At 61.9% G+C, this 56725-nt stretch carries 51 protein-coding genes and 1 tRNA gene; 18 read left to right on the top strand and 34 right to left on the bottom strand.

Going from position 1 to position 56725, the window contains the following annotated elements; genetic code table 11:
• Window positions 1-27: 27 nt before the first annotated feature.
• Window positions 28-507: a carboxymuconolactone decarboxylase family protein gene (locus ACTJKX_RS31425; RefSeq protein ID WP_440727668.1), complete on the bottom strand. Its 480-nt coding sequence runs from the start codon at window positions 505-507 to the stop codon at window positions 28-30.
• A 131-nt stretch (window positions 508-638) separates the two neighbouring features.
• On the opposite strand from ACTJKX_RS31425, the gene ACTJKX_RS31420 reads away from it, so the two are divergent.
• Both ACTJKX_RS31420 and ACTJKX_RS31415 read left to right on the top strand, forming a co-directional pair.
• Window positions 639-1535 carry a LysR family transcriptional regulator gene (locus ACTJKX_RS31420; protein WP_440727667.1) on the top strand — a complete coding sequence of 299 codons (897 nt, stop codon included), beginning with the start codon at window positions 639-641 and terminating at the stop codon, window positions 1533-1535.
• A 243-nt stretch (window positions 1536-1778) separates the two neighbouring features.
• On the top strand, window positions 1779-3545 hold the full coding sequence (locus ACTJKX_RS31415) for an RNA-directed DNA polymerase (RefSeq protein ID WP_394315231.1): 1767 nt from the start codon (window positions 1779-1781) through the stop codon (window positions 3543-3545).
• Window positions 3546-3979: 434 nt separating this feature from the next.
• Here ACTJKX_RS31415 and ACTJKX_RS31410 read toward each other — a convergent pair whose 3' ends face one another.
• The 5 genes from ACTJKX_RS31410 to ACTJKX_RS31390 all read right to left on the bottom strand — a co-directional run bounded on the left by ACTJKX_RS31410 (window position 3980) and on the right by ACTJKX_RS31390 (window position 9704).
• A complete protein-coding gene (locus tag ACTJKX_RS31410) occupies window positions 3980-4147 on the bottom strand; it encodes a hypothetical protein (protein WP_440727666.1) in 168 nt (55 codons plus the stop codon).
• The gene (locus ACTJKX_RS31405) at window positions 4144-5955 is read right to left on the bottom strand and encodes an ATP-binding protein (RefSeq protein WP_440727665.1); all 1812 of its coding nucleotides are present in this window, start codon (window positions 5953-5955) and stop codon (window positions 4144-4146) included. Before ACTJKX_RS31405 ends, ACTJKX_RS31410 begins: the two co-directional genes overlap by 4 nt.
• Window positions 5956-6001: 46 nt before the next feature.
• Entirely contained in the window at window positions 6002-6409 is a 408-nt protein-coding gene (locus ACTJKX_RS31400) for a hypothetical protein (protein WP_394315229.1), read from the bottom strand.
• 5 nt (window positions 6410-6414) lie between these two features.
• On the bottom strand, window positions 6415-8127 hold the full coding sequence (locus ACTJKX_RS31395; protein ID WP_440727664.1) for a heparinase II/III family protein: 1713 nt from the start codon (window positions 8125-8127) through the stop codon (window positions 6415-6417).
• 242 nt (window positions 8128-8369) lie between these two features.
• Window positions 8370-9704, bottom strand: coding sequence for an RsmB/NOP family class I SAM-dependent RNA methyltransferase (locus tag ACTJKX_RS31390; protein WP_440727663.1), 1335 nt, complete (start codon window positions 9702-9704; stop codon window positions 8370-8372).
• Window positions 9705-9900: 196 nt separating this feature from the next.
• Here ACTJKX_RS31390 and ACTJKX_RS31385 point away from each other — a divergent pair, with 196 nt between their 5' ends.
• From ACTJKX_RS31385 to ACTJKX_RS31375, 3 genes are all read left to right on the top strand, one after another.
• Window positions 9901-10629 (top strand): hypothetical protein, encoded by a 729-nt coding sequence (locus tag ACTJKX_RS31385; RefSeq protein WP_311932781.1) that lies wholly within the window; start codon window positions 9901-9903, stop codon window positions 10627-10629.
• Between the two features lie 75 nt (window positions 10630-10704).
• Window positions 10705-11163, top strand: coding sequence for a YaiI/YqxD family protein (locus ACTJKX_RS31380; RefSeq protein WP_367626454.1), 459 nt, complete (start codon window positions 10705-10707; stop codon window positions 11161-11163).
• 97 nt (window positions 11164-11260) lie between these two features.
• Window positions 11261-12622: an ABC1 kinase family protein gene (locus ACTJKX_RS31375; protein ID WP_440727662.1), complete on the top strand. Its 1362-nt coding sequence runs from the start codon at window positions 11261-11263 to the stop codon at window positions 12620-12622.
• Window positions 12623-12783: 161 nt separating this feature from the next.
• On the opposite strand, the gene ACTJKX_RS31370 is transcribed toward ACTJKX_RS31375, so the two are convergent.
• Window positions 12784-13089 (bottom strand): hypothetical protein, encoded by a 306-nt coding sequence (locus ACTJKX_RS31370; protein ID WP_440727661.1) that lies wholly within the window; start codon window positions 13087-13089, stop codon window positions 12784-12786.
• A gap of 336 nt (window positions 13090-13425) precedes the next feature.
• Here ACTJKX_RS31370 and ACTJKX_RS31365 point away from each other — a divergent pair, with 336 nt between their 5' ends.
• The 8 genes from ACTJKX_RS31365 to ACTJKX_RS31330 all read left to right on the top strand — a co-directional run bounded on the left by ACTJKX_RS31365 (window position 13426) and on the right by ACTJKX_RS31330 (window position 21472).
• Window positions 13426-14220 carry a chorismate mutase gene (locus tag ACTJKX_RS31365; protein WP_311932786.1) on the top strand — a complete coding sequence of 265 codons (795 nt, stop codon included), beginning with the start codon at window positions 13426-13428 and terminating at the stop codon, window positions 14218-14220.
• A gap of 18 nt (window positions 14221-14238) precedes the next feature.
• Window positions 14239-15330, top strand: a complete 1092-nt coding sequence (gene hisC, locus ACTJKX_RS31360; RefSeq protein ID WP_440727660.1) for a histidinol-phosphate transaminase — start codon at window positions 14239-14241, stop codon at window positions 15328-15330.
• A 66-nt stretch (window positions 15331-15396) separates the two neighbouring features.
• Window positions 15397-16101, top strand: a complete 705-nt coding sequence (locus tag ACTJKX_RS31355; protein ID WP_394315224.1) for a glutathione S-transferase N-terminal domain-containing protein — start codon at window positions 15397-15399, stop codon at window positions 16099-16101.
• A 195-nt stretch (window positions 16102-16296) separates the two neighbouring features.
• Window positions 16297-17226 (top strand): prephenate/arogenate dehydrogenase family protein, encoded by a 930-nt coding sequence (locus ACTJKX_RS31350; protein WP_440727659.1) that lies wholly within the window; start codon window positions 16297-16299, stop codon window positions 17224-17226.
• A 142-nt stretch (window positions 17227-17368) separates the two neighbouring features.
• Window positions 17369-18274, top strand: coding sequence for a methyltetrahydrofolate cobalamin methyltransferase (locus ACTJKX_RS31345; RefSeq protein ID WP_068299579.1), 906 nt, complete (start codon window positions 17369-17371; stop codon window positions 18272-18274).
• A gap of 168 nt (window positions 18275-18442) precedes the next feature.
• Window positions 18443-20452, top strand: coding sequence for an ASKHA domain-containing protein (locus tag ACTJKX_RS31340; protein WP_440727658.1), 2010 nt, complete (start codon window positions 18443-18445; stop codon window positions 20450-20452).
• 76 nt (window positions 20453-20528) lie between these two features.
• Entirely contained in the window at window positions 20529-21251 is a 723-nt protein-coding gene (locus ACTJKX_RS31335; protein ID WP_394315221.1) for a DUF2461 domain-containing protein, read from the top strand.
• A 144-nt stretch (window positions 21252-21395) separates the two neighbouring features.
• A tRNA-Arg gene (locus tag ACTJKX_RS31330) sits at window positions 21396-21472 on the top strand.
• Between the two features lie 161 nt (window positions 21473-21633).
• Here ACTJKX_RS31330 and ACTJKX_RS31325 read toward each other — a convergent pair.
• The 4 genes from ACTJKX_RS31325 to ACTJKX_RS31310 form a co-directional block, all read right to left on the bottom strand.
• The gene (locus tag ACTJKX_RS31325) at window positions 21634-21957 is read right to left on the bottom strand and encodes a hypothetical protein (protein ID WP_367626458.1); all 324 of its coding nucleotides are present in this window, start codon (window positions 21955-21957) and stop codon (window positions 21634-21636) included.
• Between the two features lie 111 nt (window positions 21958-22068).
• Window positions 22069-22338, bottom strand: a complete 270-nt coding sequence (locus ACTJKX_RS31320) for a hypothetical protein (protein ID WP_311944048.1) — start codon at window positions 22336-22338, stop codon at window positions 22069-22071.
• Window positions 22335-23138, bottom strand: coding sequence for a glycoside hydrolase family 108 protein (locus ACTJKX_RS31315; protein ID WP_440727657.1), 804 nt, complete (start codon window positions 23136-23138; stop codon window positions 22335-22337). The genes ACTJKX_RS31320 and ACTJKX_RS31315 overlap by 4 nt, the downstream gene beginning before the upstream one ends.
• 417 nt (window positions 23139-23555) lie before the next feature.
• Window positions 23556-24467, bottom strand: a complete 912-nt coding sequence (locus tag ACTJKX_RS31310; protein WP_440727656.1) for a hypothetical protein — start codon at window positions 24465-24467, stop codon at window positions 23556-23558.
• 143 nt (window positions 24468-24610) lie between these two features.
• On the opposite strand from ACTJKX_RS31310, the gene ACTJKX_RS31305 reads away from it, so the two are divergent.
• A complete protein-coding gene (locus ACTJKX_RS31305) occupies window positions 24611-25291 on the top strand; it encodes a class I SAM-dependent methyltransferase (RefSeq protein ID WP_394315217.1) in 681 nt (226 codons plus the stop codon).
• A gap of 111 nt (window positions 25292-25402) precedes the next feature.
• Window positions 25403-26251, top strand: coding sequence for a glycosyltransferase family 2 protein (locus ACTJKX_RS31300; protein ID WP_394315216.1), 849 nt, complete (start codon window positions 25403-25405; stop codon window positions 26249-26251).
• Here the strand turns inward: ACTJKX_RS31300 and ACTJKX_RS31295 are convergent.
• From ACTJKX_RS31295 to ACTJKX_RS31240, 12 genes are all read right to left on the bottom strand, one after another.
• Window positions 26245-26892: an acetyltransferase gene (locus ACTJKX_RS31295; RefSeq protein WP_394315215.1), complete on the bottom strand. Its 648-nt coding sequence runs from the start codon at window positions 26890-26892 to the stop codon at window positions 26245-26247. The genes ACTJKX_RS31300 and ACTJKX_RS31295 overlap by 7 nt on opposite strands.
• A 244-nt stretch (window positions 26893-27136) precedes the next feature.
• Complete coding sequence (locus ACTJKX_RS31290; protein ID WP_440727655.1) at window positions 27137-29893, bottom strand: hypothetical protein; 2757 nt, start codon at window positions 29891-29893, stop codon at window positions 27137-27139.
• A 327-nt stretch (window positions 29894-30220) separates the two neighbouring features.
• The gene (locus ACTJKX_RS31285) at window positions 30221-30742 is read right to left on the bottom strand and encodes a hypothetical protein (RefSeq protein ID WP_394315213.1); all 522 of its coding nucleotides are present in this window, start codon (window positions 30740-30742) and stop codon (window positions 30221-30223) included.
• 2 nt (window positions 30743-30744) lie between these two features.
• Window positions 30745-33195, bottom strand: a complete 2451-nt coding sequence (locus ACTJKX_RS31280; RefSeq protein WP_440727654.1) for a hypothetical protein — start codon at window positions 33193-33195, stop codon at window positions 30745-30747.
• A gap of 23 nt (window positions 33196-33218) precedes the next feature.
• A complete protein-coding gene (locus ACTJKX_RS31275) occupies window positions 33219-33806 on the bottom strand; it encodes a hypothetical protein (protein ID WP_394312510.1) in 588 nt (195 codons plus the stop codon).
• Window positions 33807-33911: 105 nt separating this feature from the next.
• Window positions 33912-34211 carry a hypothetical protein gene (locus tag ACTJKX_RS31270; protein WP_394312509.1) on the bottom strand — a complete coding sequence of 100 codons (300 nt, stop codon included), beginning with the start codon at window positions 34209-34211 and terminating at the stop codon, window positions 33912-33914.
• A 1-nt stretch (window position 34212) separates the two neighbouring features.
• Window positions 34213-34659, bottom strand: coding sequence for a Bbp16 family capsid cement protein (locus ACTJKX_RS31265; protein WP_394312507.1), 447 nt, complete (start codon window positions 34657-34659; stop codon window positions 34213-34215).
• 62 nt (window positions 34660-34721) lie between these two features.
• Complete coding sequence (locus tag ACTJKX_RS31260; protein WP_149252452.1) at window positions 34722-35723, bottom strand: major capsid protein; 1002 nt, start codon at window positions 35721-35723, stop codon at window positions 34722-34724.
• Window positions 35724-35748: 25 nt separating this feature from the next.
• Window positions 35749-36564: a hypothetical protein gene (locus ACTJKX_RS31255; RefSeq protein WP_367626468.1), complete on the bottom strand. Its 816-nt coding sequence runs from the start codon at window positions 36562-36564 to the stop codon at window positions 35749-35751.
• Window positions 36564-36929 (bottom strand): Bbp19 family protein, encoded by a 366-nt coding sequence (locus ACTJKX_RS31250; RefSeq protein ID WP_311944064.1) that lies wholly within the window; start codon window positions 36927-36929, stop codon window positions 36564-36566. The genes ACTJKX_RS31255 and ACTJKX_RS31250 overlap by 1 nt, the downstream gene beginning before the upstream one ends.
• A gap of 485 nt (window positions 36930-37414) precedes the next feature.
• On the bottom strand, window positions 37415-37678 hold the full coding sequence (locus ACTJKX_RS31245) for a DUF6911 family protein (RefSeq protein ID WP_394312501.1): 264 nt from the start codon (window positions 37676-37678) through the stop codon (window positions 37415-37417).
• Between the two features lie 332 nt (window positions 37679-38010).
• Window positions 38011-38445 (bottom strand): hypothetical protein, encoded by a 435-nt coding sequence (locus ACTJKX_RS31240; protein WP_440727653.1) that lies wholly within the window; start codon window positions 38443-38445, stop codon window positions 38011-38013.
• Between the two features lie 191 nt (window positions 38446-38636).
• On the opposite strand from ACTJKX_RS31240, the gene ACTJKX_RS31235 reads away from it, so the two are divergent.
• The gene (locus tag ACTJKX_RS31235; protein WP_440727652.1) at window positions 38637-39002 is read left to right on the top strand and encodes a transposase; all 366 of its coding nucleotides are present in this window, start codon (window positions 38637-38639) and stop codon (window positions 39000-39002) included.
• A gap of 47 nt (window positions 39003-39049) precedes the next feature.
• On the top strand, window positions 39050-39250 hold the full coding sequence (locus ACTJKX_RS31230; RefSeq protein WP_394312496.1) for a hypothetical protein: 201 nt from the start codon (window positions 39050-39052) through the stop codon (window positions 39248-39250).
• 24 nt (window positions 39251-39274) lie between these two features.
• Here the strand turns inward: ACTJKX_RS31230 and ACTJKX_RS31225 are convergent, their stop codons facing one another.
• The 7 genes from ACTJKX_RS31225 to ACTJKX_RS31195 all read right to left on the bottom strand — a co-directional run bounded on the left by ACTJKX_RS31225 (window position 39275) and on the right by ACTJKX_RS31195 (window position 52546).
• Window positions 39275-39844 (bottom strand): hypothetical protein, encoded by a 570-nt coding sequence (locus ACTJKX_RS31225; protein WP_440727651.1) that lies wholly within the window; start codon window positions 39842-39844, stop codon window positions 39275-39277.
• A gap of 753 nt (window positions 39845-40597) precedes the next feature.
• Entirely contained in the window at window positions 40598-40858 is a 261-nt protein-coding gene (locus tag ACTJKX_RS31220) for a hypothetical protein (RefSeq protein WP_394312494.1), read from the bottom strand.
• A 16-nt stretch (window positions 40859-40874) separates the two neighbouring features.
• Window positions 40875-44702: a phage tail tip lysozyme gene (locus tag ACTJKX_RS31215; protein WP_394312493.1), complete on the bottom strand. Its 3828-nt coding sequence runs from the start codon at window positions 44700-44702 to the stop codon at window positions 40875-40877.
• A 234-nt stretch (window positions 44703-44936) separates the two neighbouring features.
• Window positions 44937-46658 carry a portal protein gene (locus tag ACTJKX_RS31210; protein WP_440727650.1) on the bottom strand — a complete coding sequence of 574 codons (1722 nt, stop codon included), beginning with the start codon at window positions 46656-46658 and terminating at the stop codon, window positions 44937-44939.
• An 18-nt stretch (window positions 46659-46676) separates the two neighbouring features.
• Entirely contained in the window at window positions 46677-46886 is a 210-nt protein-coding gene (locus tag ACTJKX_RS31205) for a hypothetical protein (RefSeq protein ID WP_068298110.1), read from the bottom strand.
• Between the two features lie 349 nt (window positions 46887-47235).
• Window positions 47236-47709, bottom strand: a complete 474-nt coding sequence (locus tag ACTJKX_RS31200) for a hypothetical protein (protein ID WP_394312491.1) — start codon at window positions 47707-47709, stop codon at window positions 47236-47238.
• Window positions 47710-48844: 1135 nt separating this feature from the next.
• Window positions 48845-52546: a D-Ala-D-Ala carboxypeptidase family metallohydrolase gene (locus tag ACTJKX_RS31195; RefSeq protein ID WP_440727649.1), complete on the bottom strand. Its 3702-nt coding sequence runs from the start codon at window positions 52544-52546 to the stop codon at window positions 48845-48847.
• A gap of 81 nt (window positions 52547-52627) precedes the next feature.
• Here ACTJKX_RS31195 and ACTJKX_RS31190 point away from each other — a divergent pair, with 81 nt between their 5' ends.
• On the top strand, window positions 52628-53311 hold the full coding sequence (locus tag ACTJKX_RS31190; RefSeq protein WP_440727648.1) for a hypothetical protein: 684 nt from the start codon (window positions 52628-52630) through the stop codon (window positions 53309-53311).
• A 287-nt stretch (window positions 53312-53598) separates the two neighbouring features.
• Here ACTJKX_RS31190 and ACTJKX_RS31185 read toward each other — a convergent pair whose 3' ends face one another.
• From ACTJKX_RS31185 to ACTJKX_RS31170, 4 genes are all read right to left on the bottom strand, one after another.
• Entirely contained in the window at window positions 53599-55044 is a 1446-nt protein-coding gene (locus ACTJKX_RS31185) for a terminase large subunit domain-containing protein (protein ID WP_440727647.1), read from the bottom strand.
• The gene (locus tag ACTJKX_RS31180) at window positions 54956-55294 is read right to left on the bottom strand and encodes a hypothetical protein (protein WP_440727646.1); all 339 of its coding nucleotides are present in this window, start codon (window positions 55292-55294) and stop codon (window positions 54956-54958) included. Before ACTJKX_RS31180 ends, ACTJKX_RS31185 begins: the two co-directional genes overlap by 89 nt.
• Complete coding sequence (locus ACTJKX_RS31175) at window positions 55281-55481, bottom strand: hypothetical protein (RefSeq protein ID WP_440727645.1); 201 nt, start codon at window positions 55479-55481, stop codon at window positions 55281-55283. Before ACTJKX_RS31175 ends, ACTJKX_RS31180 begins: the two co-directional genes overlap by 14 nt.
• A gap of 144 nt (window positions 55482-55625) precedes the next feature.
• A complete protein-coding gene (locus tag ACTJKX_RS31170) occupies window positions 55626-56561 on the bottom strand; it encodes an IS110 family transposase (RefSeq protein WP_440727644.1) in 936 nt (311 codons plus the stop codon).
• Between the last annotated feature and the right edge of the window lie 164 nt (window positions 56562-56725).

Here is a 56725-nt window from a genome sequence, read left to right as displayed (position 1 = left end):
CGCACCCGGGAGAGTCCGCGCTCCGGCTCAGCTCAGCCCGGCCTTGTCCAGCCCGTAGAGCTTGTCGGCCGAGCCCGGCACCGCCTTGAAGGCGATGGAGGCCCGGTTCCAGCTATTGATGATGACGATCGCGAAGGTGAGGTCGGAAACCTCCTTCTCCGAAAGCTGGCCGCGCACGCGCTCATAGAGCTCGTCGGGAATGCCGCCTTCCGGCAGCCGGGTCACCGCCTCGGTCCAGGCCAAAGCGGCGCGTTCGCGCGGCACGAAGAGGTTGGATTCCCGCCAGATCGCGACGTGGTAGAGCCTCAGCTCGCTCTCGCCGTGGATCTTGGCCTCCTTCACATGCATGTCGAGGCAGAAGGCGCAGCCATTGAGCTGCGAGGCGCGGATGTTGACGAGATCGCGGAGCTTCTCCTCGATCACGCTGCCCTTCAGGGCCAGGCTGAGATCCGAGAGCTTCTTGAAGAGGTCGGGGGATTGCTGGGCGTAATTCAGGCGCTGGCTCATGTCCGTTTCCCTTATTAAGGATATCTAATATCCTTATGGATACAAAATATCCGTAATAGCTGGACAGTAAAGCCTTACCAGCCTAAGCTCCGGGCATAAGGCCTATGCGCAAAAGTATGGGGGGCAGGGGAATGGACATTGTGGGCGCCTTGCGGACCTTCCTGCGCGTGGCGCAGACGGGCTCCTTCACCGCGGCGGCGGCCGATCTCGATCTCACCCAGCCGGCGGTGTCGCGCCAGGTCTCGGCGCTGGAGGCGCGGCTCGGGGTGCGCCTGCTCCACCGCACCACGGTGGCCCTGGCGCTGACGGCCGAGGGCGAGCGGCTGATCCCGATGGCCCTGCGCGTGATCGAGGCGGTGGAGGCGCTGGGCGAGAGCGCCGGCACCGGCGAGGCTGTCGTCGCCGGCAAGGTGCGGCTCTCCCTGCCCGCCCCGCTGGGCCTTGCCCTTGCCGAGCACCTGCCGGAACTGCTCGCCCGCCATCCCGGCCTCAGCGTCGATCTCCTCTTGCGCGAGGCGCCCTCCGATCTCGTCGGCGAGGGCATCGATCTCGAAGTACGACTCGGCCCCGTCGAGGATTCCAGCCTGACCGGCCGGCGCATCGGCTGGACCACGGCCTTCCTGGTGGCCGCGCCCTGCTATCTCGCCAGGCGCTCCGCCCCGGTGCGGCCGGAGGAGGTGCCCCGCCATGACTGCATCTGCTACGCCCGCGCCGGCGACGGGCGCCTGTGGTCCTTCTCCGACGGCGCCGACGAGACACGCCTGCGCATCGCCCCGCGGCTGACGGCCGACAGCGCCGTCGCCATCCACCGCGCCACCCTGGCCGGCGGGGGCCTCGCCATCCTCTCCCACATCCTCGCCGGCCCCGACATCGCGGCCGGCCGCCTCGTCAGCTTGATGCCGGACTTCCCGCCGGCCAGGCTCCCGATCACGCTGGTCTATCCCTCACGGCGGAACCTGCCGCAGCGGGTGAAGGCGGTGATGGAGTTCGTGGTGGATGCGGTAAGGGGGGATGCGATGATGGGGTGAGGGGGAGGTCGACGACGGCAACAGACGCTCGCAACATCCGGTTTTAGTTAGGCCAGTCACCTTGGATTGAGCGATCAAGATAAGAGCTGAAGGGGACCGGATCCTTCTGCGTTCAGGATGTGAAAATCGCCTGTAAGGAGAAGGCACATTAGTAGACATATGGGATAGAGCATTGCCTTCATCGGCAGTCTTGCTTCGTGTTCGCCTATTACCCAATGTAAGAGACGCGAGGGAGCTTTGCCGATGACACGTGATGAACGCCTAGAGGGGCTGCTAGCTCGCGGGTATTTCCCTAAGGAACTGCCACCCCCTTTCACCAGTGCGGTCTTTGCCAGTAATATCGGCAATGTAGTTTCCCATTGGGCGGCACATGAGGCGGGCCTCTCTGCACAACAGCGTCGCCTCTACCCACGTGTCAGTAGCTATGCGCGCTTCGACATGGCCCGAAAAGGTCATTCCCGGCGCATGCTCGGTGTGCCAAATCCAGTCAATCAATATTATTTGGCGAGCGCGATTGCTGACCACCAAGCTGAATTCGAGGCAATCTCGGCTCGTTCACCAATCAGTCTCACATCCGCCGAGATTAGCCGGACCGGCAACCGAGCGGTTAACATGCCCAAACTGTCGCTGCTGAGTGAGAAGCGCATTGGAGCTTATGCGACCGCGCGCGCTATACTACAGACCGATGTGCTCAGCTTCTATCATTCCATATATACCCACTCGATCCCCTGGGCCCTGCACGGCAAGCGAGTCGCCAAACGTAACCGGAGCACAACTGACGCTGCTGTTTACGGCAACCAGATCGATGCACTGCTGCGGGCCTGCCAGGACGGGCAGACAATCGGTATCCCTGTGGGTCCTGACAGTTCGCGCATTATCTCTGAACTCATCCTGTGCGCCATCGAGCAGCAGATAGGAGTGGACCATTTCAAGCGTCTTACCGGCGGCTACCGCTATATGGATGATTTCTTCCTCTGTTTTGACTCGCGTATCGATGCGGAAGCATTCCTTGCCGCGCTTCGTGAGGCTGTGCTGAGCTTTGATCTTCAGCTCAACGCCTCGAAAACTCACATTATCGATGCACTAGGCTTCAATGAAGAAGGTTGGCCAGGCGACATTGCACAGCTGAAATTAAGCCATTCAAGCGACAGTCAGCGCCGGGACCTAATCCGTTTCTTTACCGAGATCGTTCGCCTGTCCAAAACCTTACCTGACGAAAGCATCGCCTCTTTTGCCGTCCGCAAGACGTCCCATAGTCTGATCCAGCGCACCAACTGGGATATCTATGAGCCCTTTCTTCTGCGGGTTGCTCGAGAAAATTCCAATTGCTTGGATTCGGTTGTCAAAATCCTTTGCACTTATGCGGCTGCTGGCTATCCGCTCGGCGAGCGCATTAAGGTTTTTGCCGAAGGCATGATTGAGGAACACGCTCCCTACAATCACCATTATGAAGTTGTTTGGACGCTGTGGCTCTGCCGCTCGCTTTCGATTCGCTTGGGGGAACGCGCGACTTATCTGGCCGCAAAGGTTGAAAACAGTCTTTGCGCCTGTCTTGTCCAAATGTTGCGCAGTCGCCGATTGTTGACTGGCCGTGGTGCGGTCTCAGACTGGACTGGCACAGTTACAGCGGACGATCTCCTCGGAGAGCATTGGATGCTGGTCTATGAAAGCGGTATTCGCAAGAGTTGGGGACTACCAGGTGCCGAAGCGGCGGTTGACGCCGATCCACATTTTCGAGTGTTGCGCGACCAACGCATTTCGTTTTTCGATACGATGGCAACTAACATTGCTCTTGAGCTTCCGACAATCAATCGTCTGCTCGAAGCAAGCTTGAATGGGCGTCGCTCAGCGCTGCTTCATGGCGCAATCCATGTTGAGTCCCGCACACCGCGCCGTCAGCGTCGATATGAGAAGCTGGGAGAAGATTATGGCAGCGATGATTCAGGCTTGTCAATTCTTTCAGGTGAGTGGGATGATGTATTCCCTGACGTACCTGATGATGTGTTCTGAAAATCGCGCTCTCAAGCGAAAATGAGCGAAGAAGACCATCTGTTAATTTTTAGCATTTCCACTACGGTGGCGGTACATTTAATTAAAGATGCTGAATTGCATTAAAATTATGCGAAATTTCAATGTATTTTAGAAATGCTTTGTGGGCTATCGTAGTCAAATCGACTGTGTTTGGTTGGCTACAGACTCGATGGGGTAACTTGCGGCGGTGATAACAGCCAGCGAGGATCAAATTACAGTGATGGTGTGGACGGCGCCCCTTTGATGGTGTGTTTGACAACGACCGTCCTGGCACAGCTCACCCCGTGAACCAGATGCCGTAGAAGGCGCCGTCCACACCATCACTGTAATTCTGATCGGCGGCCCTGCATTCCAGTACGAGCTAGCCAGCTATGTTCGCTGCTCTCTCTGGACTAGTCGAGTGCGCAGACAAGTTACTCGCCAAATAGAACGCTGAAGAAAGCTTGGTTGCGCTTTTTGGCGTGCGCGACCAGCGTGTCGTACCCCATCGCCTGGATGAAGATCTGTTCGTTGTCACGGTAGCGGACGTAAATGTCTGGATTCCAATCGTTTTTGAAATCGTGGTTGCGAAGCACGGTCACGAGGACGGTTTTAGGTCTGCGACTATATAGCCGAAGCGCCGTACGACGCCGCGAAATGCGAAATGCGATCCGTCGGTTTTAGCGATCCCGCCCGCCGCGACAGCATCTTTCAGCGTTTCGATCACCTGCATGACCGGATCGTGCTTGACGTCGCCGAACCGGTAATTGTCACGGCTCGGTCGTTTGAACTCGACAATTGTGATTGTTGTACCATCATTGTCGCCGAGCACGAGGCTGTCGTCGAAGAAGGCCAGGTCGGCGATCTTGTCACCTTTCTTGCGTCCCTTGCCGTGCATGGCCCGGTCGCTCGATATGTACGGCAGGAAAGCCAATGCATCGTCGATTAACCAGAGATTGTGCTCAAAATAGTCGGTGTCGACGCTGTCCGAGAAGCGGTGAAAGACAAGATCGTGAATAGTGTCCTCCGATGCATGGGCGCCGTTGGATCCGTATTTGCGCGCCGCTTCGATCAACTCAATCACCTTCTTGCGATGGACAACATATTCAGCAAGTGCCTCTTTGTTTGATGCATCGATCTTGTCGACGATGTCCTTGATGTTCGCCATGTAGTTGTCGGGATTATTAGCCGCGCTGGAGATCGCCTTGGATAGGTCGCGCGAGACCCGATAGCGCTCGATGGCAAGGTTCGAGACGAAATCCTGAGCTTTCCAGTTGTTCGGCTTTCCTGCGACATAGGCGGGGATCGACTGGCCCCTGAGGCCGATGCGCAAGATTGGATTCTCTTGGAGAGCACCTTCAAGATCGCGCGATTGTGTCGCCTTAATCTTAGCGATCTGGGTGTTCTCGGTCGCTTGGATGATGTCGCCGACCTTGCCAACAATTTCTTCGACAATCGTGGGGAAGATGTTGATGCCCGTCCGGGCATCGTTGAGACGGGTCTCGAAAGCGCTCGACCGGACAACGGCAATCACGATGTAGGGCTGATTGTTATTGTCGAAGAACGCTGGTTGACCGAGCAGATTGGTGAGGTCACGCGGATTGCCGACTATCCGGTCGCCAGCGGCAAACAGCAAGCTGTGATTCTTGAAGGACCGGGTGCGCGGGACCTTGGTCAGCGAATAGTCAATCTTCTCCGCCTTGTCGTCGATCTGCACATCGAACGATCCGGCCTCGGCCTCGACGAACACGTTCTTGAAGTGGGTGGTGATACTGCTGGGCTCACCATCGTCGAACCGGATGGTAATCTCGGGGAGCCAGCGATACAGAAAGTGCGGCAGAAAATGGCTGCCTATGTGATCTGCGATATCGCCCTGGTCGAGAGTCGCGATCAACTCATGCCATTCGGAACGCGGCTCGTCATAGTCTACGCGAAGGCCGAGGTGCGAAAAATCCGGTTCACCATCATGGTATATCAGTTCGTCCTTCTGATTGATGTCGAAGCGGAAGGTACGCTTGTCGGAGGCCGGCAGTGTCTCGAAACGGCTCGAATAAAGGATGCGATCGAACACCTTGAAGGCGATGAAACGACCAAAGCCGCGTCCATTCTGCTGGAGTTTGTGACCGGAAAACGGCGTCTTGAAAGAAATATAATTGCCGTTGTCGAGCCCAACTCCGTTGTCAGTGATCGAGATCATTAGGCGATGAGGGTCGTTGATGCTGGACATGACGATCTCAATCATGCCTTGCTCACGCGCGTTATCACCGAAGCGTGCCTCGATGCCATGCATCGCGTTCGACACCGCCTCGAGCGTGGGAAGAAGAAAGCCGTGTAAATCCTTGCTGACATGCGTGCGCTCAAGCACTGCCACCATATCCGGCTTCACGAGGGTGTCGGTCTCAGCAATCACTAGTAGTCAGTCCCCCAAGGCAATTATTGTCGCCAAGCGCATTATTTCATTTCTGGACCGGCGTGCAATCCATGACCTTCGTGCCATTGCCGGAATTCGTGACCTTCAGGCGCTGCTTGCCGCTAGTTTCGTCTTTTTCGAGATGATATTGCAGCGTGACGGGTGCCTCGCGCTTGCCGCCGACCGTCCGGGCCGGAAAGAACTTCTCATAGGCCTTGCCGTCCTTTCGGAGCCTGGCGACATTGTCCAGCGAGACGAGCGCCAGATAGTTCTCGAGATCGGAGGCGACGACGAGCTTGTCGCCCTTGTCGCCATAGAGCGCGACCAGTTGCTGGGTGACCTTCATCGCGGGAAGATGGGTGCAGGAGAAGGTCATGTAGTCCTCCGGCCGCTCCTGGGCCGTGGCCGGCACGGCCGCCAGGACCGCGAGCGCAACGGGTAGGATACGCCTCATCCCCGTCACACCGGATCGGCCGGCAGGAAGGCCCAGCTCATCGTGTGCTCGCCCTCCGGCAGGGTCATCACGATCTGCACGCTGCGGCGCGGCCCCTCGGGGTTGGCGAGATGCGCGGTCTCGGCCAAAGTGAACGGCACGTCGGCCAGGAACAGCCATTCCTTGCCGCTCGGCAGGGTGATGACGATCTGGGTGTCGCCATTGGCGGGCCGGGCGGCGACGGCGGGGTGGAGGTGGAAGCGCAGCAGCACCGGCTCCTTGCCCTTCCAGGGCTCGGCCTTGTGGTCGAGGAAGCTGTCGCGGCCCTCCAGCGCGCCGGTGATCTGGCTCAGCGTCAGCTCGCGCTGGTGGATCAGGCCGTAATCGTGGCGGTAGCCGTCATGGGAGGCGGTGATGGTGCTGGCCGCCGGCGAGTTCTCGCGCTGCACCGGCACATGCTTGGGGCCGGAGAGGATGGCCCGGCCGCCCAGGCTCGGCGCGGTTGCGCCGGGCTTCCGCGTGCCGCCGGCGAAATGGCTGGAGGAGGCGTCGGCCACGATGGCGGTGGAATGGGCGCCGGTGGAACGGGCGAGGTGCCGCCAGTTCTCGCGGCCCGGCGCGGGCGCGCCGCAATTGACCACGATGCGGAAATTGTCGGCCGAGAACTCGAAGGCGAGCGTGCCGGCATGGGCTTCCTGCGAGACGTTCACCGGCGGCGGCTTGCCGGTATCGACCAGCAGCACGGCGCCATTGGCCTCCAGGCGCTGATAGCCGCCATGGGGGGCGTTCTGCACCGGCTTGCCGCGGGCGTCGTCATAGGCAAGCAGCGTGGCGATCAGATGGCTCTGGGTGTAGCCCATGCCGTTGAAGGCGGCGAAGGCGCCGTCGGCATGGCGGAAGAAGCGCAGCATCGGCATCATGCGGTCGATGGCGCCGATCAGCTCGGGCGGGGCGACGGCATTGCGGGCGGCGAAGGATTGGCGCAGCGGCAGGAGATCGAGCAACAGCTCGATATTGGCCTGCGGGTTGCGGGAGATGTGGATGCCGTCGGCCAGGATCTGGCGGTTGAGCTCGCTCACCAACCAGCGCAGGGCCGGGCGGCGCAGGCCCGCCTTGTTGGAGAGGCACAGACTCACCTGCATCACCGCGATGGCGCAGAGCAGGCGCGGCATGCCGTCGGTGGTGGCGCGGCCGGCATGCAGGAGATAGGAGGTCTGCCAGGCGACTGAGCGCAGGAAGGCACGGTAGAAACCGCGATCGGCGCCGTCGAGGATCATCGGCGCCATCGAGACCCAGGCGAGCATGCGCCGCGCCGTCAGCAGCGGGTCGAGCGCCTCGGGCTGGAAGCGCAGGTTCGAGCGCACGAAATCGCCGACGAGGCGGCGCGCCACCTGCTTGCCGGCGGTGCCGTCGGCGGCCCGCAGGTGCCTCAGCCAGGTGAAGCCGAGCAGGGTCTCGCGCCAGGCCGGCGAGGGCGGGGCGATGGCGAAGGGGGAGACCTCGTTGAGCACGATCGTCTTGGCGACGAAGGTGAAGCGGCCGAGCACGAGTTCGGCGGCACGGGTGGGGTCGGCGGCCCTCAAATCCTGCGGGGCCAGCACCAGTTTTTCGGGATCGCCGCGGCCGAAGCGCCAGCGCATGAAGGGCAGGAGGTAAAGGCGCGTCAGCACGGCGCGGCCGGATTGCGCGGCAGCAGTGAGGGAGAGACGGAGCTTGGGGCCCAGAGTGCCTCGGCTCATTCCTGATGCGGACCTCCAGAGAAGGGAACGAAGGGACGGGCGCCCGAAGCGGGCATGCCGACGTCGGCGATAGGCTCCTTGTGGCCATTGCGTGAGCTTCGCGCAAGCCTCGGGCCGGCGATTTCAGCGACATGGCCCCAGTTTTAAACGAGGGAGGGGCGGCGGGTACGCTGACCGTCGCCCAGAAAGACGCGACAAGCCCTCTCCACAGGCTGGGGAAGGCTTCCCGCGCCTTACGCGGGCTACCCCTTCCGCCGCATGCGCGCGGCGAAGAAACCGTCCATGCCCGCCATCACCGGATCGGGATCGGGCAGCAAGCTCGGCAGCGTGCGCAGGAAGCCCTCGGGCGTGACGGCGCCCTCGATGCCGCCGATATCGTCTGACAGCACCGGCTCCAGGGCGAAATCCTTATTGCCGTCGAGGAAGCGGGCGATCTGCTCCTCGCCCTCCTCCCGCTCCAGCGAGCAGGTGCAGTAGACCAGGAGCCCGCCGGGCTTGACGAGGCTGGCCATGCGGCCGAGCATGCGGCGCTGCAGGTCGGCCACCGCGCCGATGTCGCGGGCGGACTTGCTCCAGGCGACGTCGGGATGGCGGCGGATGGTGCCGGTGGCGCTGCAGGGGGCGTCGAGGATGACGGCATCGAAGGGCTCGGCCTTCCAGCCCAGGATGTCGGCCGTCACCACATCGGCCTCGAGGTCGAGGCGCTTGAGGTTCTCGGTGAGGCGCTGCAGCCGCGCCGCCGAACGGTCGACCGCGGTGACCCTGGCGCCGGCGGCGGCGACCTGGGCGGTCTTGCCGCCGGGGGCGGCGCAGAGGTCGGCGACCCTCAGTCCCGCGACATTGCCGAGCAGGCGGGCGGGCAGGGCGGCGGCGGCATCCTGCACCCACCATTCTCCGGCCTCGTAGCCCTCCAGCGCCCTGATAGTGCCGTTATGCGCCAGGCGCACCGAGCCGGTGGGCAGCGTCCGGCCGCCGAGCCGCTCGGCCCAGCCGGCGGCATCCGCCTTGACGGTGAGGTCGAGCGAGGGCTCGACGCGCTGGGCCGCCGCCATGGCCGCGGCGGTCGCCGCGCCATACTGGTCCGACCAGCGCTTGTAGAGCCAGGAGGGCGTATCCGCCTCGGGCGGGATGGCGGCGAGAAGCTCTTCCTTGCCGGCCGAGATCTTGCGCAGCACGGCATTGGCGAGGCCCGAAAAGGCCTGGGCGCGATCGTCTCCGCGGGCGAGGCGCACGGCAAGGTCGACGGCGGCACGGTCGGGCACGTCGAGGAAGAGGATCTGGGCCGCCGCCGTGATCAGGATGGCTTCGAGCGGGCCGGATTTGCGCGGCATGCCCTTGGCGAGCAGCTTTTCGAGCAGGGTGCCGATGGTGCCGTAGCGGCGCATCGAGACGCCGGCGATCATGCGGGCGAGGGCGAGATCACGCGCTTCCAGCGAGGCGTCGTCGAAGGCGTCTTCCAGCGCCTGGTCCTGGCTGAGGACGCCCGCCACGGCCTTCACCGCAAGGGCGCGGGCGGCAAGGCCGGGAACGTTGGGCCCGGCGGACGGGTGGCGGGCAGGAAAGGGGGGCTTGCTCAAGGGGCTTTGATCCGATTTGCCGCCTCAATAGAGGATTTGGCCGCGGCGCGGAACCCCTGCCAGGCCATGGCAGCCCCGTAAAGCCCCCGCCTTTCGCCGCCCGGTCCGTTTCGGCCGGCTGCCTTGCCTCATCGGGCAATCCGTATCATCAAGGGCAGGCCTATGGGCATGGCGGCGGGCGAGCAGGGAGGCGCTTTTGCGCAATATCGATTTCACCTCCTGGCAGAGCCTGCTGGCGACCGTGATCGGCCTTGCGCTCTTCACGCTGATCGGCGTCGGCATCCGCCTGCTGGCGATGTTTACCATCCAGCAGCGGCGCGAACGCCTGAACCGCCAGATCAACGAGCGGGTGCGCACGCTGATCGCGGCCTATCGCACGCTCGGCGGCTCCTTCACCGGTGACCTCACCGTCGATCCGATGCATCTGCGCGAGCTGCGGCAGGCCGCTCCTCCGGCCGAGGGCGAGGCAGAAGGAGAGGTACCGCCCCTGGACCTCAGCGCCGGCAAGGTGGCGCGTTCCGACCGGGCACGCCGCATCCGCGACGCGGTCGAGGCGGCCTTGTCCGACATCATCCTGCTCGGCACCGAGGAGCATGTGCGCCTCGCCAGCCGGGCGGCGCGCGAGCTGGTCGCCGGCCATCCTGTCCACACGCAGGAGCTTGTGATCTCCCTGCGCGCCTTCATCCGCGAGGCCCTCGATCTCGCCCCGATCCCCGCCGATATCGAGCTGCCGGCCCAGGGGCCGGCCCGCCCCTCCGCCTCGGGCGGCGGCAAGGGCGAGCGCGGCAAGGAGGAGGGCCGCCAGGGCGGAGGCGGCGGCAGCGGAATGGGAGGGGGAATGGGTGCCGGCATGGGCGGCGGAATGGGGCTGGGTCTGGGGTCCCTCGGGCACGAGGACGACCCGTCGTCGGGCCATGGTGCCTGAAGGGCGCCGGGCGAAAAAGGGGCTTTCACCAAAACGCGCTTTGCCCTCAGGCCAAAAAGGCTCTATCGCCTGCCCATGCCCATCGAGATCTTCGTCGACGCCGATGCCTGCCCCGTCAAGGAGGAGGTGTTCCGCGTGGCCGGGCGGCATGGGCTCAAGACCCATGTCGTCGCCAACAGCTTCATGCGCCTGCCGCGCGATCCCCTGATCGACTTCGTGCTGGTACAGGCCGGTCCCGACGCCGCGGATGACTGGATCGCGGCGCGCGCGACGCCCGAGGCCGTGGTCGTCACCAACGACATCCCGCTCGCCAGCCGCTGCATCGCGGTGGGCGCCCAGGTGATCGGCGCCACCGGCAAGCCCTTCACCGAAGCCTCCATCGGCATGGCGCTCGCCACCCGCAACCTGATGGAGCATCTGCGCTCCACCGGCGAGATGACCGGCGGCCCGAGACCCTTCTCCGCCAAGGATCGCTCGGCCTTCCTGCAGGCCCTGGACACGGCGATCATGCGGCTGAAACGGAAGGGCGGATAAACCTTCTCCCCGGCGGGAGAGCGAGGCCTGCGCCACCCTGTCGCTTGGCGATAGGCCGGCTTGCTCCTATCTAGGATGGGGCAGCCAGGAGACTTTCATGTCCGAGCATGACGAAGAGGCGAACCGGCTTTCGGCCAGGGCGAGGCGCTATGCCCGGGTTGGCGTCAATGTCGGCGGCGTGGCGGCCCGCATGGCCGGATCGCGGCTGATGGGGGGTGGCGGTTCCTCGAGCTCCAATGCGGTGGCGCTGGCCAAGGCGCTCGGCGGGCTGAAGGGGCCGCTGATGAAGGTCGGCCAGCTGCTCTCCACCATTCCCGACGCGCTGCCGCCCGATTACGCCGCCGAGCTTTCCAAGCTACAGAGCCAGGCGCCGCCCATGGGCTGGGCCTTCGTCAAGCGACGGATGATGGCCGAGCTCGGGCCGGACTGGGCCTCGCGTTTCGGCAGTTTCGAGCATGAACCGGCGGCGGCCGCCTCGCTCGGCCAGGTGCATCGTGCCACCGCCAAGGACGGCACCGCGCTCGCCTGCAAGCTGCAATATGCCGACATGCAGTCGGCCGTGGAGGCCGATCTCGCCCAGCTCCAGGTGCTGTTTGCCCTACACCGGCGCTTCGATCCGGCCATCGACACCCGCGAGATCTACCAGGAGATCGGCGAGCGGGTGCGCGAGGAGCTCGATTATCGCCGCGAGGCCAAGCACACCGCGCTCTACCGCAACGCCTTCGCCTCGCTCGGCATCTCCGACGTGCGGGCGCCGCTTGTGTGGCCCGAACTCTCCACCGGCCGCCTGCTCACCATGGACTGGCTCACGGGCGAGCGCATCCTCGCCTTCAAGGAAGCCGAGCTGCCAGTGCGCAATCGGCTGGCGGGGGCAATGTTCGCGGCCTGGTGGCAGCCTTATGCCCATATCGGCATCATCCACGGCGACCCGCATCTGGGCAATTACACCGTGTTCAGCGAGGGGGGCGAGCCCTCGGGCATCAACCTGCTCGATTATGGCTGCATTCGCATCTTCCCGCCGGCTTTCGTCGGCGGCGTGGTCGAGCTCTATCGCGGCCTCCTCCAGGACGAGACAGAGCGCGTGGTCCACGCCTACGAGACCTGGGGCTTCCGCAAGCTGAGCAAGGACCTGATCGAGACGCTGAATTTGTGGGCGCGCTTCATTTTCGGCCCGCTGCTCGATGATCGGGTGCGCACCATCGCCGATGGTGTGGCGCCGTCCGAATATGGCCGCAGGGAAGCCTATGCCGTGCACCAGGCGCTCAAGCAGAAGGGGCCGGTGACGGTGCCGCGCGAATTCGTGTTCATGGATCGTGCCGCCATCGGCCTCGGCGGCGTGTTCCTGCATCTGCGCGCCGAACTGAACTTCCACCGCCTGTTCGAGGCGGCCATCGAGGATTTTTCGGTTCAGACGGTGGCGGCCCGCCAACAGGCCGCGCTTGCCGAGGTCGGCTTGTAGGCGGCGGCAAAAGGCCGGAAAGGCGTCTCTCATCATTGCCGGATATCACGGCGATCCGGAACCTCGGCTGGATCGCAAGGAGATGCCCGGGACAAGCCCGGGCATGACAAGGTCAGAGCCTCATGTGGTGAAGGCTGCCGAAAATGCCTGGGATTCCCGGCTCAGGAGGCGGGGGCTTCGGTGCGGTGATGCAGCGGATGCCGCACAGCGGCGTGATGCACCCGGCGCGGCGTCATCGCGGCGGCGGGGGCTTCGGTACCCGGTGTCGTCTCCACGGCCGGATCGACGCCCTGGCCGGCATTGGCGTTCCACAAAGGCATGGCCGCTGGTGCGACCGGTGTCTTGGCTTCGTCATAACCGAAGCCGCGTTGGATCGAATAGAAGTCGGTGATGCCATCGGCCTGGGCGCAGGAGGCCGCCGCTGCCAGCCCACATGCGGCCAAAACGGAAGTGATCAAAACTCTCATCGTGTTTACCCTTTGGAATATTGCGGTGCTCTCATGTCATCGCCGTGTCAGAAGTAGAGCATAGCGTTGCCATAAGTATGGCATAAACACAGTGTTCGCGAAGTTGTGACGTTTGTTTCTGGCGTGTTGCTGAAATATTTATCAATGATTGTCAGGATTTGCTGATGCAACTTTTCATTGAGAATGAAAACTATTTGTGGTTGCGGCGGGATAAAAATTCAACGTAGTGGTGATGATGACATCTATGCGGCCGAGAACCGCCGTGGGTGCGGTGGTTGCCATCACCGACCCATCCGCCTATGACAGTCCTCCCACCTTTGATGCCCGAATGCCGCCATGACCCCGATGCAACCGGCCACCGACCTCGCCGATCTCCGCAAAGAAATCGATCGCATCGATGCTGCCATGCATGGGCTCTTGATGGAGCGCGGCGAGATCATCGACCAACTCATCGCCATCAAGCGCTCGCAGGCCTCCGGTTCAGCCTTCCGGCCCGGGCGGGAAGCCTCGATGATGCGCGACATCGTCGGGCGCCATCATGGCATCCTGCCGGTCGATATCGTCGAATCGATCTGGCGGGTGATCATCGCCACCTTTACCCATGTGCAGGCGCCCTACACGGTGCATGGCGACATCTCGCTCGGCAATGCGGCGATGCGCGATGTTGCCCGCTTCCATTTCGGCTTCGTGGTGCCCTATGAGACGCATGACGATGCCGGCGACGTCATTCACGCGCTGAGCCATTCGCGCGGCGACCTCGGCCTGGTGCCGGTGGCCGCTCCCGGCGCCTGGTGGCGGGCTCTGGAAGGGGAGACGGCACCCAAGATCATCGCGAGACTTCCCTTCGTCGAGCGGGCCGATCATCCGGCCGCACTGCCGACCTATGTGCTGTCCAAGCCGATCGATGAGCCGCTTTCTTCCAGCGATGTCAGGCTGGTCTCGGCCGTGCTGCCGATGGCCCTGCCCAAGCTGCCGCAGGGCTGGAGCATTCCCGCCCATGCCGGCGCGGCCCTGCTGGTCGCCCTGCATCCGGGGCAGACCATCGTTGCGCTCGCCGAGGCCCTGCCGTCTGGCACCAGCTTCGAGACTGTCGGCTCCCATGCGCCGGCTTTCGTCCTGCCTCTCAAGTAACCTTCGGAATCCCCAGACATGAACGGTCCCGTTCCCCGCAAGGGCATCCTCGACATCGATGCCTATGTGCCCGGCAAGTCGGCGGCGCCCGCTGGCGTCAAGCTTTGGAAATTGTCGTCCAACGAGACGCCGCTCGGTCCGAGCGCCCAGGCCAAGGCTGCCTATGCCGCCGCCGGTGAGAAGCTCGAACTCTATCCCGACGGCGCCTCTTCCGCTTTGCGGGCGGCGATCGCGGCGCGCTACGGCCTCGATCCCGCCCGGCTGATCTGCGGCGCCGGCTCGGACGAACTTCTCTCGCTTCTGGCCTATACCTATCTCGGACCCGGGGACGAGGCCGTTTACAGCGAGCACGGCTTCCTAGTCTACAAGATCGCCACGCTCGCGGCCGGCGCGACGCCCGTGGTGGCGCCCGAGAAGAACTACACGGCCGATGTCGACGCCCTGCTGGCGCGGGTGACGGCGAAGACCAAGATCGTCTTCCTCGCCAATCCCAACAATCCGACCGGCACCTATCTGCCCTTCGACGAGGTCAAGCGCCTGCATGCCGGCCTGCGCTCCGATATCCTCCTGGTGCTCGATGCCGCCTATGCCGAATATGTGCGGGCGAACGACTATGAATCCGGCCTCGAACTGGTCGCGACCAGTCCCAACGTGGTGATGGCCCGTACCTTCTCGAAGATCTATGGCCTTGCCAATCTGCGCCTGGGCTGGATGGTAGGACCGCCGGCGGTGATCGATGCGGTCAACCGCATTCGTGGTCCCTTCAATGTCTCCGGCCCCGCCATGGCGGCCGGTATGGCCGCCATCCAGGATGACGCGCATGTGGCCGATGCCATCGCCCATAACGACAAATGGCTCGCCTTCCTCACCAAGGAACTCACCGGCCTCGGCCTGGGCGTGACGCCGTCCGTCGGCAATTTCCTGCTGGTGCATTTCTCCAAGGAAGCCGGCAAAAGCGCCAGGGATGCCGACGCTTTCCTGACTGAACGCGGCCTGATCCTACGGCGCGTCGATGCCTATGGCTTGCCCGATGCCCTGCGCCTGACCATCGGCTCGGAAGAAGCCAACCGCCTGGTGGTCGAAACGTTGCGCGAGTTCCTGGGAAAATAACGCGGATTTCTCCTTGTCCACACGCCCTTTCCCACCCTGGGAGAGGGGAGCCAATCCGGAGGCTTTATGTCTGATCTCTCCGCCTTTCCGATCACCAAGCGCTGGCCGGCCCAGCATCCGGATCGGGTCCAACTTTACTCGCTGCCTACGCCCAATGGCGTGAAAGTATCGATCATGCTGGAGGAGACCGGGCTCGCCTACGAGCCGCATCTCATCGACATCGGCAAGAACGAGACCTGGGGTCCCGAGTTCCTGTCGCTCAATCCCAATGGCAAGATCCCGGCGATCATCGATCCCCATGGCCCGGGCGGCAAGCCGCTCGGCCTGTTCGAATCCGGCGCCATCCTGCTCTATCTCGCCGAGAAGACCGGCAAGTTCCTGCCCGCCGATGCCGCTGCCCGCTACGAGACCATCCAATGGGTGTTCTTCCAGATGGCGGCGATCGGGCCAATGTTCGGCCAGGTCGGCTTCTTCCATAAATTCGCGGGCCGCGAGATCGAGGACAAGCGCCCATTGCAACGCTATGTCAGCGAATCCAAGCGCCTGCTCGGTGTGCTCGAAACCCGCCTGGAAGGGCGCGACTGGCTGATGGGCGCCGACTACACCATCGCCGACATTGCCACGCTTGGCTGGGTGCGCAACCTCGTCGGCTTCTATGGCGCTGGCGAGCTCGTCGACTATGCGAGCTTGAAGCGCGTTCCGGCCTGGCTCGAGCGTGGCCTTGCCCGTCCCGCCGTACAGCGTGGGCTGGAGATCCCGAAGAGAGGCTGAAGCCTCCAACTGGGGTGGTCTTCCGCCGTCTCTTCACAGCCGATGATGCGAAAAAATGCGACGCGGCCGTTTCCGGCCGCGTCGCATTTCTTTTTGGGCGTCCAGCTTCGAGGCTCAGTGAGGAGCGCAGTCCCAGGTAGGATTTGCCTTCCCCCGCCTCATCGTGCACAGAAGGCGAAAATTTCCAGGGTTCCCATGTCTGACGCTCCCTTCCTCTTCGATCGGCTCTGCGTGATCGGAATCGGCCTGATCGGCTCCTCCATCCTGCGGGCGGCACGCAGCTACGGACTTGCCCGGACGCTGGTGGCGGCGGACCTTTCGCAAAAGGTGATCGGGCGTGTCGAAGAACTCGGCATCGCCGATGTCGCAACCACGGATTTCGGCGCCGCAGTCACGGACGCCGACTGCGTCATCCTCTGCGTGCCCTCGGGCGCCTTCGGCGTGGTGACCGAGATCATTGCCCCGCATCTCAAGCAAGGCGCCATCATCTCCGACACCGGCTCGGTCAAGGGCGCCGTGGTGGCACAGATGTCACCCTTCCTGCCGGTGGGCGTACATTTCATCCCCGCCCATCCCGTGGCCGGCACCGAGCATTCGGGACCTGATGCCGGCTTTGCCGAATTGTTCGAGAACCGCTGGTGTATCTTCACGCCGGCCGAGGACATCGATGCCGAGGCTCTGGCGCGCTATCGCGCCTTCTGGGAGAGGCTGGGTTCCAGGGTCGAGTGCATGACGCCCGAGCACCACGATTTGGTGCTCGCCGTCACCAGCCATGTTCCGCATCTCATCGCCTACAATATCGTCGGCACCGCCGACGATCTGGAGGCGGTTACGCAGTCGGAGGTGATCAAGTTCTCCGCCGGCGGCTTTCGCGACTTCACGCGCATCGCTGCCTCCGACCCCACCATGTGGCGCGATGTCTTCCTCAACAACAAGAAGGCTGTGCTGGAAGTGCTTGGCCGATTCTCGGAGGATCTGGCTTATCTGCAGCGGGCGATCCGCTGGGGGGAAGGCGACAAATTGTTCGACCTGTTCACGCGCACCCGGGCGGTGCGCCGTTCGATCATCGACCAGGGGCAGGAGACCGCTGCTCCCGATTTCGGTCGTCCGCATGGCAAGCAATGAAGCCTGTCGCCGGTGAGGCCTGTCGTATGGCCGCCATCAGCCTCGTCAGGGCCGCCAAATCCTGTCGTTTGCAGGCTAGCGGCTGGCTCGGTTGCGACCTTAATTAGCAGGTGACTTCTCTCCAAGGCGGAACGGAAAGACCATGACCGAAACGGTTATTACTTCGGAAAAGCAAAAGGTCGTGCTGGGCTTCGACAAGCGCTTCGTCATGATCGGCGAACGCATCAACCCGACGGGCCGCAAGCTGCTCGCCGCGGAGATGGCGGCCGGCGACTATTCGCGTGTCGTCTCCGACGCGATCGCCCAGGTCGAGGCCGGTGCCCAGATGCTGGACGTGAATGCCGGCATCCCGCTGGCCGACGAGCCGAAGATCCTGGCCGAATGCGTCAAGCTGGTGCAGGATACCGTGCCGGTGCCGCTCTCGATCGATAGCTCCATCGTCGAGGCGCTGGAAGCCGGCCTTTCCGTCTACAAGGGCAAGCCGCTGGTCAATTCTGTCACCGGCGAGGAAGAGCGCCTCGAGCGCGTGCTGCCGCTGGTTAAGAAATACAATGCAGCCGTCGTCGCCATTTCGAACGACGAGACCGGCATCTCCGAGGATCCTGACGTGCGCTACGAGGTCGCCAAGAAGATCGTCGAGCGTGCCGCCGATTACGGCATCCCGCGCGAGGATATCGTGGTCGACCCGCTGGTGATGCCGGTGGGCGCTATCAACGATGCCGGCCGCAAGTTGATGCACCTCCTGCGCCGCCTGCAGACCGAGCTGAAGGTCAACACCACCTGCGGGGCCTCCAACTTCTCCTTCGGCTTGCCGAACCGCCGTGGCCTCAATGCGTCCTTCCTGCCGATGATGATCGGCGCCGGCATGACCTCGGCGATCATGAACCCGCTGCATCTGGAGGACATCCAGGCCATTCTCGGCGCTGATGTCGTGATGGGCCACGATCCGAACTGCATGAGCTGGATCAAGAAGTTCCGCGAGCCGCAGCCGGAGGCCGCAGAAGGCGCCGGCGCCGGCCGGCGTGAGCGCCGCCGCGCGCGCGGGTAAGGCGCAAATCCCCTCCCCGGGCCGGGTGCAAGGGATCCCCAGCCCAAGCTTCGTCCATCCGGCTTGCAGCACGGACAATGACGAATACTTAAAGGGTTGAGGCTAGACCCTCACCCTAGCCCCTCTCCCGACTCGGGAGAGGGGGGTCTCGTGGCAAGGCCCCCGTCAATGACCAATCCGCTCGTCTTCTTCGCACCCTCCGGCAAGCGCGGCCGTTTTCCCGAAGGTACCTCCGTCCTCGAAGCGGCGCGTAAGCTTGGCGTCGACCTCGATTCGGTCTGCGGCGGGCGCGGTATTTGCGGCCGCTGCCAGGTCGAGGTCGGTGACGGCAAGTTCCCCAAGCTCGGCATCGTCTCGGCGCTGGAGCACGTCACCGAATGGAACGCGGTGGAGGAGCGCTACGTCTCCAAGCGCGGGCCGCTCGCCGAGGGCCGCCGTCTCGGCTGCCAGGCTAAATTGTGCAGCGACGTCGTCATCGACGTACCGCCCGATAGCCAGGTGCATCGCCAGGTCGTACGCAAGAGCGCCGCGATCCGAGACATCGCCATCGAGCCGGTGGTAGCGCTGCATTATGTCGAAGTGCGCGAGCCCGACATGCACGAGCCCTCTTCCGATTTCCGCCGCCTGCAGGAGGCGCTGGAGCAGCAATGGGGCCTCAAGGACGTCACCGCGCCGTTGGAATCGCTGCGCCTGCTGCAATGGTCGCTGCGCCAGGGCCAGTGGTCGGTGACGGTCGCCATCAGGCACAAGCGCGAGATCGTCGGCATCTGGCCCGGCCTGCATGAGCAGGGCGTGGGGCTGGCCGTCGATATCGGCTCGACAACCATCGCTGCGCATCTGTGCGATCTCGCCAGCGGCGAGGTGTTGGCATCCTCGGGCGTCATGAACCCGCAGATTCGCTTCGGCGAGGACGTGATGAGCCGCGTCTCCTATGTGATGATGAATCCGGGCGGCGATGTCGAGCTGACCACGGCGGTGCGCGAAGCAATCGCCGAGCTCGCCGTGTCCGTCACCAAGGAGGTCGGCCTCAACTCCAACGATATTCTCGAGATGACCGTGGTCGCCAACCCGATCATGCATCATCTCTTCCTCGGCCTCGATCCGACCGAGCTCGGCGGAGCGCCCTTCGCGCTTACCATCGATGGCGCCTACCAGACACGGGCGGCCCATCTCAACCTGCCACTCTCGAGCGGCGCCTATGTCTATGTGCTGCCGTGCATCGCTGGTCATGTCGGCGCCGACACCGCCGGCGTCGTGCTTTCGGAAGGGCCCTATCTCAGGCCGGAAGTGTCGCTGGTGGTCGATGTCGGCACCAATGCCGAGATCGTGCTGGGCAATCGCGAACGCCTGCTCGCCTGCTCCTCGCCCACAGGCCCGGCCTTCGAGGGCGGCCAGATCTCTTCAGGCCAGCGTGCCGCCCCCGGCGCCATCGAGCGCGTGCGCATCGACCCTGTTACGCTGGAACCACGCTACAAGGTGATCGGCTCGGATCTGTGGTCGGACGAGCCGGGCTTCGACAAGGCGGTGATTCGCACCGGCGTTACCGGCATCTGCGGTTCGGGCATTATCGAGGCGATCGCCGAGATGCTGCTGGCGGGCCTGATCACGCCCGATGGCGTTGTTGATGGCGCCATGGCGGCCCGCTCGCCGCGTGTCGAGGAAGACGGGCGCACCTTCAAATACCTCATCCGCGAGGGCGAGCCGCGCATCGCCATCACCCAGAACGACGTGCGTGCCATCCAGCTCGGTAAGGCCGCGCTCTATGCCGGCGTGCGCCTCCTGATGGATCGCTACGGCGTTACCGCGGTCGATCGCATCACCCTGGCCGGCGCCTTTGGCAGCCACATCGACGTCAAGCATGCCATGATCCTTGGCCTGGTGCCTGATTGCGAACTCGACAAGGTCGGCTCGGCCGGCAATGCTGCCGGCACGGGTGCCCGCATCGCTCTGCTCAATGCCTCGGCTCGCACGGAGATCGAGGATGTGGTGCGGCGCATCGAGAAGGTGGAGACCGCCATCGAGCCCTCCTTCCAGGCCCATTTCGTCGGTGCCATGGCGATCCCGCACAAATCCGACCCGTTCCCCCATCTGGAGGCCGCGCTCGGCGTCACCTTCAAGCGTGGCAGCGGCGATGGAGAGGGGGGCGGGGGCCGTGAGCGTCGGCGCCGGAGGGGGTGATCACGGCGACATGCCTCATGCCGTGATATCAGCCCCTCTCTTGGAAACATCAGGCCTTCCGCGATAGGAAGGGGTGATGTTCGCACTCCAAGGATTGCCCATGCCCGCTTCCTTCACCGGCTTCGGCGAGAAGGCGCTGCCTTTCTTCAAGGCGCTCGAATTTCACATGAATCGCGACTGGTTCCAGGAGAATCGCGGCCTCTATGACAGCGACGTGCTGGCGCCCTTTTCGGCCCTGATCGAGGCTGTCAACGCAGCCTGCATCGCCAAGGGGCTGCCGATGCGCGGTACGCCGAAGAGCGCGCTCTTCCGCATCCATCGGGACGTGCGCTTCGCCAAGGATAAGCGCCCCTACAAGACCCATGCCGGCGCGGTGATGACCCGCTCGGGGGCCAAGAATGACCCGGGTCTCACCTATTTCCACATCTCGCCCGAAGGCTGCTTTGCCGCCGTCGGCTTCTACGACCTCGAGCCGAAGCAGCTTGCCGCCTTCCGCCAGGCGATCACCGCCACCCCCGAGCGCTTCCGCGCCATGACAGCCAGGCTTGCAACCGCGGGGCTCGCCTTCGATCCGCAATGGAGCCTCAAGCGTCCGCCGCGCGAAGCCGCCGGCATCGAGGATGCCGATCTCGTCGCCGCCCTGAAGTTGAAGTCGATCGTGGTGAGGAGGCCTCTGCCGGACGCGCTGATCCGCACCCCCGAGCTCGTCGATGCCTGCACGGGCTTGATCGAAGACGCTTTGCCGCTGCTCGATTTCGGCTGGTCGGCTTTGGCGGTGTTGGAGCCGGAACGCGGTTGAAAGACCGGCGAGAAATGAGGTCCGGGGAGGAGCGCATTCGCTCTGGGCGCCCTGATCGGGCTCTCTTCGAGCACAAACAAGGCCGAATGACACGGAAAGGGCTTGACCTTTTCCATACGAACGGGTTTTCGTGGCGCCCAGGCTGTCCCGGTAGCTCAGCAGGATAGAGCAACGGTTTCCTAAACCGTAGGTCAGGGGTTCGAATCCCTTCCGGGACGCCAAATTTCTCCAGCAGAATCAACGCCGTCACCTTTGTGGCCGATACGCGCGAAGCGAGAGCGCCGCATATGGCAACGGTTAGCTACGGCACAAAAGATGGCACAGCCGATTCCAGGCTTGTCCTCAGGGGATGAACTGGGAGGTCGCCAAAAACGGCTGAGGGTTACCTTGGCCCGTATGCACGGCTGGGCTGCTTGTCATCAATGAGACGATCGAGTTTGGCCTCGATGCGTCGGGTGGTCTCGACGAAGGCCTGCATCGTGGTCTCTGCCTTGGCGAAACGCTCGCGAGCATCGGAGCTACTGTCCTTCAGCTTGCCGATTTCGAGCTCGAGCTTGAGGCTGCGCTCCTCCATGACGGTGACGCGGCTGTTGAGCTGGCTCGACCACCAGACGACGCCCGCCGTCTGGACCAGGAGTGTGATCACCAGAGCAACGGGAATTTTCTTGTCCACTGCCCAATGTTCCGTCTCGCTTGGCATGGTCATGACCAGCACCCCGCCGCTCTGCCGCCTTCGTAATGGACCGCGAGGCGGCGGTTGCCATCGCGCGAAGTGGCCTGCACGTACCGCAGGCTATCGGCGATGACGCCGCATGGTCTATCGACCGGAACGCTTGCACACCCGCTCAAAGCGATCCCAATCGCCACCAGCGGCATAACAGCGATTGACCTGGTCGCTCGCATCGTTGAAGCGGTCTTTGGCTGCATCGTTCGCCCTTTCGATCTTGGCGGTGGCGTCAATGGCGCCCTGGTTGATGAAGTGCTGGCGGAAGTGGAGGGCACCGGCCAACGCAGCGACGATTGCTGCGATGGTCAACCAGCCGCGGACGGGGATGAGACGGAGCAAGGTGAGGGCGGTAGCGATCATGTCGCCGCCTCGCGATATTTTGCCTGCCGATAGGCGATGATGGCGAGGCCCGCGATCGCTGCGGCGCTGCCGCCAGCAACCAGCAGGGCGAAGACGATATCGACCACGCCACCATTGCCAGTGATCGGCTGCAATGCATCCTTGGCCGCGCCGATCGTGGCACTGGCCGTGCCGATCGTGGCTGCAATGGTACCCTTGCCGACGATGGTCGAGGAGATCCTGGCGTCAGCGGGCGTGGCGGTCTCCAGGCCGACTGGCGGTGGAGGAATAGCGGTGGCGACTCCATTGGCCATAAGGAGAGCGGCTTCCCGCACACGAGTCGTGCGGGCGTTCCAGCCCTTGCCGAAGGCCGGCCAGGTCTTGAGGCCGCGCAGGAACCGCAGGCGGGCGTCCTGCAGTTCGTCGATGAGGTCGGTCACCTCATGTCTGCGGATGGCCTCGAGCGTCTTGACGCCCAGAATGCCGTCTACCTCGACCGCGAGAAGGCGCTGGAGCGTCTTCACGGCCTGGGCCGGGCCGGAATTCACGGCATAGTCGAACAAAGCATAGTCCAGACCAGCCGGCAGTTCCCGATAGCGCAAGGGCTGCGCATACTGCCTGTCCAGGATCCGGGCCGCTTCCGCCAGCGTCAGACGCTTGACCTCCTCCGGCGTGGCCTTGCGGCCAAGCCGGCGCGCAGCACCCAGAGTGGCAGCTGTAATCCCATATTTCGTGGCGCCGCCTGGATCACGCGGATGATTCACATACCCCCCCTCCGAGCCGAAGACGAGCGTGATGGTTTGCGCGAGGGAGTCGCTCATGGTGACTGCTCCATGGGTAAGAAGAAGGCTTCCTGGAGGAAGCCTGTGGTCGGTTCATCGATTGCGATGCTGTGTTGTTGGAGCCGCCATCCGACCTATAGGTGGTTTCTTATAAGGACCAGCAGGACGCGAGACGAAGGGCCCAAAAGTGCGGAACTGAGCCGGATAGCTCGCGGTCAAACAAGGCGCTACTCCCTCTGAAACGTGTATTCGGGAGTAAAAGTGGCTCGATTGAGCTTATTTTTCCTCTTAAATTCTACGTATTATCTGTATATATATCAAGATATAATGATAGAATTTCTTAGAGATAGTGCGAAGTTTATCAAGTTTATCGCGAGATAAGACCTAGAAAGCTCACGACGTTTCTAGAAATTTCATTCAAGATGCTCTGAAATATCTGACGGTGGCGGCCCAATTTTAGCTAGGAAAGGCCTTTTTGGACGAAATAGGTGGCTTTCCTATTGCCTTGCGAACAAACGAAGTTACCTCGTCCCAAACATCTGGAATCATATCGACAGGCCCGCGAGGGTAATGCCATTTCAGCCATGCGACAAACTTGCGCCATGGCGATCCCGGGACTGAGCGTGCATCGGTTCCCCAGCATCGCTTGACCAAACGGTCACGTTTTCGCTTACTGCCGCAAGTATATTGGATAGTACGATTATCGGCGATCAGGAGCCCTTCTTGTTCGGCAAGCCGGAAGGTCCGGCTCTTCGGCCAATCCTCGGGCAGCCACCGTCCACCGAAGCGGTCGACAACGACGGGTCGCAGCCCCCTGGCGACAATCTGTTTCGTCATGCCGTTGGGGCCGGCCTCGAAGTTGCTGCCATCGAATATCGTGACCTGAGGGCCGGCATCGAGTGAGTTGAAGATCTCGGTCCTGATCATGAAGGCATTGGACCGAATTCCCACATTGGGGAATGGTGTGTCATCGTTGAGGCATTCGTACCCGCCGCTTGCGCCGACGATCCCACAATCCGTGATAGCGTCAAACGCCGAGAGATAACGAGACAGCCAATTCGGAGCGAGAATTCTGCTCCACGATGTCAATGGGAGAACAAACTCTGTCCCGCAGGAGGCTGCGGCTTCCCGGATGACCGCCGTTGGAGGTATTTCGTCGGGGAAGCGCATAGTTCTAAAGCTAGAACAGGGCAGCGAGGACAGCACATTTGCATAAGCAATTGGCTCGTCGGATCCGTATCCTTTTGCGGCAACTACCAAGTCATACTCTTCGCCGGCCGGATAGGCTTTCAGGCTTCTAAAGAATGCGCAAACATATCTTGGATCGTTCAGTTTTCGCCACAAGAATATTACAGTAATGCGTGGCATTGATGTCTGAAAATCCTGAGTGCCCCAGTGGAGTATATAACGGGTGTACCTATTCCACCATACCTACCTTAGGATGAAATCAGACGAGCTTGTCTTCAATGTGACGGCAGGCTAGCGTCGCCCGCGCATGAGGGGAGAAGTCAATGCGCGCGACGAAACCGGCCGGCAGCCGAGAGAACATTATTCAGGCCGTCGAAGAAGCAGGCTCCACCGACGAGACTTTCTTCGGCTATCCACCGCGCGAAAATGGCCTCTTTCTCCAACAGGATCCTGAAGAGTTCGGTTCGTTCGTCCACTACATGGCGACCAAGGTGAAGCCGGCCGAATACAGCATGGATATCGGCATCGCTTCGGGTGGCCAGACCAAGTTCCTGCGGGATTATTACTCGGCCGACAAGACCATCGTGGTCGACGTCGGCACACATCCGGTGTTCCCGCATTGGGCGCGCATCAAGAAGGATCTGAACAGCGACCTCATCGAGGAGATCATTTCAGATTCACATGCTCCGGAGGTTCGCAAGCGTCTGCTGAAATACGAAAACAAGATAGATTTCGCCTTTGTCGACGGCGATCATACCTATCACGGTTTGCGCAAGGACATCTACCTGACCAAGGAATTGCTGAAGGTCGGCGGGTACATGGTTCTCCATGACACGCTCGGCGTCTGGGACTGCAAGCGTGTCTTTGACGACCTGATCCAAGCCAAAGACTTCATCCTTATCCGCAATTTTGCAATTCGGTTCGGTATCTCGATCTGGCAGCTGCAACGCAAAAAGAGGATTCCTACGGCCTTCAATCGTGCGACGGGGAGAGGGAAGCTCTGACGTGCGGACCTGTTGATTTAGTGCCCGAGGGAACAATTTGCCCGAATCTGCTTGGATGCTGTTCTTCCGCGCGGTAGTGGAGCGATTGGATTTCGCAGAGCAGGAGAGCACGTGGCTGAGGTTACGATTGGCGTTCCGGTCTACAACGGTGAGGACCAGCTCGAGGAGTGTCTGGCATGCCTGCTCGGGCAGACGTTTCGAGACATCGAAATCCTGCTTTTCGATAACGCGTCGACGGATGGAACACAAGTAATCGCCGAGCGTTTCGCCGCGCTCGACAGCCGTATCAAATATACCCGCAGGCCCGAGAATGTCGGTGCTGTAAAGAACTTCATAACCCCGCTCGAACAGGCAACGACCCCCTATTTTATGTGGCGGGCGCATGATGATATCTCAGCGCCCGATTATATTGAGAAGCTCGTCGACGCACTGAAGCAGACACCAACCGCAGCCCTGGCAACAGGGACAATCCAATTCGAGCGCCCTAACGGCCGACCAACGAGAGATTACGCACCTTCGATCCCGACCAGACATGGCCTTTCAGCCATCCTGAACCTGATGTTCGGGTCGCACGCCGGCTGGTACTATGGTATCTGGAAAACGGATACGCTAAGACCTCTGATTGCGAAGATCTGGACGGACTTCCCTTATGCCTGGGCCTCCGATCATCTGACCCTGTATCCCTTGCTCCTCGACCAGCAGGTCACATCGGCGCCGGAGACCAAATTCATTCAGAGAGTGACGCCCAAAGCGCATGGCCCCCGAACAGGCCAACGCCAGCCAATTCCAGAGCTTTTGAAGTTGCGCCGCGAGTTCCTGCGATGCTGTGATGCTATGGTTGAAGAGCGTGGTTTCAGTCCGATCACGAAACTGATGATCAAGGCCGCTAACCGCCTCTATGTCGGCAAGCGGGTCTATCCGATGAAGAAGATCATCAAGCGCACGTTGTTACGCTATTGACCCTGTTGTGGCCGCGCAGGTACGCCAAGGACTGTAATGCCGGGAGGAACATCTTTGGTCACGACAGCACCGGCGCCAATGGTGGCATCACTGCCGATCTTGATCCTTGGCAGTACCGTTGCACCGGCCCCGACAAAAACGCCGTCTCCGACCTCGATCTGACCACAGAGCGTAGCCCCTGGGCCTATATGGACCCCATCGCCGATGATGCAATCGTGATCAACGCTGGCGCGGCTGTTGATGATCGAGCACGTACCTACCCGAACACAGGTCGCCACCACCGCTCCGATCAGAACTTGGGAACCCTTTGAGAGAACGGCATCAGAGGCGACCATAGCAGTCGGATGTACCAGCGAGGTATGTTTGAGCCCAAGGGCATCGAGATCCCTCGCGATGGCAAGACGGTCCCGACCGTAGCCACCGCCGATGGCTAGGGCATAACAGGGCACTGTTGAACTTTTCGCCCGGTTGTGCAGCCATGACCTTAGGCCCTCGATCCCGCGAAGCGTTTCGGCGCCAGCAAATGGCGATTCAATTTCTCGATTATCGATAACTGCGGCTACTGTTATGCCGAGATGGCCCAGAAGTTCGCGTAGAACACGGGAGTGGCCGGTACCGCCCCATAAAACAGCTTCGGTCATGTGCGTATTGTGTTCTCTATTTCACAGAGCACGATACCAGCCGATAACCCTCTACACCAGTTGGAAACGCTGGGTTGTTGGCACGAGCAGGTCAGCACCTTAGCAGGCCCAGTGGTCATCTGGAAACCGTCTGTAAGGGGGATACATTGCGGAATCATGATTGGGCGGCCGTTCTTCTGGGTAGCCAAGCAGCGGGTTGTTATTAGAGCCAGAAGTGGCATCTCGGGCTGGGTGCAGGGCGGTGTTATTGCCTTCCTCTCGTGTCGATCCAGCCATCGGTTTGAAGGGCGACGACGCCGGTCGTCGATGACGATGTGACTGAGATTCGCACCTGCGCCGATGTGTTAGTCATCACGTCAAAGGTAGCAGAGCCCCACGTTCCATTCGTACCTGGCATGCTAGTTACTGGCAGAACAAGGCTCGCCGAGCCAGCGCCGCCGGACATCGGCGTCTGATCGGCAATTTCCGGCGAATAGACGGACATCGTGACATAGTTGCTCGTTGTCGTTTGTACTGCGCCGCGGAGTCTGGCTTTCACCCGAATGCCAGACGGCACGGAGAGTGTAACGGTTGTTATGCCAGACGCGGAGTTTCCGTTCCGGTCCATGACCGGCGCGGTCCAAATGAAGTCATCGCCTACCTGAATAAAGGCAGTGATCTGCGACGAGCCGTTGGTGCGGATCGATCCGATACGCCGACGTGCGATATAGCCCGCAGGCATTGTCGGTGCCGTAGCGCTGAGTGATAGAAGCGCATCGATCGTTCCGTCATTGTCCTTACGGATCAGGTGGACATGATACCAGGTACTCGCTGCGATCGACCCCGTATCGAGACCACCATTTCCGGTGCCTGCAGCCCAAGCTCCAAGCCCCTTTATGATAGCCGAGCCAAGTGCCATGTTGTAAGCGCCGCCATCTTCATTGGCGCAACCACCTGCCGCGATACCAACGGTCGTGGTTGATGCCTGTGAGAGCGTCAGGCCGTAAATCGTGCCAGAAGGCCATGTCGAACTGCTCGATGTCCAGGCAGGGACACCGCCTGAGATGGCGAGTACCTGTCCCGTCGAACCAATGGCGAGCTTGCTGAGCGTGTTGGCTGCGCTGGCGTAAAGCATGTCACCAGTTGCAAAAGTGGTGATATTCGTGCCGCCGTTCGCGATCGGCAATGTCCCGCTCACATGCGTTGACAGGCCAACCTTACCCCATGAGGGGGCCACTCCCACACCGCCGGAGCGAAGCACATTTCCACCCGCCACACCGGCCAATTTGGCAAGTGTGGTTGTTGTGTCCGCATAGAGTATGTCACCGACGGCAAAGCCGGCGTTGAGCCCTGCAAGTGCCTTTGGCGGAATGGCTATCGCGTTAGAGGCAAGCCAGCTGCCGCTACAGACATCCCATTCCGTTCCGCCGCGATTGATCAACTCGACATCCTCGCCGGGGTGGAGCGTCAAGGAAGTGTTGGCCCCTCCAAGCCCAGCCGGCGGGCAATAGATGAAATCGCTGCCCTGCCGGACAATGGTCACATCTGCTGTGCCGTGATTGAACACACGAATGGCAGCACCTGCAACGCCGACGCCCCATGCGCCGCCTGCGGGCAGAGTTATGTTGAATGGACTAGCGGCGCTGGCCTGAATAGCCTTTCCATGGTCGGCGGCTGTAAGTGTGATGTTGGCGTTTGCAAAGACGAAACCAGCGCAGTTGCCAAGTGCCCCTTTTACAAACGCAGTCGTTGCAATGCTGGTATCGCTGTCGCCGGCAGACGGCGTCGGCGCGACTGGATTGCCCGTGAATGTCGGAGAAGCGAGTGGGGCAACCGTTACATTATAGACGGAGTTGAAGAAGTCGAAGACATATTTAGTGTTGGCAGCGTTACCGTCAGCGGTACCGATAGACTGGTTGGGAACAATCACTGGACCCGTGAAGTTAGCTCCCGACAGGCCCGCGGCGCCGATATTTGCTCGGGCTGTCGAGGCTGCCGCCGTAAGTTCCGAGAGATTATTGGAGGCTAGAAGATCACCGCCGCCGGGAATGGAAACCCACGATGGATTTGTGCCGGTACCATTTGTGCGCAGAAACCAGCCGCTTGTTCCTGCGGCGAGGCGAGCCCAGGCTGTACCATTGTAGTAGAGGATATCCCCCTGAGATGGAGTGATCGCCGAAATGGCTGCCAGATCCGCGTCATAGGCTTGCACATCTGTGCCGATAACCAAGCCGAGCGTGGACCTTGCCGCTGCAGCATTGGCGGCGGTGACGAGCGAGGTGCCGGTTACCGACGCGCCGATCGCCGCGAGAGCCGTTGAAGTATTGGCGGCCTGAAAGACGGAGATGCCAGTTGCGCCGCCGCCAAGGTTTGAGCGCGCAACGGCTGCATTGGTCAGATCAGAGAGATTGCCTGCCCGTGTCAGCCTGGCATCAAAGGCAGCTTGCTGCGCCGTCGAAATAGGTTTGTTCACGTCTGAGGTGTTGTCGGCATTGCCAAGGCCGATGTCCCCCTTCACCAGAACGACCGTGCCGGTATAGCCGTTGACGGAAGACACTGTGTTGGCCTGCGCGCCCGGCTGGATGCCGTCGAGTTTGGTTTTGTCGGCTGCAGACATCAGACCAGCCATTGTCTGGCTGGCCAGGGCGCTCAAGGTAACGACCTGCTCCTTCAGGCGCTGGCCCCACATGGTGATGCGGTCGAGCGCGCGATTGATTGTATTTGCCGGTAAAGGGCCGCCATCTTGCAGGTCGACCGATTGCGTGAGCGGCACGTCCCGGTAGATGATCAGCGTGGTGCCTGTTGCCGGCGCGGCCGCCATGGTTACGCTGCCGCCTGCAGGAGAGCCGGCGCCGGCGACCACATAGTCCACACCAAGCGCCTTGGTGGCAGTCGTCCCGTCTGCTGCCCGAATCTGCACCACCAGATCAGTGTTGGCGGTAAAGGGCGGCGGAAAGGCGAAGGTGGTTGTGCTGCCGTCGCCCGCATAGGAACGACGATTGTCATAGCTTGGAATGGTCATGTGGGGGCTCCGGCGAACAGAATGCTGCCTTCGAGGCGAGGTTTTGGGGCCGAGATGGAGTTGGGGAGCGAAAGAAGAGGGCCCGGAACGGGAATGCCTCTCGGAGCGAAGCGAAACCGGCGGGCCGATCCCCGGCACCGCTCCGTGCGGCCGATATTTGCGAAGCTCGGGCACGCCTAGGGTGGGATCAGGCGAGGTTTGCTGGTGCCCTGAGTGCGCAAGGCCGTGTTGCCATTGTCATGTGCAGAGTCGTGAAACTCTGCCTTCCGATCGTTCGGGCAACGGCAGCCATCTATGGGGATGACGAGGCCGTCATCGTTGGCGCGGTTAAGCTGTTTTTCCCAGCCGCCCCAGCCCGCCGAACAGGCTCCCGGTCGCATTGAGATAGCCACCGGTCTGGGCATTCCGGCCGGCGATGTTGGCGAGCTTGGCTTGGTAGTTCAGATTGTTGGCCTGGTTCCTGGCGTTCCAGCGAATGGCGGCGATGTCGAGCGCGCCCTCGCTGGCGGTGGAGCCGATGACGTCGGAAGGCGAGCCGTCGAGGTTGACGCCGGAGCCGCCCGTGAGTGCGGTTTGCGTGCCGATGGTGCTGTCCACCTGGTCCTGTTTGCGGCCGGCCTGGTACTCGCCGGTCATCGTCTCGATCTGGGCCTGGCGGCGATAGGCCTCGGCCTGGGCGTCCGACTGGGCCTTGGCGGCGTTGCCTTGCTGGATGGCGCCGATAGCCGACAGGCCGGTGCCGGCGATCGAGGCCGCCGTGCCCAGGCCGATGCCGGATATGGCGGAGCCGGCGGCGGAGGCCGCGGAAGCCAGTCCGGCTCCAATGGCTGCGAAAAGCGGTGGGCACATGATCAGGGCTCCGGATCGGTGTTGAGGGTGATGGAACGGATCGTCGCCGGCAGCGGGCCGTCGGCGGTCAGCACGAGTTCGCCCTTGTCGCCCCAGCTCGTTTGGGGGCGGGCGTCGTAAAAGCCGGTGACGATCGGGGCTGCCGTGCCGAGATCATCGCTGGTATGGCGCGCTACGATCTCCTCGGCTGTGGCCTCGTCCTGGCCGACGCGTAGGGAGCCAGTGGCTAGGAAGTCGATCCTGGCGGAGATGATCTTCTTGCGCCGTCCCAGGCCTGACCCGTCGCCGGCCGAAGCGGGCGAGGGCATTAAGCGTACACGTGAGGTGTAAGGCAGGCCAACGGTGATCGTCTCGGCCGGTCGCCCCGAGGCGAGCGAGACGGTGCCGTCCGTAACGATCTGATCGGCCTCGCGCGCGCCATCCGCCAGGATCCCAACGCGCTGGCCCTCGAGATGGCTGAGGCCGGTAACACCAGTGGCGGGGGCCCCGCCATATTGCAGGGCGCAGTCGAGATACCAGGCCTTGTCGGGCCCTGCGGTCGCCGCCTCGAAGGGCGCGGCCATACGCTCGATAGAGCGCCGGCTCACACCGCCGATCATGCGTCGAACGATCAGCCACACTTCGTTCCTGCCCTGGCCCGGCATCGTGGCGCAGCTCTCGACGAATCCCTCGCCGCCCATGAGATGGCGATGCATGCCCGCTATGGACTGGTCCTTTTCATAGGTCAGTCCGATCAGCTCGCCCTTGCCGTTGGGCAGCCAAATCACGCTGTCGGGTTCTTGCGCATAGGCGAGTTCAGCGACGCCGGAGGCGAAGAGGTGATCCGAGAGTACCGAGATATCAGGTGTCGCATAACCCATCCCGCTGTCACCCTGGACAAACTCGCGCAACGCCTTGCCGAAGCTGGAAACGAAGACCGTCGAGTTCCCAACCTTGGCTGGCCTGATCGCTTGGGAGGCATAGGCCGAGGTAAGTGATTGCCGGAAATTATTGGCCGAGAAGGGTAGGTTGGGGCTGTCGCGGCCCATGGTGCGGGCGGAGCCGGCGGTACCGATCAGGAGGTCCGGGCCCTCGGCGATCCATTGGATCTCGTTGACATCGGTAAGGGTGAAGGAAATCGCGTCGTCGTCCTTCACCGGAACGGAGACGGAGAAATCCAGCTCGCGTCCGTAACCGCCGGTTTTGGTTGCCCAGAGGCCGGAAGGCTGGGCGTCGGTGCGGGCATAGACCTTGCGTTGCTCGAAAGTGGCGACATGGGCCGGCCAGCCGGGAGTCTCGCCCCAGGCACCGAAGCGCCATTGCAGAGTTCCGCGTGCAGACGGCAGCGGACTACCCGTGGGCTTTACCGTGATAACCGTGCTCGACGTGACACCGACGATCTGGAAAGGATGATAGACCGAATCTGAGCCGAGTAACGTTATGAAACGGCCGACGTCACTAACCTTGAACCCGGCGTCATTGTTGATTCCGGTGGCCTCGGATGCGGTGATAGCGATCGCGGGGGAATTAGCCGGCAACTCCAACATGCGCAGCGAGGCAATGTCCAACTCACTGCCTGCATTATTGCTGGCGATGTTGATCCGATAATAGAGATAGCTCGTGGTATTTGAAAACAGATAGGAGCGTGTTTCGTTGTTGCTCCAGCCAGTTTGTGCGAACTGGCTATCAAGCACGATCCATGTCGAACCATCGTTTGCTCCCTCGAAAGTCCACGACTTTGGGGCATTCATTGGCCCATTGTTGCTGGGGTCACCAGGGTTCAAATAGTTGCTGGCCTGGACGCTATAGCCGATGATGACCTTGGAGGCCGCGAATTGGTAGGACAACCAACCTACCTTGTTCGTATTTGCCCAGAAACTACTGGAGTCACCATCAAAAGCGCGGAACGCACCAAAGCCTGCCACGGAACTCGACGCTGAGCAAACGCCGAACGGCGCCGTATCGCTGGTCATGATCGGTACGGCATTGCCGGTGTTTGAGGGTGTCAGTGTGGTCGCGGTGTCATTGATCGGCAAGTAGGGGCCGTCCTTTGCTGGCACAACATCAATCGTCCAACTTGTGTCGCTCTGACGCTTCACCCGCCTTGGCTGGTATCCCTTGTGCGTGATGTCGAGCACGTCGTTGGTCTGGTCGAAATCGAGCTGGAACAGGTCCGCATCGGCATAGGGATGGGCGACTTCCACGCTGCCGACCCGTCCGCCCAGCGCATAGACCCTGAATACGCCGGCGTTGAACACCAGCATATAGGCCTGGCTCGCCGAGAAGATGAAGGGAATGAAGCGGGCCGGGCGGCTCGAATCCTTCACCTCCTGCACGAATTGCGTGCCGGGGCGCCGGGTGAGGCCGCCCTGGCGCATCACCATGAAGTTCTGGCATTCCTTCAGCCCGGTCTTGAAATGCTCGAGATCGGCGCGGCTATGGAGCTTGGGGGAAAGCTCGCCGCGCGAGAACACCGGCTTGAGTTCATAAGCGCCCATCAGGAACGAGCCTCGATCCAGAAATCGTCTTCGGGGTCATCCGGCGTGCCTTCCAGGGCGTCGATGGCCTGCGCCTCGGAAAGAGCGGCCTGCGTCTTCTGCCCGAGAGACTCGGCATAGGAGGCCTTGCCGGTGATGAAATGCGCCGCCTTCTGCGCCAGGGCCAAGGCGAGCACGTCGGTGAATTGCTGGTCGAACAAGCCGGTATTCTCGATGCGCCTGACATAGCGCACGGAGCGCGGGGCCGGTTCGTCGGCGAGGACCTGGCTGCCCTCGACCTTGTGGGGAATGGTCTTGGCGTTCTCGCTGCCATCAGCGGTCAGCGGCATCACCCGCAGGCAGTCGACCGGCAGGTCATAGGCATGGGTCCAGCCGAAGGCGGGCGGCGTTGCCGCGGCCGGTAGCACGGTGCGTGCCATGGCGAAATTCCAGGGGTGGCGGCGCATCAGACTCCAGGCCATCGGCCAGAAATTGCGCCGGAACCAGCGTGCCACGGCCGAATTGTCGTCGATGGAGGCCAGCGGCGCCTCGTCGAGATAATCGAGCGCGAGATTGCAGATCTCGGTGATCGAGAGATTGACGGACATGAGGGCCTCCAGGCCACGAAAATTGCTGCCGCGAAAATCGGTCTTGTCGGGGCGGCGCGTCGGTGAAGCATTGCGCGCCGCCCGGTTTGGTTTGAAGGACTGGGCTTACCTGAAGGCGTTGGCCTGCTTGTATTCGGCGAGCCGGCGGCTCACGATCTCGATCGGCGTCGCTTCGTCGATCGCGGCGCCGGCATCGTCGACGAGCTTGGCCTTGATCGCCTCCGCCCGGATTGCGGCGTCGACCGCCTCGGCCTCGTTCCTGGCCTCGCGCTCATTGGCCTTATCCGGGATGAGCTCGAGATGCTCATCCTCCTCGCGCACCTTGCCGATGAGCTCGACTTCCTCATCCGCCTCGACGATGCGGCCGTCGACATAGGCCTTGGCCTTGACGAGATAGCGCGCCATTTCAGAAGCTCCCCACATTCAGGCCGGAGGGGTAGTTGACGATCGCCTCGCGGTCGGCGACGAGGCCCGCCGTCACCGTACCGGCGGCGAAGGTGCCGGCCACCGTGTACTGCACGCCGAGATAGCGCTGGCGCTGGGCATCGAGCGAGAGCGCCGGCACCTGCACGCGCAGCCATTCCGAGCCGGCGGTGAGGCTGGCGGCGGGAATCGCCGGCGTCTGCACGATGACGTTGGGCGACGACAGGTCCGCATTGGCCGAGGTGACATAGGCGAACTGCACGGAGGTGCCGCCGGTGAGCGCGGCGTTGACGCGAACAACCAGTTCCAGGCTGTCGCCGAGGCCGGGATCGCGGGCCTGGGTGAGGTCGATCGTATTGGTCGAGACGGCGCTGGCGGTGATCGCCTGCTTGTCCGACAGGAGAAGTTGCTGGTCCAGGATCATGGACATGGCTCCGATGATGGGGGGATGAGTGAACCCTCTCCCGACCCGGGAGAGGGGAGAAGGCGGCCTCAGACCACGCGGGCCTCGGTGTTGAGGAGTTGGTCGGTCAGCCGCACCGGGATGCCGCGGAACGAGAGGAAGGGCTGGCCCTGGGCGTCCGTCACGGTCTGGAAGGCGAGGGTGGATTTCTCCATGGCCTGGATGTCGCCCCAGGTCTTCACAGCCCGGTTCACATAGAAGGCGGGCTTGCCCATCTTGAGCGAGGGGATCTTGTTGATCGCCCGCACCATCAGGCGGTAGAGGTTGGGCGGGGTCGCCGACTGCAGGCCGCCGGCCGCGGTGGTGGTGTCGATATTGGCGATGCGCACGGCATAGCGCCAGTCGCGCACGGTCAGCCCGCACTTCCACTGATACTTGGTCTGGTAGGCCTGGTAGCGCCCGCCATTGGGGTCGAGGATTGGCGCCGAGGTGGTGACGTCCTGGTGGGTGAGGCCGGCCGTGGTGCCCTTGGGATAGATGCCGTGCAGGGTGTTGGGCCCCCACACCACCAGCCAGATCGAGGTGTTGGAGGCGCCGGTGCCGCCGGCGTCGATGACGTTGACGCCATTGCCGGCGGTGAGGCTGGAATAGCGCGGCGACAGGCCGGTGATGCGGTCGGGGTTGACGCCCACCGATTCATAGAACAGCGCCTGGGCGAATTGCTGGTTCATCGCCTCGATGAAGGCGGTGTCCTCGGTCAGGCGGAAGGCGGCGGTGTTGCCGTTGAGATCGGCGAGGTCCTTGTCGATCACCGAATAGGTTTCCAGCATGCCGCAGACATCGGTGATCTGGGCCGTGGTGCTCTTGGCCGGAGGCACACCGTAATTGAGGCGCCGCCAGGTCGCCTGCGGCAGGCCGGTGCGGATCGTGGTCTTGTGGCCGGTGGGCAGATTGCCCTCGATCCAGGGAATGTCCTGCAGGGGTTCGTTGAGCTGGGAGAGGAGTTCGGCCACCACGGCGGGCTTGCCGTTGGGGTCGAGCCGCTTGGTGACATCAACCAGCGTGGGGTAGGAATTGCCGATCACGGCCATGGTTTGCTTCCTTTAAGAAAAGGTCTCACCGCCGGAACGGATCGACCGGATAGAGGGTCTCGGCTGCCGAGCGCGACCCGCCCGCCACACCGCCGGTTGCGAACTGGTCTTCCGCGTAGAGCGCCTTGCCGGCCCTCGCCATGGCCTGGGCCAGGGCAGGGGAAAGCACGTAGCCATCGGGGGAGATCAGGCCGCTCGACTTCAATTCGCCCATCAGTGCCTCGCCGCCGTTCTGGCGGATGAAGCGGTCGGCGAACTCGACGTTCTGGCGGAAGGCCGCGCTGTCCGTGTCGCCCCAGGCCCTGACCAGCGCCGATTGCGCGGCCTCGCCCCGCTGCACGATGGCCTGCACATAGGCCGATTGCTGTCCGGCCTGGTGCTGCACGAAGCGATCGTGGAGGGATTGGGCCTGCCTCGGCGTGAGGCCGGCCTCATGCGCCCAGCCCCGATAGGCGCTGGCGCTCTGGCCGTCATAGGCGAAGCCTTCGGGCAGGCCCTGGGGCAGGCGGAATTCGTAGCCTTCGGCCGTCTCGGGCCGGCCGAGCCTGGCATAGAAGGCCTGCCAGTCCTCGGGTTTGGCGTCGGCTGCCGGCGGTGTGAGGGCCTTGGCCTTGAATTCGTTGTACTCGGCCTGGATGCGGTCGGCGTGGCGCGCCGACTCGACCAGCGGATCAAGCGCCCTGTAGCCTTTGCTTTCGACCCATTGCCGGCTTTCCGCATTCTGCAGGCCCGCAAGGAAGTCCGTCGCGCCGCCGGCCGGCGACCCGTTGTTGGCCGGAGGAACGGTGGCGCCGTCCGGGGTTCCCGCCATGGCGGCCCCAGGGTTTGCCTGGTCAGTCATCAGATGATGCCTTGGTTGGAACTGGCGATGGCTTCTGCGCGCGCTGCCTGCGACAGCGCGGCCTTCTCCTCGTCAGTCAGGTTGAGAAAACGAAAAAGCCGCCCGAAGGCGGCTCGCTTGCCATCCGAAAACGCGCGGTCGTCGGGTGGGATGCCTTCCCCGTTCACCTGGTAGAAACCGGTGTAGTCGGCGAGGTCGGCGAGGACGATCTGCACGTCCTCGTTCCTGATATCGAAGACGTTGTGATAGGCGAGGGCGAGCTTGAGCGTGGCCTCGTCGCCACGGGCGCGCCGGAACAGCCTGGCGAGCGCCAGCCAGTTGATCGCAAGGGCGGCGCGCGCTGAGCCGCCGGAGGGATTGGGCATGCGGGGCTTCCGATGTGGGCAACAAAAAACCCCGCCGAAGCGGGGCGGGGGGCGCGTTGAAGACGGCCACGGGATCGCTCCCGGTTGCGGTCGTCCAGGCGGGATGGACGGAGGACCTGAACGGCGTGCCGCCGACGGCCATGCCGCGCTCGACACGATCACGGTATCGATCTCTCGCCGGGCCTGTTGGTTTAGGCGATCGGCCGCCTTGCCAGGGATTTTCGCGCTTTGGGCGCTGGAGGAAGATCGCAACCAGGCCAGGGGTATGAGCGCCCCGGCGCTATCCGGCGGCCTCAAACGCAAAGCGCCCGACCTTGAGAGCCGGGCGCAATTTCTTATGTTCCCAATATGCCATAAAGGCCGAATTTCGTCAATCCTGTAGTCGGCAAAATTTCTGAAATTTTGTCGTCGCTGCTGGGGCAGCTCACTCAATTTCAGCAACGGCCTGCGTTTGGGAGGGCTTGAACGCTCGGTTGGCAGCCCGCCTAGACGATTCGTGGCGAGGAGACGCTCTGGGTTTCGAAAAACTCTTTGAAGACCTGGTAGGCAAAATCGAAGTCGCGAAAGATACTTCGCTCATCCCAATCCTCGTCCGGGAGTTCCTTCATCCCGCCGGGTTGCGCTTCGTCGAATGTCTCTCGTTCAATACGCATCCCATTGACGACATCAAAAAAGAGAATGCGAAAATAACCCTCCTGCCCATCAATATTCAGTATTTTTTTCAGTAGGAGAGTTTTTTCCAAAATCAAGACATAATGTTCCGGATTTTTGAATATAAAGTAATTCTAGTTTTTCATGTATCTGTAGCCATGATGGATTTTTGATAGTCCTTCGGCCATATAGATCGTCATTCAGATTCCATGATAGTTTAAATCTAGCTTCGGCTGAGGGCGTCTTTGGGGGTAATCTTCTAGTTCGACAAAATGGTCGCTGCCGCGTTCCCAGTAAAGTGTGTTTCCCGGGGTACGGTGACAGTGCATTTTATTGACGATGCCCAAGTCCGGTGAGGTGAGTCCATAGTCTCCGTCTCATTCCAGGGGGGCACTTCATCACATCGAGCAGGTAGGAATAGAATGTACGCTCAGTGCAATCCCTGCTCTTGAGTCGCCGAGGGGTAGAGCTTGATCTGGGGATCTGTGCCGATCTTGCGGTAGATCTCTTCCTCATAGTCGCAGGCAGGAATTGCATTGCCGCCAAGCTTGCGGAAATGTACGATGAGATCACAAACGGAATCGAAGACATCTTTCCATATCGCGTTGGGTTTTTGCTCGACCTCAAGCATGTAATAAAAATCCATAAAACGACCATTTTGTTCGCCGTTTTCATCATATCCAGGGTTTTTTGCTACCCCAATTTCAAGGCTTTCAGTATATAAATATCCTTTTTTTTCAATTAAACTATGAAAGTTTTCTATTAGGTGCTGTTCAAGCCGATGAAGATTGTCTTGTTTGTTCTCTGTCCTTGTCATCGGAAACCTGACAAACATTCTGCAAAATTTATCTTCGGGTTCTGTCATTGCTTCACTCGTCGATTGAAATTTGTGGGCCATTGTCGAATTTTCCCCCCTCTTTTTACAATAGAAAATTGTATATTTTTTAGGTCTTCACCTAAATTTTGAAAAATTATATTTTTTGTTTTTGATAAATTTACGTCTCGTCTCAATATTCGTCCGTCCATTATGCTTTAATCGTTCGGCTTGCATGCATCGTGATCCCCGGTCTGCCTCATCATGTCACCCAGCGGGGCAATGGGCGGCAGCGTACTTTCTCTGGTGCCGAGGATTATGCCTTCTACCGCGACTGCCTTGTTGCCCATTGCCAGGCTGCCGGTGTCGAGGTGTGGGCATGGTGTTTGATGCCCAATCACGTGCATCTCATTCTCGTGCCGGCCGATCCGGACGGCCTGCGGCGGGCTTTGGCACCAACCGATTGGCGCTATGCGGGTCATGTCCATGCGCGCGAGAGGCGTACGGGGCATTTTGGGCAGGGACGCTATGGCGCGGTTGCCATGGACGAGGTGCATCTGCTGCATGCAGTGCGCTATGTCAGCCTCAATCCGGTGCGGCCCGGTTGATGGAGTGGGCTCAGGACTGGCTCTGGGCCAGTACGCGGGCTCGTCTCTTGGGGAAGGAAGACGGCATCACCTGCCTTGCGTCAATTCGCCAGCGCATTGTCAATTTCTCCGACCTGTTCGATGATGTGGACGAGACGATGTTCGATCGCATTCGCCGGGCGGAAAGTATCGGACATCCGCTTGGCGACACGCGGACCAAAGCCCATGGAGCGCTAGTAGGCGGCAAAATAGATGCGCTGTCGCCGTAATCCAGCGTCGTTGGACTGACGATATCAAACTTCTTGAAAAGTGAACATTCCTGGAGTCTGATCTAGTCGATCTGGAGGAAGCGCCAAGAGTCCAGACGAGCTCTGTCCGTCGACGAGACCCCGGCCGACGATGAGTTGCATGCCTTTGTCATTGGTTATTCGGATGCCGCGCTCATTCAGGCGCGGACGCATTCGGCCGGTTGGGTGCGCCTTCGCAATTTCTATTTTATCAATCCGGCTTCCGACGAAGCTAGCCATATAAGGCGTGCTATAGGTAGTATCGCTTGCCTTTATAATTACGATTTCATCTGTGTGTCCAACGCTCTCTACAATCTTTTCATGAGAAGGGAATTCACGATTATAGCTTATTCCTAGAGAAAAATTTCCATTTAATACGGACTTAAATGTAATAGTTCCGAAATTTTCTGCATATATAATATAGATATTCGGATTTTTTGAAAATAAATTAAGATACCCCTCAGAATTAACATATTCTTTAAATCTATGTTTGCTATAAATTGAAGAAAATTTTGTAATTATTTTTGATTTGAGCTGCGTTAGAATGGTATTGCTTTCTGATGGGAATTTAAACATATTATTCTCCGATTCTTGATCTGATAACGTTAATAATTGATTGGATGGTCAATTTATTATCTTCTATAGTGCCTTTGCTATTGTCTATTCCCATAGGGTCGTTGATTCTCGCGCGGCCATTTCTATCTATCATAAATTGTAGATCCTCGACGCCCGTGTTATTCTTATTTAATTCGTCTCTATATGCTCTAGATCGCGGATGGTATTCTTGTTGATGTGATCCAAGGCTTGCGGCGTTGGTTTCCGGCTGTCGCCATCCCACAGCTCTTTTGAAGAAATTCCATCGATTCTCTCAAGTATTAATGCCTTTTGCTTTCCATATTTGGCGATACCGAAAACGTCTATCGTGGGTATTCCCAGTTGTTTCAAACGTTTTAAGGATTGAAATTCTTCCTTCGCGCGGGACTCTTGCTCTTCTTCGCTTAATCCCTCATCTGGTAACGATATGGCAATGACTTTACTAGGATCCTTTTTATAAACATAGATCCTTTTCTCGATTACGGTGACACGAACTCAATTACCAATTGACGCCGGAAATAGTAATTGAGTTCGCGTCACCGTTATCCCGCTGGGCCGCACAGTTCGAGGCCCAGGTGCGGACCGCGGTCTCGACTTTGCGCATCGCCGGCACCCAGCCGCTCCAGGCTATCCTCGCCACCATCCAATCCTGACTTCGGGCTACCTGCGAGACGGTCCCAGCACCACAGCTGTGCCGTGCGACGGCACGTGGGTAATTACGAATGCCGTTGACTTTTATGGCTTCCATTTCTCATTTTCTGGAGTATCGGAGAATTCCATGTCGATATCCCCATCCTGAAACAATACTATAGCATCATTATAGTGGCTGATTGATATTTGATCGTTCATATCAACGTGTTCGTGTAATCTCAAGTCGATATGTATTTTATTATTTGGAGAGAGTGAGCGCTCTTCCCAATAAGGCTCTATTACAACGCGAATTTCATTTTCTGTTTCGTTTCGAATGCAGATTTTTCGTTTGATAATGGAGCTCATTTTTCCTCACAGGTAATTATTCTGGCCACATGTCGAGCAATTTTTGCATGTAATCAGCTCTAAGATTGGATACCCCCACTCCTCTTTTTCTCTCAAACGCGTCCCTATATCCATCACGAACTAGAATAATCTCTGATTTGGTCATTTTTCCATCTTCTATCATAATCTTAATTTTCTCCGGAGTAAGCTCGGCAATTGCCTTTCTAATGCCTTCCTCTCCTTTTCCCCACCCCATGATCTTTCCTAGTTCGGGGTTTTGCAATCGCGGAAGGAATTGCAGTCCTTTGCCTGTTTTTGGCGCTTTGTTTTCAGGCTCGGGTTGTAATGGAGATAGACTAGTTCCCTGTTTGTTCTTGTCAAGATTGTCGTTTGCCGTATCTGGGTTTGGCTCTGCCGGATCAATGTCCGAATTCTGTGTTGGCGTCCCTTGTTCGGCAGGAGCGCCTTCTGAGGGTGGTGTTTCGCCGGAACCCGGCGGTTTATCTTGGCCGCTTGCGGTGAGAGGAGGAGCCTGCTCTTGCCCCGGTTGCTGATCAGGGCGCGTGTCAGGCGTTTGGGGAGTGGCCGGTTCACCCGGTGCCCGAAAGGGCGCTATGCCGGGTTGTGAGGTGCCGGGTAACCCTGGCGTACCGAGCGGGGTTGCTTCCTGCCCAGGTTGAAGGGGCGAGTTCGGTTGGATAGCTGGTGGCGGTGTGCCGAACCATCGCCCCGGCCGCGTGCCTTCAATGCCAAACCAGCTGAGGGGCCAGGATGGCTCGCTCCCCGCCCATCGTACAGCGACGATAGTTCCTGCCTCTCCTTCCCTGGTGCCCGGCGCGACAATGAAGTCGTATCCCCCGGTAGAGATCGGCTCATGACCTTGAGGATGCCCGGCGGTTTGACGTAGCGCGTCGCTGGCCGCAATGTTGAAGCGTTGCAGGCGCTCCGCCTGATCTTGCTTTCGCTCATCTTCAGGCTTGTCGGCCCATTTCTCTGAACCGACAAGCAGGATGCCGGTTGCTTCAGGCGAGACTCTGACGCCCCCAAATGCGGGCAGCACATAAGTGCGGGGAATGATGGTGCCGGGATAAGGATCGGAAACCTCCCTAGCTCCGTTCAGCGCTGCCAGGAGCAATCCAAGCAGGGCGGCACTTGCCCCGGCTGCTCCCTTGGCGAAGTCGGTACCTCGCATTCGAAGCGGTGAGGTTAAGGGCTCCTGCGTCGGAGGCGGCATGCCGGGCTTAGGCGGGGATGGGGGCTCCAAAACGCCCGGTGTATTTCTAGCCGGCCTTACTTCCTGCGGTTGCGGGTTCCCGATGATCGACTTGCCGCTACTGTTGACTGTGGCGCCCGGCGACGTCGGCATTCTCATGCCGCCGTTCTGATTGGCCGCCTCGCCGGGCCGCTCGGGCATCTCGAAGGGCGGCTTGCTGGGCGTGTTGACGACGGGGCCTGGCACGCGGGCGCCGCCATTGTCCTGATCGGTGCCGGGACGGGGCGGCACGTCGGGGACGACATTGGGCTGGACAAACCCGGCATAGCGCGTGGGAGCCGGCGGGCGAATGTCTTCACCCGCCTGGGCGTGAGCGTCATGGGGATCGCCACCATTCAAGCCGAGATTGTTGCGGACCAGCCGGTCGTAGAGCGTGGCAGTGAGGGGATGGAGGCCGTTGGTGCCGGCCGCGCGTAGCCGGTCGAGTTCGCCCGCCAAGGCGGGGGACAGATCGATGGCGGTATCGGGGCGGGCCGGGCGCCAGGGCGTATTGCCGCCGGCGGTAGTCGTCCCACCACCGCGCAGGGCGAGCGGGCTCACCGGTGCTGCTGATGCGGCCGAGCCGGCCGGTTCAGCGAAGGCGGCGGCGAGCAGGCGGGCGGCCTTGGCGTCCTCGCCCCGGCCATAGGCGGCGACCGCCGGTGCGGCCAGGCGCGGCAGGCCCGCCAGATTGGCTTGTCTGAACAGATCGGCCTGTCTGGCGGGATTGTCGGACGCCGTGACCAGGGCACGGATGGGGGCGATGCGCTCGGCCAGCGGCTTGCTCTTGTCGCCGAAGGCGGCCAGCGCCTGGTCCACCATCGCCTTGGGGAGGAGGCGGCGCTCTTCCACCGGCATGCCCAGCCTGTCCATGGCGGCATTGGTGGCTGCAAGCGCGGCCCTCAACCGCTCGGGCGAATTGCCCGCCTCGGTCCAGAGCCGGTCGATTTGGGGATGCAGGCTGCGGATATAGCCGTTGGGATCCTTGCGGCGGAACGCCTGGTTGAGGGCGATGGCCTCGCTGCCCCGCTCATGGAGCTGGCGCTCCGTCTCGAAGGCGGGGTGCACTCCAGGCCCTTGGCCTTTCGGGGTGCGGGCGGCGAGCCAGGCGGTCTGCTCGGTCGGCGTCATCGCCCGGATGGCGGTGATGTCGGCGCCGAGGCCGAGCGTGCGCTGGAAGTCGCTGTAGCGGCGCGCGCCGTCCTCCGGGCCATAGCTGGCGCTGAACTCGGCGGCGGTTGGCAGCCGGCCGTCATAGCGGCCGATGGTGGTCAAGGCCCGCGTGGCGTCCTGGATGCGCGGTTCGAGATCGCCTTGGGCCACGGCTTGGCCCTGGCTGCGCTGGGCCTGGGCAAAGCTCACGAGTCCGCTGCGATCGTCTGCGGACAGGGACGCGACGACCGGATCGGGTGCCCTCTCCTCGACCTCGCCGGGCTGGTAGTCGCCCGCCGCCAGCCGCCGCGCCTGGTTGCGCCTGTTGTCCCAGCCATGCGAGGCGGCGGCGCCGCCCTGCGATCCAGCCGGACGCTCATAATCGGTGACGAACACGCCGGCCGCCTCGTCGGGCGTCCTAGTTGCCAGAAGCTTGGCCTTCACGCCGGCATGATCGGTGTTCAATTCGTGGTCGACGAAAGCGAGCTGCACGCCGAAATCGCGCCAGTCCTTGCCCCGGGCAGCCGCGAAGGCCTGCAGATTCCTGGCGCGGTCGCCGTTCCACTGAGCGATGCCGACGCTGTCGGAGCCATCCGACCCATCACCCGGGTTCCGGCTCGAGGGCGCCAGGCCCGCGCTTTCATGCACGAGATTGCCGACGATGCCGGCCGCCTGCTCCCGGCTGTAGCCGCGCCCGATGAAATAGGACATTGCGGCGGCTTCGCGGTCCCGGACCAAACCAGAGGTTTGGTCTGACTGGGCCGGGCCGATCGCCCCCTTGGGCAGCGTGGTCTTGGCGCCCCAGACGAGCGCGCTCATCCTGTCGGGATCGCTGCCGGCCGTCCCCTTCGCCCATTCGATCGAGGAGCCCGCGGCAATGTCCCGCTTCAGCCGCGCCCTGTCGGCCGCGGGGATCGAGGTGGCTCCGTCGATCCTGGCATTGAGCGCGGCGAGTGCTGGTCCATGTTGCGACGGATCGCGCCGGATGGCTGCGAGGGAGGTCTGGTAGGCGGCGGTGATCGCATTGGTTTCGAAGGTGCCGCGCTGCCCATATTCGAACTGGCTGGCCTGGTTCAAGAGGCCGTCGTTGAAGCCGAGGAGATCGGTGGCGACACGCTGGCGATTGCCGGCCGAGATGGAGCCGAGAAAGGTGGTGTCGGCCTTGGCGATGGTCTTGGCGAAGCCGGCGGTAAAGCCGGTCGCTTCCGCCGGCATGGTCTTGGCGGCCTCGGCAAGCGCGGCCTGCCGCTGCTGCTTGTAAAGGCTGAGCTTGTTGTCGTCGTCGAAGGCGGCTTCCTGCCGGAGCCTCTTTTGGTAGTGCTCGAGGCCGGCGGCCGCCTCGCTCAGGCCGCTGCCGAGGGCCTGCAGGCCCTGGCCGATCGCCTCGGCGCCGGTGCGGATCTGGGGCGTTGCGCCGGGAGTTAGGCCGATTTCGGCGCGATAGTCGGGAAAACGGGGCATGGTCGATCCATCGGGCAAAAGAAAAGCCCCGCTTGGAGGGGCGGGGCTGGGGGAGGCGCAATTGGATGAAAGAAAAGCGCTGTCATCCCGTGCGCGATGCAGCATGAAATGCTGCGTCGCAGACACGGGACCGTTTCAAGAATGAAACACGATTGGTTCGCGGTCCCGGATCAGCACCGCATCACTGCGTGCTGCAGTGCGTCCGGGATGACCCGCCATTTTCACCGCGCTGCCTTATTCCGGCGCGCCGGCCATGCCGTTGCCGAGGATCGCGGCGGCCTGGCCCACGGCCGGCATCAGGTTCTTCGCCGCCTCACCGCCGGTCTTGGCCATCTCCAGCGCGGCCTGGGCCTGCTGCATCTGCTGCTTGGCCTGCCGGGCGGCATCGCGCTCCTCGGTGGTCTTGAGGATCCTGTGGGGGGCGCCCTCGATCTCGGTGACCGTCCGGGCGATGGCGTCGAGGTCGAAATTGTCGACCACGCTGGGATCGACCTGCGCCAGCGGCAGCACGGTGGAGAGCGTGCGCTGGATGCCGATGCCCTCCTGGCTGCGGCGCAGGCGGTCGAGCGGCGAGGTGAAGCGCGCGCCGAACTCCCGGCCCTTGAGGCTGTCGGGCGGCTCCAGCGGCGAACCGGCCTGCATCGCCCCCTTGCGCTCCATGATGCCGGCCAGGCGGTCGACGTCGCGGCCCATGGCGATCTGGATGCGCCCGCCGGCGGGGCCGAGCAATTCGCCCTTTTCGTTGGCCCGGATCATCGCCTCCGTCGCCGTCATGTTCGGGTTCTGGATCAGGATCTGGAACAGCGAGACATAGAGGCTGTCATTGATGGTCTGGCGCTCGGCAGCCAAGATCTCGTTGACGAAATCGGGCCGGGCGCCGGGCTGCAGCGGCACGATCAGCTGCCGGCCGTCCTGGCTGACGGCGCGGTAGTTGATCTTGCCCGGATTGAGATTGGGCCGGTTCATCACCCCGTCATGGGCGACGCCCCAGGGCGGGTCCATATAGCCCTGCAGCCCGCGCAGCGAGAGCTTGCGGATGGCGTTGAGGCCCTTGATGTCGGCCATGGCCAGCATCACCGGCGACTGGGCATAGGGGCCGTCGACATCCACCGGCGCCCAGTAATAGACGATGAAGGGAAACTCGTAGAAGCCGCTCTCGCCGATCAGCTTCATGTGGTCGCGGTCGAGATAAAAGGAGGCGAAGGGCGCCTTGCGGTTGGTGCCGCCGCTGGAACCGGCCTCCCGCCGCGGCTGCACGGCGTGGATGACGGTGAAGGCGCGATCCTTCTCCGCCTGGCTCTCGGCCGCCCTGACGACCGGGTCGGCAAGCTTGTCCGGCCCGAATTGCTGCACCATCTGGCGGGCCGTCATGGTGAACTTGCGATAGAGCGTATCCGGCTCGCCCTGGGCGTCGACGGCGAGATAACACTGGCTGAGCGGCAGATGGCGGTAGAGCACCGGCGCGGCGGCGCTGCCCGCGCCGAGATTCTCCTCGGCGAAGGAAATGCCGGTGCCCAGCGCGATGGCCGAGCGCAACGCCTTCTGGTGGGCGCCGATGAAGCCGGAGCGCGGATTGTAGCGCACGGCGAACATGTAGTCGCGATAGCGCTCGAAATACTCCTTCTCCTCGTCGCTCTCCTCGGGCGCGAGCGGATCGGTGGCTGCCAGCCCGTGCCATTTCTCGGACTGGGGCGTCACCAGGCTTTCCATGCCGGACGCCAGCCGGTCGACGGCGCGCATGGCGGTATCGTCGAAGCGCTGGCGCCCGCGCTCCACCGCAACCGGCGCCTGGGCAAGATTGTCATAGGCACTGGGATTGAGGGAGGAGGAGCCGGGCAGGAAGCGATAGGTGTCGGGCAGGCAATAAGTGGCGATCTCCTGCCACACCGCCTCCCATTGCGTGCGCTGGTTGGCGAGCGCGTCCAGGCGCCGGACGAGGTCGTTCTCGATGCTCATGATGGGTGCTCACTTGCTCTATTGCGTGCGGCCGAGCTGCTGGACATTGACGTTCTGGCCGTAATTGGGATCGCCGAGCCCGCCGGTGAGCTGGGTCTGGGCGGCGCCGTTCTGGTTGCGCACGCGGCGCAGGGCCGTCTGCACGGCGGCCTGGTTGGCGTCGTCCTGGCGGTTCGGCACCGGCGGCGGCGGGGGCAGAGGCGGGGGCTTGGGTGCGCTGAAGCACATGATCGGGCCTTTCGTTTGGTGGAAATTTTTCGGGTGCGCAGGCGTCTCGCCCATAGGCGCCAATTTAAGGGGCGGGCGAGATGATCGAATTGGGGATCAGGCTCCACGTGTGAGCCCCCTCGCCCCGTTCTTACGGGGAGAGGATGGAGGTGAGGGGCTCCGCAATGCTTGGTTTTTAAGGTTCGCCCTGCCCCTCATCCACACCTTCTCCCCGTAAGAACGGGGCGAAGGGCTGGCTGGCGTAACGCTTCTCGCCTTGAGCTAGCGCCAATAGACGTCTTCGCTGCCCCTCCAAAAAGCCACAGGCGTGCAGCTTCCAGAATCGGGCGGGACGCCCGTGCACCCGGCTTCAGGAACGACGTCTCGTCGCTGCGTAAGTCACGAAATCGAGGCCGCCGCGGCCGTAATCGAGGGCAATTCCTTCCCGCCGAAAGCCCAGGCCTTCCAGCCATCGATGCGAGAGATCGTGGTCGATGGCGGTGCGTACCTCGATGCGCCGAAAGCCCTCTGCCATCAGCAACGGCCGCACGCTGCTCCTGGCGAAGCGGGTGACGGCGGGAACGGTCCTGCGCATCCGGCGGGTGCCATAGGCCCAGCCCGAGCCGAGGCCGGGAAACAGGCGGGTGACGCCGAAGGCGGCGACGGGATCGCCTTCGATCCAGGCCGTCCAGGCGAGATCGGTGGAAGACTGGAACAGCATGGTGCCGATGGCCGTGTCGCTTTCCTCGATCACGGCGCGGATCTCCCGCCTGTCCTGGTCACGCATGGTGGCGGCGATAAAGGTCATGTCCCGCAGCGTGGCGGGGCGAATGGCGACGGGCATGCTAGCGGAAGCCTTGCTTGGGACCTCCGCGCTCACGGGGAGGACGAATGCTGCGACCGGGCCTGGGCACGGGAGCCCAGGCACCCCAAACGCAAAGCGCCCAGCCTTGTGAGCCGGGCGCAATTTCTTATCATCACAGTATGTCAAGAATGCCGGCGCCCGTCAATCTCGTAGTCGGCAAAGCTTCGTCAATTTAATAACTGGCCTCCGAAGGCGGGCAGCAAGCCGTATCGCTGCCTCAACTGCCACTACCGCCCTGTGATAGTGGCGGCATTGGGGTCAAACGGGTGCCGCCGCTTCTGCGCTGATAGAAGAAGCCCTTGTCGGCGGCTGTCGTCGGAAATAGGCGGTGACAACGTGTCGGCGGCGACACGCTTGCGATGGCTGGCTGAAATGGTGCCGAGAAGGGCGGCGTCGGCCTTGGTGCCGTTCCCGGCGAAGCCGGGCGATAAAACAGGTCGCTTCCGCCGGCATCGTCTTGGCGGCCTCGGCAAGCGCGGCTTGCCGCTGCTACTTGTAGAGGCCAAGCCTGCTGTCTCATCAAAGGGAGGTGTTCCGGTTACGCCGCCTTTCAATGATCTGGGTTTCGACGGGGTTTCGCCCAGTATTCTAGAATAATTCTCTCCAATGTACCGATAACGCGAGGGATAGATTTGATGAACAGCGCAAAGCAAGTAAAAATTAGAAAAATAAATAACATATAAGATATAAATAAAACTATTGAATCATTTATAAATTCCAATATTGTGTATTCTCCAAAAATAGATTCCACAATTATGTATTTGGAAATTTCAAATGCCTTGTATGTTCCTAAACATATTGATAGCATGCCTGTAGAAATGGAGATAATAAATAGCTTCTTGCTGCTATATTTACGATACAGATATAGTGAAATAATTGATATTGTAGAAATCAATATTAAAAGTGGAATATATAAAACATATAAAACTAAAATATCATATGTTCTTAGTTTTTCATAGTAATCGAACAGAGAATAAATTAGGTAATTTGCAAAAATTACCACAGACATGAAAATCAAAACGAAGAAAAGTCGAATGATTTTAATTTTTGATTCCGCTGTCACCTGAAAGCCTCCAATCCAAAACTTTAATGTTTTTGCCTCAAGGTGGCTGCGTTAGTTATATTCGTTTGAATTATTTACGTAGGTTTTCATTATTGCTCTACTCTTGGATATATAGGACTGCATCGGATGCAGAAAATTTCCAGGTGTGTGTTGGCTCAATCCCGCAACATTCTCAGAGTTTCTCAGGTATTTCAGGGGAGGGCTTGAAAATATTTGCGATACCATGCCCTCAGAATCAGAAACAACCTCTATATTGTTTGCACGAACCGGCGGAAATGGTCCAGAGCCCCAAGGATTTTTCTTGTATTCCGCGATCATGTTGTCAAGAATATTTAATGCTTTTCTTCGTTTCTTTAGATATTCTACATCGTCTTGTGGTGTATTTTTCTTATTTGGGTTTTCATATTGTATTTTAATACTGCTATCTAGGGCTATGCCCCAAGCTCTGCCTCCTGCAAGGCGGTCCCGCAAAAACTGCGCCTTGGCTATCAACGCTTGTTGGGCCTCCGTGGCGGCTGCCAGTTTGTCATCGAGCCCTAACTGTTTGGAGTATTGATCGGCGAAGTCAGAAATATTTCCTCCCAAGAGTCCGCCTCCGCTGACGCCTGAGAAAGCGTTGTCATATTGAACCTTCGCAGCAAGGTAGATCTGTGATTTGCTCTCAGCATCGGCGCTTCTCTGGTTGAGTTCCGTAATGAAGTCCTTTTCGGCGCTATAAGCTCTAGTCCGTGGCTTGATGTCATCCATTGACCCAACGCCCCCGATCCAATCCTTGGCGACGTCGGGAACTCCGGCGGAATTGAAGACGCGAATCCGAGCCCCCTTGATGTAGGCGCCAGCATATTGCGCCATGCCGCCTCCCTTCGAATAGCCCGCTAAGTCGAATTTTATACCATTGGCGTCGAGCGTTTTTGCGAGGTTGAGTATGGCATGATATTGGGAAGTCAATTTATCTTTATTTTCGAAATTGGTAAGCCAGTCGACAATGGAGTGCGGCTGGGTGTCTCTTCCTACCAGAATATAACGCTGAGTTTTCTTGTTCAGATATAATACGGCTCTAAACCCCGTATCGTCATCTCTGAGCATTTTGCTGGTTAGTGCTTCTTTTGGAATGCCGAGGCGCTCAGTCAGATCGCCAGCATCGAGAGGAAGCCTTTCTATGTTGCCTTTTGGTTGCGGTGCCGAGTCTTTGTCATCCAATTGATTCGTATCGTATACTGCTTCGGCATATGGCTCGTCCTCGGTGTATTTCTGCAAACGAGGATAGTTTTTTGCGATGAATTCTTCTTGGTTTTTGTGTATTTCTCTTGCGAGCGAGCCGCTTAATTGGGGCGCGCCACGTGATTTCGCTTGCAGATAAGCGTCGTAGAGCTTCGAATCGGGAAGTTGATCCACCTGCTCTGGACTCAACGCACCATAGTCGGCAGAAGCTTTTGCTGGAAGGCCTCCCTGTTGATTCCATTGACCTGCGACGGGCGGTAGGTCTGATACGGGAGTTTGTGTGCCGCTTTCACTTGTATCGATCGAGGCCGCTTGCGCAACCTGAACTGCTACCGGGCCACCCCGCTCCCGCATGAACATCCCCGGCGCCCAGCCATCCCCTTGCAGGCTGGCAAGATCCCGGTCGGTCTGGGCAATGGCAGCGGGGCGGTCGCCGCCATTGTTGCTCGTGGCGTCCTCGATCATGCGGGCTCGAACGGTTTCGGCGCGGCTGCTGCGCTCGTCGCCGGTGAGGCTGGAACCGAGGGCCTGGGCGGCGGCGGGGCCGAGATCGATGGCGGGGCCGGAGAGGGAGCGCATCGGAGCCGGGCCGGCGGCGGTGTTGGCGGCGGCGGCCGGGCTGGCGGAGGAGGCATCATCAGCGCTGCTCGTCGCCCTGCCGCTGGCGTCCGGGCTGCCGAGCGCGGCCGTAGCGAAGCGTTCGGCCAGGGACGCGTCGCCCCTGGCATAGGCGATGGCGGCATATTCCAGCATCGGCGGCAGGCCTGCCGACACCATCTGGCCGAAGATCGCCTGCTGAGCCTTGGGATCGGCGCCGGCGACGAGCGCGGCACGCAGGGGCGCCAACCGCTGCGCCATCGGCTTGCTGCGATCGCCGAAGGCGGCGAGGGCCTGGTCGACCATCGCCTTGGGTATGAGGCGGCGCTCTTCCACCGGCATGCCCAACCTGTCCATGGCGGCATTGGTGGCCGAGAGGGCCGTCTTCAGCCGCTCGGGCGAGGTGCCCGCCTCGGTCCAGAGCTGATCGATCCGGGGATTGAGCGCCCTGATATAGGCATTGGGGTCCTTCGACCGGAAGGCGAGATTGAGGGCGATGGCCTGCTCGGCCCTGGCATGGCGATCCCGCGCGCCATCCGGATCGGGGCCATCGCCTTGCGGGGCGAAGCGGGCGAGCCAGGCGGTCTGCTCGGCCGGTGTCATCGCCTTGATGGCGTCGATATCGGCGCCGAGGTCGACGATGCGCTGGAAATCGGCATGGCGCCGCGCGCCCGCCTGCGGGCCATAGGCCTTGGTGAAATCGGCGATGCCGGGCAGCGGGCCGTCGTGGCGGCCGATGGTGGTCAAATCTCGCGTGGCGTCCCGCACCCCGGATTCGAGGGCGCCGCGCGACAGGGATTCGCCCTCGCGTCTGCGGGTCGTCGCCTGGTCGAGCAGCCGGTCCTGGTCGCGCGGCGAGATGTCGGCAAAGGCGGGATCGGCCGGGGCGTCGGCATAGCCGGGGCCGGCGGAATAGACGGGCTGGCCGGCATCGGCGCCGAACATCGCGGTCTGGCGCCGATAGACCTCGGTGAGCGAACGGGCGCCACCGCTGTTGTGATCGTAGAAGACGCCCTTGTTGCTGGCGGCCGCCGCGGGGAAGAGGTCGGCGGCCGATTGGTCCGGGTCTTCCTGCAGGGCCTGCAGGAACTTCACTGCGCCGGCAGCGCCGAGAAAATGCGCCATATAGGTGTTGGCGCCGGTGATCGGCAGCCCGGCCTTGGCGAGAGCGACCTGGTTGTCGGCCGTCAGGGCGCGCATCGCCCTGTCCTGCTGGCCGGGATCGCTGCGGCCATCGGCGGAGAGCTCGAGGCCGGGATGTTTTTGCGCCAGCGCTGCCCAGGTTCCGGCGGTGAACTGATAGCGGCCCACGGCGATGGTCTGCCCATCCGGCCCCCGGCTTGCCGCCTGGTCGTTGCCGCCGCTTTCGTGCCGGCGCACCAGGCCGAAATAATCGAGGGCGCCGGGCGAGGCATCGACCGGGGTCTCGCCGAAGGCGGGAAGCGGCAGGGTGCCGTCCGGCTCGCCATAGAGCTTCTGCAGCGTCGGCCTGGCCCAGGCCGGGGCCTTGGCGAGCGTGGCCTCGATGTCGGGCGTGCCGTCCGGCTTCTTCAGGCCGCGATAGGCGTCGGCTCCATCGAGCCCCCACACGGTGGGCGCCTGGCGGGTATCGACATGCAGCGACCTGCCGCCGGCATAGAGGCCGATGCCGCGGGCGCCGCCGGCGACGGCGGCTGCCAGGATGGCAGCCTTCTCCGCGTCCGATTTGCCGGCGATGTCGATGTCGAGCGCATTGCCGGCGAGATGCTGCGACCCCTTGGCCCCGCCGGCGGCGGCATTGGCGGCCTCGTCGCGCCGGCCGGACTTGACCTTGAGCTCGGGCACGACGCCGGCCGCCACCATGCCGTCGAGCAGGGCCTTGGTGGCGGGGCTGAGACCCTCGATGTCCGTCTGCCCGCTGCTGACGAGCCGGGTCTGGAACCGCCCCCGCGGCACCGGGCCGCGGCCGAAGGCGGCGGCGCCGGCCTCCGGATCTTCCCCGTAGCGGGCGTTCCAGTCCGTGGCGGCAAAGCCCTGTTGGCTCGTTTGCTTGAGCGCGCTCTTTTGCGCCAGGGGCAGGCCGGAGCGGTCAATCTGCTCGAAATAGCGCCGCTGCTCGTCGGCGCGCGCGGCGGGATTGCGGGTGATGGCCTGCTCGGCCTCGGCACGAGAGGCCTCGAGTTCCTGGGCCTCGTAACCGGCACGGTATTGCTGCTCGTAGAGTGCGGCCTTCTCGACATCGATGTCGCGCTGGCCGGAGAGCCGGGCGGCGAAGGCGGCGCGATTGCCCGGCGAAGTCTTCGCCAGCAGGGCGCTGTCACCCTTCTGGGTGGCTTGCAGATAGCGAGCGGCAAAGCCGCTGCCGCCGGGAGGCATGGTCCGGGTCGCCGCCTCGAATTCGGCCTGACGTTCCCGGTTGCGCTGGTTGAAGCGCACTTCGTCGTCGAAAGCGTTCTCGCGCGCGGTCTTGGCCTGGTAGGCCGCAAGGCCCTCGGCCGCAGCGTTGAGGCCGCTGCCAAGGGCCTGCAGGCCCTGGCCGATCGCCTCGGCGCCGGTACGGATCTGGGGGGCGGAACCGGGGGTGAGGCCGATCTCGGCGCGGTAGTCGGGAAAACGGGGCATGGCGGATCCATCGGGCAAAAGAAAAGCCCCGCCTGGAGGGGCGGGGCTGGGGACCATTCTGGGATCGCAGGCTTCCAGCCTGCTCTTGCTTGTCCGTGAGCTCGGCGCTGCCAAGGGCAGGCTGGAAGCCCATAGGCGCTAATTTAAGGGGCGGGCGAGATGATCGAGCTGAGGATTAGGCTCCACGTGTGAGCCTCCTCGCCCCGTTCTTACGGGGAGAGGATAGAGGTGAGGGGCTTCGCGGTGCTCTATTTCTTACGCGCTATGCTGCCCCCATCCTTACCTTCTCCCCGTAAGAACGGGGCGAAGGGTTGACCGGCGTCGCGCCTCTCGCCTCAGGTCAGCGCCATGGACTGGAATCCTGCGATGCTGCAAGGAACCCGCGTTCAATAGCTCAGCGGGTCGTAGGGCTGCGGCTCCGGGCGCATCAGCTCCAGGGCGGCCGGGTTCAGCGTGGCGTGGCGCAGCATCATGATCAGATAGCGCGTGGCGCTCATCAGATCGTCGCGCTCCTTCACCACCTTGCCGTCCTTGCGGTGATAGAGGCGGAACTCCTCCCACCATTCGTCGAGGTGGCGCGAGACTTTCAGGCGGCCGGTGCGCATGCGGTCGAGCAGCAGCATCAGCCCGGCCTCGACACCGTTGGAGCCGTCCTCGAAACGGGCGTGCTCGGGCAGCATGGCAAGGCCCTGGCGGCGATATTGCTCGGCAAGCTGCTCGCCCGAACCCTTGTCGTGCTGCAACCCGTCATGCGGCCAGGCCCAGGGCAGCCAGTCGCCCCAGGCCCTGAGCGCCCCGGCATGCAGGAGCGGCGTCTGCTCGCGCGCCCGGAAGGCTCTCGTCAGATAGACCACGTCGGCATCGCGGTCGTGATAGCCCATCACTGCCGCGAAGGGGTGGTCCCAGCCGAAATCCATGGCGCCGAGCGCCGGCCAGAACGGCTCGGGCCGGATCTGGTCGACGGCGATCATCGCCTCCTCCACCGGGAAGATGCGGCCCGAGCCGAGGATGGGAATGCCCTTGGCCCGGGCCTCGCGCTCATGGGCGGGATAGGCGGCGACGATGCGCGCCCGCATTTCGGGGGAATAATGGCCGGCATCGTCGATCGCCATGGTGGTGACGCTGCGGTCCCGGCTGGCCTCGGAAAGGAAGCGGCGCACCACCTCGGACATGCCGAGCAGCGGCGTGAAGGTCATCCAGGCGATGCCGCCGGTGGCGTTGGTGCGGGTGAGGCCCTCGGTATAGATGTCCTCAGGCGGTTCCTCGTCGAACCACAGCCAGTCGAGCGTCTCGCCCTGCCATTTCTCGCGGCCCTGCTCGTAGGATTTGAGGCCGATGGTGGAGGTGCCTCCGCTGACGTGGCGGACGCGGATGGAATCGATCAGGCCGGGTATCGAGCGCGCCGCGACCAGGCCGACGATGTCGGCGCCGGGGATGGTGCCCGTGCCCACGGCCTCGGCCCGCCCCACCAGCATGCGCTGCACGGTGTCCCGCGTGGCGAGGCCGGTGACACCGGCCGCCCAAGCGATGGTCGGCTTGTCGAAGCGCCGGCCCTGCCACCAGGGCGGATATTTTCCGGTGGCATGCATCGCCGCCTCGGCGCCGCCCGAATAGGTCTTGCCGAGCTGGTTGCCCGCCATGAACAGCCTTTCGCGGTGATCGGCGCCCGCACGGTGGAAATCGGCCTGGCGCGGATAGGGCCGGTAGCGCGGCAACCAGTTCGTGTCGAAGCGCCGCTTCTTTTCAGCGAGCAGCCTCAGCAGCTCCCATTTCAAGGCCGGCGCTTTGGCATTGGCGGAGGATTTCGCCGATGCGCCTGTCGAGTTCTTCATCGCTCAATCCGCGCTCGTCGAGGGGGGAGGCGACGTCCTTGGGCAGCAGGGCGTCGCACAGCTTGATGTAGGCGGTGGGGTTGTCGAGGCGCACGCGTTCGATCGCCCCGGCGCCATGGGCCAGGAAATCGGCATGGAGGGCGGCGAGAAAGGCTTCGCCGAGACCGCTGCGGGCCGGCTTGGACGCGGCGCCCGGCTTGCGCCGGGGGCTGCGCGGCTTTCCGGGCGGGCTGCCATCAGCGCCGGTCATCGCCGCGATCCCGGGCCGGCTCGGCCGTCCTGGCGATGAACTGCCAATGCTCATAGCTCACGCGCCGGGGCTCCGGTCCGAACAGGGCCGCGGGCACGCCGGCGAGGAGATCGGCGAGGGCGGGGTCTTCGGCCCGCTCGCGTTCCAGCCAGGCCTTGGCGAGGGCGAGTTCATGGTTCTCGGGCATCGCTATGCTCCAATGAAAAACCCGCCGCGGCGGAGCCGGGCGGGTGGGGGGAAGTGGGAATGAGACGTTCGCTCGGCGCATCCCGGTGTGGCGGACGCTTGCCTTGCCTATCGCCGATTTCCGGCAACTGTAGTTGAGCGAGTGTCATGCCTTGAAGGGGGTCTGATCTCGCACGATGGCATTGAGAGTGACGAGGATCTTTCGTGCCAAGGCGATGAGAGCCAGTTTTGGTGGCTTTCCGGCTTGTCGCAATGCGCGGTAAGTCTCAGCGAAGAGGGATTTGGACCGGCTGGCTGAAACGGCGGCCATGTAGAGGGCCTGTCTTACGCGTCGTCTTCCGCCTCTGATCTGGCGTGAGCCGCGCATAAGGCCGCTATCGCGATTGAAGGGAGCCAGGCCGGCCAGGGCTGCAATGGTCTTGGACGAGCGTTGGCCGAGTTCGGGCAAGAGAGCCAGCAGGGTCGTGGAAATGACCCTGCCGATGCCTGGTGTTGAGCACATCAGCCGGCGCCTTTGCTCGAGGCTGTCATGTCGAGCAATGAGGAGGGAGATGTGCTGGTCGAGGCTGGCAATGGCCGCCTCCAGCCAGGCAAGATGATCCAGGAGGCTGTCTCGGATCTGGGCCATGTCGGCTTGAGCCAGGCGTGTCAGTTCCTGCTTGCGGGTGGCGACGAACTGGTCGCGGCGTTTGTGCAGCAAGGCCAGTTGTTGGCGATGAGGATCATCGGCCGGATCGGCTTGCAGGTTGAGGCACTGAGCCATGGCGGCGAGCATGCGCGCATCGATGGCGTCGGTCTTGGCCAGCAGGCCGATGGATTTGGCAAAGTCGCGGGCTCGGGCTGGATTGACGCGAACAAAGGGCAATTGCAGGCTCGTCAAAGCAGAGCGTAGCGACCCATCATAAGACCCGCTCGCCTCGAAGACGACGAGCTTGATCGGATCGGCTTGCAGCAGCTCGAAGGTTGAGATGATCGCCTGCGCCGTGTTGTCGATGCGTTCGGCATGCTGGGTGGTGGCATCGAAAATGTCGAGATGGTGCTTGGAGACATCGATCCCGATGAAGCCAGGGTGTATGATCATCGCGCCTATCCCTGTGCTACGAGGTCCGGTGGTGCGGCCTCGATCAACTGTTCAGGTTGGGTACTCGAACGCGGGCGAGGACCAAGCCGGAAAACGGCCTCAAGGGGCCTGGGTGCACACGGTCTCTCGCCCGCACCCATCCTGACACAGTCTAACTACACAGG

Source organism: Labrys sp. 22185 (assembly GCF_052045555.1).
GTDB lineage: Bacteria > Pseudomonadota > Alphaproteobacteria > Rhizobiales > Labraceae > Labrys > Labrys neptuniae.
The sequence above is the reverse complement of the archived record's forward strand: the minus strand, read 5'-3'. Positions and strand labels throughout refer to the sequence as shown.

Bases quoted from the DNA above. Each gene is read 5' to 3' on its own strand.
- ACTJKX_RS31425 (WP_440727668.1), bottom strand. From the start codon at position 507: ATGAGCCAGCGCCTGAATTACGCCCAGCAATCCCCCGACCTCTTCAAG.
- ACTJKX_RS31420 (WP_440727667.1), top strand. From the start codon at position 639: ATGGACATTGTGGGCGCCTTGCGGACCTTCCTGCGCGTGGCGCAGACG.
- ACTJKX_RS31415 (WP_394315231.1), top strand. From the start codon at position 1,779: ATGACACGTGATGAACGCCTAGAGGGGCTGCTAGCTCGCGGGTATTTC.
- ACTJKX_RS31400 (WP_394315229.1), bottom strand. From the start codon at position 6,409: ATGAGGCGTATCCTACCCGTTGCGCTCGCGGTCCTGGCGGCCGTGCCG.
- ACTJKX_RS31395 (WP_440727664.1), bottom strand. From the start codon at position 8,127: ATGAGCCGAGGCACTCTGGGCCCCAAGCTCCGTCTCTCCCTCACTGCT.
- ACTJKX_RS31380 (WP_367626454.1), top strand. From the start codon at position 10,705: ATGCCCATCGAGATCTTCGTCGACGCCGATGCCTGCCCCGTCAAGGAG.
- ACTJKX_RS31375 (WP_440727662.1), top strand. From the start codon at position 11,261: ATGTCCGAGCATGACGAAGAGGCGAACCGGCTTTCGGCCAGGGCGAGG.
- ACTJKX_RS31370 (WP_440727661.1), bottom strand. From the start codon at position 13,089: ATGAGAGTTTTGATCACTTCCGTTTTGGCCGCATGTGGGCTGGCAGCG.
- ACTJKX_RS31365 (WP_311932786.1), top strand. From the start codon at position 13,426: ATGACCCCGATGCAACCGGCCACCGACCTCGCCGATCTCCGCAAAGAA.
- hisC (WP_440727660.1), top strand. From the start codon at position 14,239: ATGAACGGTCCCGTTCCCCGCAAGGGCATCCTCGACATCGATGCCTAT.
- ACTJKX_RS31355 (WP_394315224.1), top strand. From the start codon at position 15,397: ATGTCTGATCTCTCCGCCTTTCCGATCACCAAGCGCTGGCCGGCCCAG.
- ACTJKX_RS31350 (WP_440727659.1), top strand. From the start codon at position 16,297: ATGTCTGACGCTCCCTTCCTCTTCGATCGGCTCTGCGTGATCGGAATC.
- ACTJKX_RS31345 (WP_068299579.1), top strand. From the start codon at position 17,369: ATGACCGAAACGGTTATTACTTCGGAAAAGCAAAAGGTCGTGCTGGGC.
- ACTJKX_RS31340 (WP_440727658.1), top strand. From the start codon at position 18,443: ATGACCAATCCGCTCGTCTTCTTCGCACCCTCCGGCAAGCGCGGCCGT.
- ACTJKX_RS31335 (WP_394315221.1), top strand. From the start codon at position 20,529: ATGTTCGCACTCCAAGGATTGCCCATGCCCGCTTCCTTCACCGGCTTC.
- ACTJKX_RS31325 (WP_367626458.1), bottom strand. From the start codon at position 21,957: ATGACCATGCCAAGCGAGACGGAACATTGGGCAGTGGACAAGAAAATT.
- ACTJKX_RS31320 (WP_311944048.1), bottom strand. From the start codon at position 22,338: ATGATCGCTACCGCCCTCACCTTGCTCCGTCTCATCCCCGTCCGCGGC.
- ACTJKX_RS31315 (WP_440727657.1), bottom strand. From the start codon at position 23,138: ATGAGCGACTCCCTCGCGCAAACCATCACGCTCGTCTTCGGCTCGGAG.
- ACTJKX_RS31310 (WP_440727656.1), bottom strand. From the start codon at position 24,467: ATGCCACGCATTACTGTAATATTCTTGTGGCGAAAACTGAACGATCCA.
- ACTJKX_RS31305 (WP_394315217.1), top strand. From the start codon at position 24,611: ATGCGCGCGACGAAACCGGCCGGCAGCCGAGAGAACATTATTCAGGCC.
- ACTJKX_RS31295 (WP_394315215.1), bottom strand. From the start codon at position 26,892: ATGACCGAAGCTGTTTTATGGGGCGGTACCGGCCACTCCCGTGTTCTA.
- ACTJKX_RS31290 (WP_440727655.1), bottom strand. From the start codon at position 29,893: ATGACCATTCCAAGCTATGACAATCGTCGTTCCTATGCGGGCGACGGC.
- ACTJKX_RS31285 (WP_394315213.1), bottom strand. From the start codon at position 30,742: ATGTGCCCACCGCTTTTCGCAGCCATTGGAGCCGGACTGGCTTCCGCG.
- ACTJKX_RS31275 (WP_394312510.1), bottom strand. From the start codon at position 33,806: ATGTCCGTCAATCTCTCGATCACCGAGATCTGCAATCTCGCGCTCGAT.
- ACTJKX_RS31270 (WP_394312509.1), bottom strand. From the start codon at position 34,211: ATGGCGCGCTATCTCGTCAAGGCCAAGGCCTATGTCGACGGCCGCATC.
- ACTJKX_RS31265 (WP_394312507.1), bottom strand. From the start codon at position 34,659: ATGTCCATGATCCTGGACCAGCAACTTCTCCTGTCGGACAAGCAGGCG.
- ACTJKX_RS31260 (WP_149252452.1), bottom strand. From the start codon at position 35,723: ATGGCCGTGATCGGCAATTCCTACCCCACGCTGGTTGATGTCACCAAG.
- ACTJKX_RS31255 (WP_367626468.1), bottom strand. From the start codon at position 36,564: ATGACTGACCAGGCAAACCCTGGGGCCGCCATGGCGGGAACCCCGGAC.
- ACTJKX_RS31250 (WP_311944064.1), bottom strand. From the start codon at position 36,929: ATGCCCAATCCCTCCGGCGGCTCAGCGCGCGCCGCCCTTGCGATCAAC.
- ACTJKX_RS31240 (WP_440727653.1), bottom strand. From the start codon at position 38,445: ATGACAGAACCCGAAGATAAATTTTGCAGAATGTTTGTCAGGTTTCCG.
- ACTJKX_RS31225 (WP_440727651.1), bottom strand. From the start codon at position 39,844: ATGTTTAAATTCCCATCAGAAAGCAATACCATTCTAACGCAGCTCAAA.
- ACTJKX_RS31220 (WP_394312494.1), bottom strand. From the start codon at position 40,858: ATGAGCTCCATTATCAAACGAAAAATCTGCATTCGAAACGAAACAGAA.
- ACTJKX_RS31215 (WP_394312493.1), bottom strand. From the start codon at position 44,702: ATGCCCCGTTTTCCCGACTATCGCGCCGAAATCGGCCTAACTCCCGGC.
- ACTJKX_RS31210 (WP_440727650.1), bottom strand. From the start codon at position 46,658: ATGAGCATCGAGAACGACCTCGTCCGGCGCCTGGACGCGCTCGCCAAC.
- ACTJKX_RS31205 (WP_068298110.1), bottom strand. From the start codon at position 46,886: ATGTGCTTCAGCGCACCCAAGCCCCCGCCTCTGCCCCCGCCGCCGCCG.
- ACTJKX_RS31200 (WP_394312491.1), bottom strand. From the start codon at position 47,709: ATGCCCGTCGCCATTCGCCCCGCCACGCTGCGGGACATGACCTTTATC.
- ACTJKX_RS31185 (WP_440727647.1), bottom strand. From the start codon at position 55,044: ATGAAGAACTCGACAGGCGCATCGGCGAAATCCTCCGCCAATGCCAAA.
- ACTJKX_RS31180 (WP_440727646.1), bottom strand. From the start codon at position 55,294: ATGACCGGCGCTGATGGCAGCCCGCCCGGAAAGCCGCGCAGCCCCCGG.
- ACTJKX_RS31175 (WP_440727645.1), bottom strand. From the start codon at position 55,481: ATGCCCGAGAACCATGAACTCGCCCTCGCCAAGGCCTGGCTGGAACGC.
- ACTJKX_RS31170 (WP_440727644.1), bottom strand. From the start codon at position 56,561: ATGATCATACACCCTGGCTTCATCGGGATCGATGTCTCCAAGCACCAT.